Genomic DNA, 57,671 nt, shown 5'->3' with positions numbered 1-57,671 from the left:
GCACTCAGTTATTACGTCACGATCCTCGAACCACCAAATAATCGATCACTCATCTCAAAACGTTCGTTCTTGACCGTTCTCCATGAACGAACAGAGCGCACTTCCCTTACGGAGTACGGTACGTTTTGTCTACTTGAAATCAATGTCCGTGAGGAAGGACTTGGTGAACGAGGATTACTACTCGAAGCCTTGATCCACGACATCGAAAAGAAGTATACCCATTACGCGATTCGTGGTGATTATTCGACGATCACCTTACAAGGACGCGTCTCGGATCAATGTTTTACGAAATATGGATTCCGATTGACCGATTCGTATCTTACCTTATCGAATGGTGTTCCTTATTGAAAAGACCTGACAAGTTCAGGTCTTTTTTTGTATCGATTCTTCACAATGATGGGAAGTGATGGGTTTCCGCTCAAACTAGTAGCACTACATATTTTTAATATGGTATGGTAAAAGTAATTCATCAGCAGTACATTCTACATTTAAGAGGTTCCTCATGACTACAACGACAGAGACATATCCCATGGCATGCTGGCAGACGATTTCGACGTACCACAATCAACAAATCAAGCGCGTCAATGCATTCTTGAAACAATGGGATCTATCCCATACGAATCTTGAAGTATTACGTTGCCTACAAACGACCTCATGCACGAGCCAGAAGGAAATCGCTGAACGGATCCAAGTGACCGATGGAACGATTTCACACGGAATCAAACGACTGTTCGAGCGGCAATTGATCACCCGCAAGCGGAAATGGAAGACGAACTATCTTCTGTTGACGGACAAAGGAACAGCCATCTTGCAAGAAGTATTGCCCGCCTATGATCGTTTTCAACAAGAACAATTCAATGCCTTGACGGCTCGACAACAGGAAGAATTAATCCGTTTCTTTGATAAGCTCAATCCCGCATGACTGAAGAGGAGGAAAAAACATGACCTTCACATTCGAATCTTCGATGCAGCACTGGAACGCCATTCAGCGGATCCACGGCCGTTATTCGAAAGAAGTCAACGATGTATTGAAACCTAAAGGACTCTCGAAGTCCCAATTCGATTTACTGATGACGTTGTATCATCAGGAGAGTGCGACGCAGAAATCACTTGAACGAACGCTTGAGCTCTCAAGTGGTGCCATTTCGCAAACCGTAAAAAAACTCTTAGCAGAGCATCTCGTCATCCGAAAACGGATCAACCGAGAAAAGCGGATTCTGTTGACAGAGGATGGTGCAGCGCTCGTTCAACAATCAGCGCCTGAGATCGAAGAGATTGACGACCGTTATTTCCGTGCTTTTACATCTAAAGACCACGAAACGTTTGATCAATTGCTGCATAAGATGCAAAGCGATCATTTTTGATCGTATTTCCGGTAATCGCGGACGCTTTTTTCTCGAGGTGTCCGCGGTTATTACATAGAGACTCTTAAATGAAGGAGCAACAAAGATGACACATAGAGACGCATTATTAGAACGATTAGACACGATTGGGCAAACGATTGCACAAACAGATGATGCGCTTGTCCTGCTCGGACTCGGTTCTGTCGGTGAAGAACTCGAACGACTCGATGACTATTCGGACTTAGATTTTTTCGTCATCGCAAAACCCGGTAAAAAGGTTCGATTCATCGAACAACTCGACTGGTTAGAAAACGCACATCCTTTACAATTTCAATTTCAGAATACGAAGGATGGACATAAAGTCATGTTTGACGACGGCATCTATGGCGAATTTGCCATCTTTGAACTAGATGAACTACCTGAAATTGCGTTTTCCGCAGGGCGAATCGTTTGGAGCAATCCTACCTTCGTCGACTTTGAACGCTTAGTTCCGCAACCGCATAACAGTTCGAACGAACATCCATCGATTGATTACGCCATCCATGAAGCGCTGACGAACCTATATGTCGGGCTCTGTCGCGAAGCACGTGGCGAAACTTTATCAGCCTTTCGTTTGATTCAACAATTTGCTGTCGGTCAATTACTATACGTTTTATCAGCCTTTGAACAAGAGGAAGCGACATATGTTGATTCGTTTGCTCCGGAACGTCGGATTGAGCAGCGTTTTCCAGAAATGGTCAACCGATTCTCAGAGATGATGCCAGGCTATTCGCAAAATAAAACAGCCGCACTAGCAATTCTCGATTACATCGAACAGATTCATCCAGTCTCCCCTGCCATGTCAAACGCTATCCGTTCACTCGTCTGAATCGATGTCTCCTAAAAACACGTCCGGATATCCTGAGTTTTAGGACATTCGGACGTGTTTCGTTTATGATGAATCAACTTCAAAGAATCCATCATTACAGTTTTGAAAGGGGTAATTTTCCTGTTAGTGATAGGTTTACCCCCCCTATACATGATACCATTATTTTACACTATGATAATGAATCAAAGACGTATCTCTACAAAAAGTGTAGAAAGGAAGTCATGTAGATGTATGAATTAAAAGAACCTACTCAAACCATCTCGAAAGACGCAATCAAAGTATGGCGATTGACCGATGCGTTGGTTTCGACTGTCGTGTTAATCGCATTGATTGGTCTGCTGTTCGTCGATACGTACTATCAGTGGTCTAGTTGGATCGGGATCGTCCTTTACGTGTTGATTGCAGTGACGATCGTTTCCGCTTTGATTGAGTGCACCGTATTACCTGTTTACCGGCAAAAGACATGGCGTTATGAGATCGATGCTCAGTGCATTCAATTAAAGCACGGTGCTCTCATGCGTACACACCTGATCATTCCGATCGAAAAAATTTATTTCGTTAAGACATCACAAGGACCGCTCATTGACACTCCTACGGCTAAAGCCGCAAGCCCACACCGTTGGTGAGGGTGGGATTCTCAAGTGCTTGGCGGACTCAATCCATTTTTGCTTCGTCCGAGCCTTGAGGTAGGGGTGTGCCATCACCCCTCCTGAGACAGACCGTATAGGTTCTCAGGCTGATGGACTGTTACCATCCATCACAGGTGCGTATCGGATGTTCATCGCACCGACGGCGTCTCGATGTCCTTTAAACCCACAGGCACACGTGTAGACCCTATCCCTCACCTTGTTCCTGACGGAACAGGACGGGCAGGTCTGACTCGTATAAGCGGGGTCCACATACTCGACCTTGATGCCCGACAAAGCGGCCTTGTATTCGATGAAGGACGCGAGACGATAGAACGACCAAGAGTGGAGGTTCTGGTTGTTTTTACGGCTTGTTCTTGCCGTCTGCCGGATCTTCGCCAAGAGTTCGAGGCGAATGACAGAGATTTTCTTTTGGTTTGCGAAATCGACGATGGCTCGGCTGACCTTGTGGTCCTTGTCCCGCATCCACCGCTGTTCCTTCTGATTGCGTCGTTTGATAGCCTTCGGCTTCTTCTTTTTGCCGAGCGCCTTCCGTTCCGCACGGAACTTGCGTTTCATGTACTTGTTCTCACGACCGTTCCCAAAGAAACGGGTCGTGTCGTCGTCGGTGACGGCGACCGCCGGCACTTTCAGTCCGAGGTCAACCCCCATCACCCGCACCCCCGTCCGAGGGACAATCGGGACATGGACGGAAATCTGAGCAATCCACTTCCTTCCCTTCTTCGTGACCCTGAGCGTCCCGAGTTTGTTGGCAAGGAGTCGGGTATTCCGATTGTCCTTGTCAACCACGGCAGCACGGAATCGCATCTTCACGGACTTCCCGTCCATCCAAACGGGGAAGGAGATGCTCTCGAAGTCGAAGGAATAGTTCTGATTGTTCCAGACGCAGACCGGCTTTTTGAGGACTGGGATGCGTTTGAATGCTTCTTTCCTCGCTTTCTTGTAGATGCCGACGGCATCTCCTGCGAGTTGGTTCTTCACGGCGCTCGGAAGGGGGGCATCGATGTCCTTGCTCGACCACCTCTTCCCGTCCTCGGAGGCGACCATGTTCGCCACGACTCGGTTGGCGGTATGAATATAGGTCTTGCCCATCCTTTTTAGGATGGCATCCTGACGACGAGTGGCATAGACTCGAACTTCTACCGTGACGACTTGACTCATCTTTGACACCTCCTTCATCATAATAATTAACTCCATTATAGATTTACTATAAATGCATTTCATCAGGAAGAACAGTCGGGGACATGAGGTGTCTGAAGACACCCCGTCCCCGAACTCGCTATCATCCCACCCCTAAAGGAGTGGGCTTTCTCGCTTGTAAATTCTGTAAAAAGTACGGTCTTGCGACGGTCAAAATCGGTACGATCGGTTACGTCCATGACATTCCGTCTTTACCGCTTGCACAAGCAACGGAAATCACGCAACGAATCACTGCCTTATCGGATCGTACGTCACGAAAGGAGCCAGCTGATGCGACAGGAACCACCCATGACTTCCGTTAAGCTCCATCCTGCCTGGATTCCGTATCGCTTCGGCATTGCCACGAAAGAAGTTGTCTTCGTCGTTCTCATCATCTCTTTCTTGTTCCGCCGCTTATCCTTACCACTGTTCTCTTGGTATGGATACACGTTGCTCGGTAGTTTCATTCTCATGCGCCTAATCGGTCTCGTGTTGCAATGGAAACACTTTACATATCAACTTAAGAAGCAAGAGCTACTGATTGAAAAAGGAGCGTTCATGACGGAAAAAAAGCAGATTCCCTATGAACGGATCCAAGGGATCACGGAATACGAATCGTTGTTTCACCGCGTGACGGGTCTGACGTCACTCGTCATTGAGACCGGTTCAACGGATTCAGATGCCGACGTTCGTCTCGAGATGCTATCAAAACAAGAGGCAACGCAAATCAAGGAACAGATCGAGTCGATCGTTACACGACAGCATGATGCCGAGGCACTACCAGAAGTCGCAACGACCATGCTAGCGCAAAATCAAGAACAATACGCGATTCAATTCAAGGAGATTGCGCTGGCTTCATTGACGTCGCTTAGTCCGTTGTTCTTTTTCTTCCTTCTGTTTTCTGTTTATCGAGAATTAAGTCGTTTTCTTGAGCTCGATGATATCGTCAATTCAATCGTTACCTTCAGTACCCAATCTAACGTCATGAGCATTGCAATGATCGGACTCTTGATCATGCTTGCTCTCGGTTATGGTGTCTTTCGGAATTATCGCTTATACGCAGATTTTCGCATTGATGCAGATCAACGATTGATCCAAATTGAAAAAGGTTGGGAGAGCGTCACGCGCTTCTCGATTCCAAAAGACCGGATTCAAGCCTTGACGATGCGGAGTCGTTTCATCCATCAGTTACTCGGAATCAGTCAAGTCAAGATGATCAGTTCGATTGATCCTGAGCAACAAGACAAAAATACGTCCGCCGTCTTGTTTCCGTTCGTCCACCGTTCAAAAGCGCTCGACTTGATCCCGAAAATGTTACCTGATTTTAAAATGGCAACTCGGACGCTTACGATTCCTCGACAGGCAATCTTCGTCAAATTATGCCGAACTGCCTTGTTATGGGGTGTCATTCCGATTTGCCTGTGGATCATGTTCCCGAACTTACGTCTTCTTGCCGTGTTGATTTGCTTTACTGTCATCACGTCGCAATTCTTAAGTCGCCGCCTCAGTACATATACGACGAGTGCGACATTGCTGCACTTCCATCAAGGGGGACTCGCCCCTCTTACGTACTGGATGCGCCGTGATGGCATCGAACGACTCGAGCTGTCCGAGTCCTTTATGCAACAACGTCTCGGTCTTGCAACCGTCACCGTCACCTTACATGCGACGCCAGCAAAGGAAGTACGAATCATGGATGTTCCGATTGATTGGGCGAAGCAGTGTCAAAGATGGTATATCGAATTAAGCTAAGGAATGTTCTTTACGAAAAATGCCCAGTCCACGATGATTACCATGGACTGGGCATTCTTTTTGAAAAATATTAAGATCCCGTACTCGCAAATGCCTTTAGTCCGAACAACCAGAACCGATAAGCAATCAAACAGGCAATGATCGCGACGAGTGGAGTCGCAATAGCCATCACACTGTATCCTCTTTCGTCAAAGAAATACATCGCCGGATAAAAGGCGGTGAAGCCGAACGGGATGATGTAGGTCAAAACGAACATCAACACCTTCGAGTAGATCGTCATCGGATAACGGGCGAAGTCACTCAAGCTAAAGACCGCCGAGACGACCGGCAGACTATCGACCATCCAGAACGAAAACGTCGCAAAAAACAGGTTGATCGCGATGTAGAGTAGTCCGCTCGAAAGAACAAGCACAACTAACATCAAGAAATCACCGACGCTCCAGACCATGTCGAGATGATCGGAAGCAACATAGAGCACCCCACCACCAATCAACAGTTGACCGAACCCGTCTTGTTGAACCCGCTCAGCGATGATTTGAAACAGTGGATTGACCGGGCGCATCAGTAACCGATCCAGATTCCCAGTCCGGATGTACTGCCAGCCGATCGTCCAGAGGTTATCAAAGAAGATATGATGTAAGGCACGTCCTAGGAAAGCGATCCCGTAGATGAATAAGATTTCGTAAAAATCCCAACCGTTTAGCGTCTCGATATGTTGAAAAACGACCGACAGGAAAAAGAGTGACGCGAACTGTTGACCGAAGACCGATAACACACCGATCAGAAAATCAATCCGGTATTCCATCATGACTTTAAAGTGACTTTTTGCGTATAGCCAGTAAAGTTTTATGTATCGTTTCATCCGCCGAACACCGTCACTTTCCGGATCGCGAGCGCAAACGTGATCCGTAACAAGACGAAGAACCCGATCAACCAGCCGATTTGAATCAGTAACGCTTGAAGGATGCCGCTTGCATCAATCTCTCCCGTATAAATCGCGACTGGGACGTAAACGAGCGAAGCAAACGGTAAGTAAAGACTGATCGTCTGAAACCAGTCCGGAAACAACGTCAACGGAACGATTGCCCCCGACATGATCGTGATGACGGCGTCCTGTAAGACGGATAGTCCCCAAATGTTGACAGTATAAAAGGCGAAGATGCCAACGAGCAGGTCAATCAATGTCGCAAGTAAGACAGCAAACAGCACACTGCCGACGAAAGCGAGTCCAGCTAGCCACGACTGCGGTCGATCCACACCGATGAACAGGATCGAGACGAGGACAAGTGGCAAGATCGCGCGGAACAAAATCGAGACTTTTGACCCGATGTCTTGCGCGAGTAACTTATCAAGCAGATGATACGGACGAAGCAGCTCGATTGCGATCGCTCCCTGTTTGATCATTCGGGCGAGATCGCGTCCAGCACCGCCACGGAACTGATCGATCATCGTCGCGAGTATCGCGTAAGTCAGCATCGTCGACAGGGAGATGCCGGAGACATCGGTTTTATTCGCGTAAACGGCTTGCCAGAAGAAATAGAGAATGAACAGTCGCATCGTCACGCTGAACATGCTGGCCCAGTACCAAGCAGTGTAGGCAAGATCGACCTTGATTTGTGACCGCATCAACGCGGTATATTTTTGGATTCTCATGCGCTGATCCCCGCTTGGTACAGCTTGCGGATCAACGTCTCCATCTTCGGTACGGAAACGGAGACGTCCCGGACCGCGTACAGAGAGACGATCTCCTTGATGACTTGTCCACTCGACAATTCGCGGTCGTCGAACGCAAGCTCATACGTCAGTTCATCCGTCGTAAATAAGATTACGCGGTTGATCAACGCCGTAGGTAAAGTAAACGACACCGGTTCTTCGAGTGTAATCCGGAGCGTCCGCTCGTGGCTGAACGACTCCTTCAACTGATCAATCGTATCGTCATAGATGATGCTCCCGTCGTCAAGAACGATCACTCGGTCACAGACTTCCTCGATGTCCTGCATATCGTGCGTCGTCAAAATGACAGTCGTCCCCCAGCGATCACTCATCTCCCGAATGAAGTGACGGATCGTCTCCTTGATCTCGATATCAAGCCCGATCGTCGGTTCGTCGAGATAGACGACTTTTGGTCGATGCAGGAATGCTGCCGCTAGTTCGCAACGCATCTTTTGACCGAGCGACAGTTGCCGAACCGGCACGTCAAGGAGCGGAGCTAACTCTAGCTTCTCCTGGAACCACGCGAGCGTCTCGTCAAACTCTGACTTCGGCACCTGATAAATTTCCTTCAACAGCTCAAACGATTCTTGGACCGGAATGTCCCAGAACAGTTGTGTCCGCTGACCGAAGACGGCACCGATTTGTGATGCGTTCTTGACCCGGTCGGCATGTGGATCAAGTCCGAATACCCGAACGTTCCCCGCGTCCGGACGTAAGACACCCGCAAGCATCTTGATCGTCGTCGATTTTCCGGCACCATTGAAACCAATGTAGCCGACGCGCTCTCCTGCTTCAATCGTCAAATCAATCGCTTTGACTGCCTCTTTCGTCCGGTACGTCCTGTGAAACAGCGCCTTGATTGCCCCGCGTAGTCCTGGTTCCCGTTGTAGGATCTGATAGTGTTTCGTCAGTCCCGTTGCTTTGATGGCATATGGTTGCATCTGTTCTCCCCCTTTTTATGCAAACGTTTTCCGAAAAAGTAGTATACCAGAAAAATCCAAGATTCTTCCATCTCTTTTAAAAATTTTTCTCGATATTCTGACGAAGTCGCGTAATAATAGATGAAAAAGGAGTGGTCAGACCATGATCTTACGTCATATGACACATCGCCATCACATGAAATCCATCGTGACACGCAGCGGATTGTCGCCAGCATTCCAAGTCGACGCACCAGAAGGCTCGATTGCGTTTGAAGTCAATCCATCTAACGATGCCTATCGCCTTCATTTTTACCAATTGAAAACAGACTGGGCGGACGGTGACGTCGTGACGCTTGAATTCGTTGGGGAGCGGATGCAAGCTGCAGGATTCAACATTCTCCAACCGGAAGAAGATACACGCAGCCAACAGGCTGAACGATTAGGCTTGCCACTCGGGGAAATCGGTGCCTACGCATACATTCGCAATTTCGTCTCACTTGATTTTTTAACGGAATCGTCACGGGAACAGGTGTCAGAATATTATTAATTCCAAACATGTATTCTTTTGGATGCTTTTGAAAGATAGGGCAATTTTGATACATTCAGTCTACTTTTGGGTAAGATTAGTTTAGATAAATAAATTTTCATCAATTGAATCAATTTTTTGTAGTTATTTTTCGACACTCACGGAGAGGAACACGAACATGTGGCATACACTAAATCATCTCATCCTTAACATTTCCTTGCTCTTCTTTTTCGTGTTGATTTCGTTGTTTTTCTTTAAACGATTCCGATTTCATAACACGCTCGACAGTTGGCTGAAGAAAAATCTATTAGTACTGCTTCTTGCAACAGGTGCCGGCTACTGGGTCATCCTCAATGCCATCACCTATCAGGGATTTCGATTTGATTTATCAATCACATTGATCGTCATCGCCTTCATCTATGGCGGCATCAGTAGCGGCTTCATCACGACACTCGTCTTCGCTGCCCTCCAACTATTCGTTTTTCCGTCAACCGACATAATTTGGCTCGTTTTGACATACCTGATCGTCAGCATCATCGTGCTCTATTTACAAAACGAAGCACCTGACCGATTCATCTCGTTTCCAATCATTTTTGGTATCGCACTCATCCTCTGTTTACCATACGTCCATCACGTTCGACCGAATGACGTGACGGCGATGACGGTCTTTCTCATCGGCAATGGCTGTGCTGGTCTCCTGTTGCACAGCATTCTGCATCAAGTCCGGTGGCACTTCAATCAAGTCCGGATGCATCGTCGTCTCGCTTTGACGGATACGCTGACAGGTCTTGATAATCGGCGTCGTTTGGAAGAAACCGTCCAGCGTTATAAATCACAACAGATGAATTTTTCGATTATGATCATCGACGTCGATCATTTCAAACAGGTCAATGATACATACGGTCATGACCGGGGCGATCACATTCTCCGTCAAATCAGTTCCTTGCTCACGTCCTATTGTCCCCCTTCTTGTGTGCTCGGACGATTCGGTGGCGAGGAGTTCATGATGCTGTTACCGGAGCATTCTTTGACGGAGACGCGTCGACTCGCGGAACAAATCTGTCAAGCCAGCGCCAAACGGACGTACGAGTTATCCACGACGGAACCACTGAAAGTAACGTTATCGATCGGTGTGTCTCGACAAACCAGCCAACCGTCTGAGACGCATAATTTTCTGCAGACAATCCAGCAGGCCGATGCCGCCCTCTATCAAGCGAAAAAGAGCGGTCGAAATTGTGTCTTTCATCATGACCCGTTACGTTGAAGAAAAGTGAAATCCCCCCTCGTGTAACACTAAGGGGGGATTTCGATATGGAATGGAGGAACGACCATGGAAATCACGGACGTCTTACGGTTCACTAATCGCGAGGACTTTCGACAATGGTTATCGGAACACGCGGAATATAAGTCGTTTTGCTGGGTGATCCTCAGTCGAAAACAAGCCGCAGATGGTCTACTCTATCTTGATGCTGTCGAGGAGGCACTATGCTTCGGTTGGATCGACGGGATTGCGAAGAAAACCGAAGAAGGTGAGCTGGCGCAACGCTTTACACCGCGCCGCCCGAACAGTAACTGGACTGAATTGAACAAGGAACGTGTCCGTCGCTTGGAACGCCTCGGTTTGATGCAACCGTCTGGTCGACAGGTTTTACCGGATATGTCTCCTGATGCATTCGTCATTGATGAAGTAATTCAGGCACGTCTACAGGAAGATCCGATCGTTGATGAGAATTTTAACAATTTCCCGGAGCTCTATCGCCGCATCCGGATCGATACGATTCAAAGTGTGCGCAAAAATCCGGTTCTCTATGAAAAACGACTACAAACGCTAATCGAAAAAACGAAACAAAGCCAGATGTACGGTCAATGGAATGATGGTGGTCGTCTATTTGTTGAAAATCAATCGACAACGGAAGGGAGCCTCTTTCCTTCAGACGGCTAAGAAAATCTCTTCTAACGATTGGCGTTCGATGTGTACCTCAGACACTTTTATGTCTTGCTTCGCGAGCATGACGAGTAACTCCGGAATATCCTCTTCAGTCGGCAGATTGAGCCGTTTATATTCATCCGTTTGCGACAATTCATGAACGTCATTCGGAAGATGCGATGGCTCTAGCTGTGGAACGGTCCGAATGCGGATCTGAACTTCCTGCCCCATCGCTTCTTGCAACGATGCAACAGTTCCGCAGCGCACGATTCGTCCCTCCGCCATGATCGCGACACGATCACAAATCTTTTCAATCTCATTTAAGTTATGCGAGGTCAAAAAGATCGTCTTCCCGTCAGCTTTTAACGCGAACAACAGTCGCTGGATATCGATCGCGGACTCTGGATCAAGACCAGACGTCGGTTCGTCTAAAAAAAGCAATTCCGGATTTCCGACGAGTGCTTGTGCGATACTGATCTTCTTCTTCATCCCAAACGAGAAGCTCCCAATCTTCTGACGCTCCGTCCCGCTCAATCCGACCCGACCGAGTAAATCAAGGATCTCGTTTTTGCTGACGCGGACTCCGGATAATCCTGCCATATATTCAAGAAACGCACGTGCTGTCATGTCGTGATAGAGATTTGATGTATCCGGCATGACACCAATCCGGCGTTTGATCGCATCCAGTCGCTCAGCGGGTTCACCGAGGAGCGAGACGGTTCCAGCTGACGCTTGCGTGATCCCTGTCAGAATCTGAATCAATGTCGATTTCCCGGCACCGTTGCGGCCTAAAAAACCAAATATTTCTCCCTGCTCGACTGTCAGGTTAACCTCTCGTAAAACTTCTTTTGCACTGAACGATTTCTTCAATCCTCTTACTTCAATCGCATTCATGTTACAAATCCTTTCGTTTAAGCTTTAAGTAAGCAACCGTCAAGAACAGCCCGCTCCAGAACACAGGTAACAGCAGTTGAATGCCTGAGACGATGACGGCATGATACGGCAAGATGTATTGAAACGGTACCATGTACCATTTCTCCGAGAACGCTGACCATAAGCCGATGATCGGTACGATGATTCCGAAAAAGATGCCGAGAAACATCGTCAAACCAGGCTTCGTGATCATCGTCGATAAGAAGATATTAAAACTCGTGATGTAGATGATGACAATCAGGATCGTTACATAGTCCATCCAGAACAACTGCTTCGCGTAGAGTGAGACGATCAAGAAATTAATCGAAAGCGTTGCGCACCAGAAGAATAAGGATCCAAGAAACTTCTCCGTTATGATTCGGAAGCGTGATGTTTTCGTGACTAGTAAACGAATCGTCCGCGTCTCGATTTCACGGTTGATGATGTCATGCGATATCGCGGAGACGAACAGAAAACCGAAGAACAGAATGAAGAACTTAATGCTTGAAGTATAGACGGACGATTGATTGACGCCAGCGAGCAGTTCCGGATGTCTCGTCAAATAAGACGCTGTAAAGACTGAGCTGATTGTCAGAAAGAGGATCAACAGAATCGCTTTGATGCTTTTAAAGCTGCTCGTGAATTCTTGTTTGAGGACCGGAAACATAGTCGACTCCTTTGGACGTATTTTTGATTAACGCAATCGTTCTTTCAACTTCGTAACAAGGACTCCGAGTCCATATAAGGTCACGGCCGTTAAGAGCATCGTGATGATTGTCTCCATTTGAATTCTCCTTTATGTAGGTGGCGTATCATCTGTTCTACGCTTGTCACGTCAGAAAGTTTCCTTATTTTTCAAATCCCGATATTTTCCTTATGGTACAGTGAAAGAAATGCTTTCTAAAGGAGTAATAAAATGAAACGTTACACGATTACCTGTCAGCATCAAGCCGTTCACATCACGGAATGGGGAACAGAAGACCTTCCGACGATCGTTTGCCTGCATGGACTCGGGAGTACGAGTCTCAGCTTCATCGAAATCGCAGAAGCACTCGCAAGCGAATTTCGTATCATCGCGCTCGACTTACCCGGTCACGGGAAAACACCAGCTTTTGCAGATCCCCTAGACTATCGTATGAAGCCGCTCACAGACTGGATCGGTGAAGTCCTAGACGAACTCGGTGTCCAACAGTTTTATGCCTTGTCACACTCATGGGGAAGTGTCCTCTCGCTCTATTATTTGATTGAACATGCTGATCGAGTGCTCGGTACGATTCTGATCGACGGCGGCTATCATAGTAAGCGGCTGTACGGGATGTCAGTCGAAGAGGAAGTCGCTTTTTATGAACGTGACTTCGAAGACTCTGTCGCGACATGGGACGAATTTTTAGACGTTGCCGTTTATGCTCCGAATGCGCGTCGCTCCCCTGCTCTAAACAAGGCGGGTATCGACTTGCTTCGTCTAGAAAACGGTCGTTATCACTGGCATGCGCGTGGAGAGACGGCTGCTGCGATCGTACGCGCACTTCACTACGATGATGTCCTTGATTTTCTAGCAGATATTCCGGCGTCACCTATTCAGCTATATGTCGCCACGTTACCGAAGGAACAAGCTCAAATCCGTCAACAGGCAACGAACCTGTTACACTATGTGACGAATGCGACGATCCATCTCGTTCCGGAAACTGGACATCTACTACACTGGGATCGACCCGACGTCATCATCGATGCGATTCGTCATCATTGGACACCTGGAAAAAGATTGTCTTCCGTTTGATAATTGGTTTATTATGGAATTAAAGTAAAAAGGAGGGGTTCATATGCTAAAACGGTTAACGTTCGTTTGTGTAACCTTATGCGTCGCGATCGTCGCCGTGCTCGTCGCAGCACGCCATTCAACAGGCAATACCATCTCGTTTGAGGAGCCGTTATCGGTCTACATGGCGATTGGACTAATTGTCTTCTTATTCTTACCACCACTCATCCTATCGTTTTTCGAAAACCCTGTACTGAAGATCATCAATGTCATTTACCAATCACTGATCGTCTTTAGCTTCGTCGGCTTAGTTCCGGTTGGCTTCTTGATTCCGAATGGTTCTTCAACGATCATCGTCGCAGTCCTTGGAACGATCGCGAGTCTTGCGAGTGTCATTGTCGCTACGCGGAGTACGACCTTCCAACCTGTCTTAAAGTGAAGAATACATTGGTGTTCTCATGAAAAAACTTAGTAGCTTATTGAGTGAAAAGTTCAAAAATATGATTATAGGTTTCGTAAATGAGAATGTATTGCAAGCTATTGCTGAGCAAGAGATGTTCCTGTTTAGGGGAAAAACTTTGCCATCCTCACACCAATCGAATCTTCTGAGTTTATCGACGCATAATGATTATTATTTCAACATATTAAAGGGGAACTTGTGTGAATAAAATCTGGAATAAAAGTGTCCTTTATTTTGTTATCCCTATTTGTGTTGGGATAGTTACCTTTGCATTTTATTATGGGTATCCATTTAAAAACGTTTCGAGTCAAGATTTAAGAGTTTATCAACTTTTTCTTACTGCTTTGGCTGCAACGGTAGGTATAGGAACAGTTATTAACTCATCTAGATCTGCCGAACTTTCTAGAAAATCAATTGAGATTACTCAAAGTAAAGAGTCTAGAGAACAATCATCGCATCTTGTAACAAGCTCAAAATTAGATTCTTTTAAAATAAGTCCTCCTATGTATAAAGCTGATCATATTTATAGTCCAACTATGCATATAGGGAAAACATTATATGATCTCCTCTACGAACGCCATGATTCACTTGAGTCATTCGAAAAGGCAAAAATAGATTTCAAAAAATCTTTAATGAATATTCAGGATGAGCGCCTAGACGGAGATAGTAAATTAAACATGATTCATCTCTTAAATATTGGTAAGGGTGTTTGTCTAAATATTGAATATGAGTTTAAGTTTGAAAATAAAGAGGAGTTTATAGATTATTCAGTCGTATATGACACCGATAAACAAGGAAAGTATGATGTTGTCGCACCTGCTTTCTACCCTTCATACAATCTGATAGTTGATAATTATAAAAGTCATCTTAAAATTATTACTAAAGATCTCACTCTTTCGTATCTGACTAAGCAAGCCTCAATGGATGATGATGAACAGTATTATTACTCTGTATCGGAAATTATTTTCAGAGAATCTCAACAGAAAACCTATATCCCTTTTCTTCAACCAGGGAAAGATATTTTTCTCCCTGTGCCAAATGAGTTTATGATTCTCTGTAACCACTATTTGATTATGTCTTTATATAAAAAATATGAAGAAGAATCTTCACTTTCAAAATTTATAAAACCAGGAATTAAACATTTAATTGACGGAGTTGCTATATCTCCTGTTGGTCGCGTTCTCATATCTTATATGGATGAGGAAGATGTTCGAGCGATAAACAATGAAGCTAGACGCAAAGAGTCATTGTTTGATGTTCGTATTAAAGATGAGCCTATCTATAAACATGATGAAGATATTTATTTTTATCTTGAATTTACTCCAGCTATAAATAGTCGATAAATACATAAAAAACGCGCCTACTAGACTAGACTGACCTAGCAATATGAGACACATATAAAACACTTTAATTAGGCTGCCAGTACACCGTATTTTTTTCGGTGTCAGGTAGCCTACTTTTTCTTGGATTCGTTCTTCGTTATAGTAATTTAAGTAATTAGTAACGCGTTCAGAGACCTCATGGTCTCTTAGTGAATTAAGCTTGACGTATTGAAACTCCTCAGACTTTAAATTAGAGTGGAACGATTCGGACTCTTTACGATGCTTGTCCTCGGAGAAGGTATCCTTGGCGTGATTGACTTGCTGGCAACAGGAGATGGACTACTGCTACCATTTTTACTATTCCTCTATCTCGTCTGTTGTTTTTGGATCTACTACGACCAAGTCATTTACCGTCTGTATCTTCCGACAGCTTGGCACGTCTATTGGTGGGGGATGTGGAACCTCGGTATCGTATCGTCATTATTGCTCATCCGCAGTGCTTTTCTTGGTTTTGCACAAAATAATCCTGACGCCATCCTGCTCTTTTTCAGCGCGACCCCTGATGTTCATCTGGACGACTGGCGGTATTGGATTGACCGGGCAAAAGGACAGTACTTTCGTACGCATGACGAGACGATTCCTGCAACTCCGTCTCCTGCTGACAATCTTGCTCATCGGTGTTTTTTTCGTCTTCTCCCCTTTCGTATTGCTTCTCATGATGCTTCTATCCTTACTACTAATCCTCCTTCAAGGGATGTATTACTGGACGACACATTTACGTCCGTCGTCCGAAATGTGATCAGCCAGATGATTCATATCATCTGGTTGTTTGTATGTATAAATTTATTTATCGATACACTCGTATTTATTAATTTGTTTTTCGTTACAAGCGGGCGTATTCTAATCACGTAGCCAATCGGCAAACGAAAAAGGAGGAACACATCATGAGTAAACATATCTTAATGGTCGTCACGAACGCAAAGGAAATGAAGGAAGGTCACGCGACTGGACTTTGGTTATCGGAGTTCGCAGAAGCATACATTGAATTCAAGAACGCAGGATACACAGTAACGGTCGCAAGTCCGAACGGTGGCGAATCACCAATCGACGCACGGAGCCTTGAAGACGAAGTGCCAACTGAGATCCAAGCAACCGCTCCACTCTTGAAAGAGACACTTGATTTAAAATTCATCGAGGACTTCTCAACGTTCGATGCAATCTTCATGCCAGGCGGACACGGAACGATGTTCGACTTACCACAAAGTGATGCCTTGAACAACGCCCTTCGCACATTGTTTGAAGCGAACAAAACAGTCGCTGCTGTCTGCCACGGACCAGCTGGACTCGTCAGTGCAACACTTTCAGACGGAACGCCACTCGTCGCTGGAAAAACGATCGCAACGTTCACGGACGAAGAAGAACGCGCGACAGGACTTGATGTCTACATGCCATTCTTGCTCGAGACACGTCTTCGTGAACTCGGTGCAAACATCATCACGGCTGACAACTTCACGGAAAACGTCCAAGTCGATGGAAATCTCGTCACAGGTCAAAATCCACAATCAACGATCGCGGTCGCTAAAGCCGTCATTCATACACTCAACTAATCGAAACGAGAGACCCTTTTTCGCAGGGTCTCTTTTCATGGGAGGTTCTATCGATGATTCAATTGATTGCCCGGATCGAAGCATATCCGAATCAAGGCGAACAGCTCGCATCTATCATTGAAGACGTCATCTTACCATCACGCGCAGAGACTGGTTGCCTGACCTATCAGGCACATCGCGCTATTGATGCTCCGAATGTCTTCTACTTTTACGAACAATGGCGAGATCAAGACGCTTTCGATCAACATGTCGCCTCACCGCATTATCAAGCGTATCGGACGGATAGTTCCAGTCTCGTCGCTGATCGTGCGTTGACATTCTTACATGACGTATGAAAAAAAGAAGCCGATGATTTCCCTCTCACTTGAGGACAATCATCGGCTTCTTTCGTTTATCCTGCTTATTTCAATTTCATTTCGAAGGCATAGGTTTGCGCTGTCCATTCGCCATTTAAAAACAAGACGGCTTTTTTTGCTGTTTCTGGTACATGATAGATCAAGTCGACGCGGGATTCGTATGGTGGCAAATACTTCGACTGCTCGATCCAGGCTTTTGGATTTCGATTAATGACGTCGACCGGGTCATGGGTTCCCGTCTGATCGTTTGTCAACGTGAAATACTGTGGTTCATACGTATAGAAACTGCCTACCACCATCTCGTCTGAATCTTGCATTTCAATCCGTATCATGATTGCTTTTTGCCCAGCAGGAGCTTTCCGGTTCGTCAACGTCCGCGCTTCCTTCACCTCAAGATCGTTGTACCGTTTGACGTTCGCATCTCCCGGATACGTCTGGAAGCTTGCCTTTTTTAAGACGGCTGCGAGTATTTTATTGCTTTCTTTGACCGATGCCTTTCCAGGAAAGTCTCGCTCTTTTTGTGTCTGTTGATCGTCAATCTTCGTTCCCGTCGTCTGGATCACTTTTGTCGGTTTTGCTACTGGGTTAGTCGGAGCAGGTTGTGTCTTCGCAACAGCAAAGAATCCGAGGATCAAGATGCTTGCGACCAAACCACCTCCAATTGCCCCAAGCGCAATCTTGAAACGTTTTTCCGTTGCTTTACTATTGACGACAGTTTGGTTGATGGCAGCACTCGGTGTAATTCGGACGGCACGGGCTGCCGGTAAGAGCGCACCGACGATACCTGTTGCGAGTGGAATCAGTAAAGTCAGACAAAGAAAACCAATGTCTGCTGTCGGGAACGTATGATACGTCTGCCAAATCAAGACGAGTGCAACGGCGAGACCAATCAATCCAGCTAGTAATCCTGTCAATCCTCCCTCAATCAAGACGAGTAAGCGAATCCAGTGATCGTGCCACCCCGTGACTTTCAAGACGGCAAGTTGACTTTTCCGTTCATTGACGTTTTGCCAGAGGATTTCCGTCGTCGTCAAAATCGCAATCAACAAGGCGACGCTCATTGCGATGTAATGCATCGTTCCGACTTCAAGGGCAACGAATTCACCGAGCCATGTCGCATACAAGACACCTTTCAGGCGGAACGTGACGAATAGGAAGAACATGAACAGACTTGTCGGTAATGCAATCGCGATGATCGATAAGACCGTCCGTTGCCAATACGTCAGCAATTGATTCAGACTCATGCCAAGCACACCTGTCGAACGGACGAACCGTCGCCCAGTTGTCACTTCCCCGGCTCGCATCGTCTCGTACGGTCGGATGCGCCGAATCAAAGCCATCGGGACGAGCGTACCACCCCAGTAGATCAAAAGACCGGCAAGACCGATTAAAAGAATCCGTTCGAAACTCGTTCCACCATTACCGATTAATGAAAATCCGCCGAGAATCAACCAGGCGATCAACGTGACGAGTGTTCCGAGTAATGTCGCCTCGAGCAAGAGTAATCTCGAAAGTTGACGAGGTCGCCAACCAAGCGACAGTAAGATCGCGAACTCTTTTTTCCGTGCATAGAGTAAGATGATGTTTGAACTGAAGACATAGACGATAGCGACTGCGATGACACTAGCGATAACACCGCCCATTCCAACTTTCGTCTCTTCAAAAATCGAGATGGAAGAGCCAAGCTTGATCCATGGTTGTTGAACCCAACCGAGTGCTTTTTTTCCGTCCAGTCCTGGTAAGTAGGTTAAGGCCAGTTGTGGAGACGATCCGAGTGTGACGTCAGTGATCAGACCCGTCTTGTCCTCGATTTCTCGCGCGACTGCTTGTAGTTTCGCTTCGCTTTGCTCGTTCAACATCTCGACACCCTTGACGTGAATCCGGATCGCGGAAATCGCTTTATCCCCCCGAATCGCAAACGCAGCATCAAGCGTCGTCAAGACCGATGGTGGTTTCGTCAGGAAATCAAAGGCATCGTCCATCGCTTCGACGTCGCGGGGCGGATTAATGGGTTGTTCTTTTGCATCCATCACCCACTGCGCCTTTGCCGGGAAGTACGTCTCCATCGGCAATTCAGTTAACGGATCTTTAGATAGGTTCAGTTTTTTAGCGTTGAAGACGCCGATATAGTTCATGTCTAGCTTGATCCAATCATCACTCGTCTGTCCGACCGGATTCGGTTTCCGGTACATCGCTCGTTTTGCCAGCAACGAATCCGCTTCGACCCGTTGTGGTTCGACTTGATATGTATACGGCCAGCGGTTCCCAAACGGACTTTTAAGTGGTTGATAACTGACAGGTGACGGCTTTTGACTGATCCAGTTGAACTCGCTTGCATTGTTCGACTTATGTGTCCCGTTTAAGATATCCGTGACGAGTTTCTTTCGAATTTGTTGACTTGTAATCGTGTATGTTTTGGGGTTCTCCGTCTTTAATGTCTTGAGGAATTGTTTTCCGCCTTTTTGTTCAATCATATTGACTGTTGCATTCATTGAATCATCTTGTAGCGGTAGGACAACATCTTCATAGGTATACGATATTTTGACGGTTGAATATTCCTGCTCGTTCAAGAGGACCGGAATTTGTATGGCACCGTCTCCCCGTTTCGTAATGGTTGTGTTCGGATCAAAATAACGACTGTGCGCAGTCGCATGGACCGCGTCCTTCAGTCCGACGAGTTTAGCTTCTGCCTCCGGATCCACTCCGGCAATCATCTCGTATGTACCTTGCTCATATAACGGCACTTTTCCAACGCTTAACGGGGAAAGACCCGTTTTTGTAGCATCTTCCAACGGCTCCCAACCAGCGCCTAAATAATGATCCGTGGTATATTGCTCGATTTTCAGACCAGTATCTTGTTGACTGTTGATGCGCAACCGATAGATCCCTTGTTCTTTGAATGTATGTGTACCAATCGGAGTACCGACATTTATGCCACCAATCATTGCAATGGGTGCCGCGACTTCAACATCGGTCATCTGTTTGATCGTCTCATATTGTTTGAGAGTGATGCCGCCATCAAGCCCACTCATGTAGTTCGGCTCGAGTAACTTCAAATCTTCCGTCACACTCCGGCTGTTCGGCGGACGAACGACGATATCGTAAGAAGAGTGCCAGCGCTGTTGTAGTGCGTCGACGACTGTTCCTTTGTTCGCTTGAGAGGTACCAATGAGGTAACTCAGTCCCGTACTGACAATCAATACACCGACGAGTAACAGAATAAAGCGTTCTTTGTTTCGCCACCATGCGTTCCAAATGAACTTCAGCATATACTGCCTCCTTGTAGGACTCAAAAAGAACCATCCTTGATTTGGATAAAATATGTTATATTTACAATTTATCACATACAAAATTATCGGAATAGTCTTTCTTTTGGAACAGAAAAATATCCTATTCATATGAAATGAACAGGATAACGGTTAAGATTGCAAGGCAACAATCGTCTGTTGTAAAACCGGATCATGGCGTGAATCCGTTCGATAGGCGACATATAATTGGTTCGTCGCAAATCGTTCCGGCGCAATCCGCTGTACTCGACCAGCGCTGACCGCTGCCTCGACGAGATAGTCTGGTAGAACACTAATGCCATGCCCCACCTCGATTGCTTTTAGAATCGCATCGACGTTCGGTAAAATCATCTCCGGTCGGATCCCTGGTCGTTCTCCGAATTGCGTCTGATAGTAACGACGAATGATTGGTAATTCGAGCCCATAGCTAATCCAGCGCTGTCGGTCCATCCATTCCTTAAGATCCACTTCCGGAGTGTCGTAGCCAATCGGCGCAATCAAATGAAAGCGTTCGTCGGCGATCGGGACGTACTGGACACCCGGTTCATCGATTCGTTTCGTCGCGATGATGAAATCGAGTTCATTCGCAAGCAGGCGTTGCAACAGTGGAACCGTCAAGTCGAAGATGGCCGTAAACTGCGCGACGTCAAGCGGCAATTTCGGCACGATCCCATGCGTGACGAATTCTGTCGGTCCCCCGAACTTTAAGAGCGGACGAGATTGTTCCCCTGCTTCGTATTTCATCTCTAGCGATAATGCCTCGAGTCGATCAATCAATCCGACGACCTGTGTATAGAGTTCTTTTCCAGCATCCGTCGGAATCATTTGCCGGGGCGCACGGATGAATAAGGACGTCTCAAGCTCTGCCTCGAGCGCCGCGATATGCTGACTGACCGCCGGTTGTGTTAAAAAACGAATTCGTGCAGCTGCCGAGACAGAACGTTGTTGGTACACGTGAATGAAACTCCGATACCATTCAAAATCAATCATGTCTTCTTCTCCTTTACTGTCATCTCCTGATAAGTATAAAAAGACAGTAGACATAAGACAAATAATGATTTAGTTAGTTTGCCATAACAATATTTATCAAACGATTGAAAAGGGAAGATATTTTCCGTAGCGACTCATCAACTGATGAATACCTAGAGATAATAGGACGATAAGTGGAAAGAACTGAAGTGGAAATAAAAATAATAATAAAGTAGCCGTCACTAAAGGTTGGCGCAAGACGACGGTACAACTTGCGGTGACGACAATCGTGATGATGAGACCCGGCATGAACGGACTGAGTGAACTGAGACAAAACGCGATGACGGTACTCGAAAAAATCAACGGAAAGATCTTTCCGCCTCTCCAGCCACAGGAAAAACATAAATGGGTCAATAAGCCTTTTCCGATGGCAAGGAGAAACAATGCCCCGATCGACCAGGAAGAGGCTTCTTTTGAAAACTCCAGAATCTCGTGTTCACCTGAAAATAACAGGTACGGTGATATCAGCGAAGCGAGACCAATCGCAAGACCTGCAATTAATGCTAATCTGACAGGATGCGTAACAGTGGAAGCGACCTTATCCGTCCATCGTTCCAGCAGTATAAATAAGAGTCCAAAGACGATTCCGACCCCTACTGCAGGCACTATGAACCAAATGACGCCCATGTTCCAGGCGATAGACGGTATTTTAATCGAAAACACCTGTGTATGCGGAAACAGATGCATGATGCCGCGAAAGCACACGAGGGCAATCAGCGTACAGATGCCATAATAGACGATTTTTTGGACTTTCTCCCATTTGGAAGGGTTCTTCTGAATCGGTTCCTCTTCGATTGCTTCCGACACACTGACAAACGGTGCATGAAAAATCGTCGATATCATTGCGGCATACCCTGTCTGCAAAAACGTTAGCCGTTGCGGCTCCGTCATACGCAAGCGGTCACCGATCCAAGTCACCATTCCGCCAAGGATGCTGATCAACGCCGCTTCCGGTCCGAGACTCGCCCCGCAGGTCAGCACGATCCATGCCGCTCCCGCATTTTTCCACAGTGCTCCCCTGTAGGGAACACGTCCCTCATTTTTAAATGTTGCCACTGTCTCGTGCATCGTCTTCGGATAATCGCCGATATACTTTTGCACCAAACCGATCCCAAGTCCCCCTAGTAATCCAATCCATACTCCATGATACGGTAGATCAACCACATCAGGTAACACGTGCCAGACGACATGAATCGATCCATTAATGCCATTTAAGAAGAGTGCCGCAGTTATCCCGACGATTGCTCCAAGTAGCAGACAATGGATGAGATGTGTCAGGTGGGACTTCATTTCCGCTCCTCCTTGTTCTTCTTATCCCGGTGATATTGTTTTAACGCCATATTGAAGTTAACGATGACCGCACTGAGGACACCGACACCCAGCATGACATAAACGATCGAAAATAATTTTCCGAACGCCGTTTGCGGAACAAGGTCTCCATACCCGACCGTCGCAAGCGTCATGACGGAAAAATAGAATGCATCGAGAATACTAAATTTTTCGACATTATGATAAAAGACTGTTCCAATTAAGAAAAGGGCACCAACCATGATCATCAATGCTTTTTGTTCTTCTTGCTTGAACAAGATACGGATGACATGAAAAAAATTACGGATCAGGATAAAAAACGCGAGCATCGTGTTTCCCCCTTTGTGCCGTCATCGTTGGGTTTGATCGGTAAACAGTTTTTCCAATTGCTCCCGATCCAGTTGATTCAAGTCTGGGATTTGGATGACTGTCAACTTGACGTTCGCCAGACCGTAATCGTCTAATGACTCGCTTAACTGTTCTCGCTCACGTGCATCATATCGCATACCTAATGTCGTGACTGTTAAGCTCCGCCGCTCTTCATCATAACGATGCTCAATCACGAACGTGTCTCGGAATTCCTCATCGACATACCGCTCGAGATTCGTTTGGAACAGACTTTCCTGACTTAAGACGTACGCTGTATAAAGGCTCGGAATACTGATCAGACAGGCGAAGGCAATCAACGAACGATTAATCCGGCGAGAGGACTGGATTTGCAGACTGTTGTCAGACCGTAGAAGCCATTTCACACCTAAAAACGTCGCAATCAAAATAAAGCTACAGTTAATCAAAAATAAATAACTGGCCCCTAGTGCATAGGCTAGATTCTGATTCGCGATCGCGTATCCGATCGTGCAGACAGGAGGCATCAAGGCAGTGGCGATCGCAACGCCGGGAACGATGTTGTTCGCACCTTTCTTCCGTAGACCAATCCATCCGGCAAGCCCTCCGGCAAATGCAATCAGAACATCCCAAATCGTCGGGAACGTACGCGCGATCAGTTCGTCACTTGCTGCCGTCAGCGGAGAAAACGAGAAATAGATCGTCGATGTCACGAGGCTGATCGTCAACTGAACGATCAAGAGACGCAATGCTTTTTTAAACAAGGGGATATCTGATAGCCCAAGTGCGATGCCGAGTCCAAGAATCGGATTCATGAGCGGGGAAATCAGCATCGCGCCGATGATGACAGGAATCGAGTTCAGATTTAATCCGATGGAAGCAATGAAAATCGCACACATGAGGATGACAGCGTTACTTGAGCGAATCGTCAGTTCCTGATCGATTTTATTCCTCGTTTCCTGCAAATCATAGACCGATGCCACCATCATGGTTCCACCTTCCCCCTCATCATTGAAAAACTAGTTCAAGACAAAGTCATATATTTCTTTTACCCATTTTCTAGTATGTTTGACTTCAACTACGATGATATAATGGAGCAATCTTATACGGATGAAAGGTATAACAGTCATGCAAAAATTTCGCGGTAAACGCCGTTATTTTAAAAATCTCGAACATGAATTCAAAAATTATTCTTCCCCAGCCTATATATCTACCGATGAGTGGTTCAATGACTGGCATGCACACCCTGACTTTTGTGGACATGGCAACATGAGCCTTCGCCTTCGTAAAGCACACCTTCGAATTGCGCAGACTGCCTTGCAGGATATGCGACAAAAACTACAGGAAAACCAGATGGAGCACCAGATTTACATGACGATTGCACTCGAGGATGCTTCGCAAGACGCATTACATGTCCACACGCAAAATCTAGTCGGAACACCGTTTCCACTTGAACGGATTCAGTCGCTTCCACTTTCAACAGATGTTCCAGAATGGATTACGGAACTCTTTCCGATACAGGAGTATACGATCCATCAGACGGGAGAGACATTCACTGACTATACGGAAGACGAACCTGTCACATCGATCGTCACGCTCTATCATATTTTCCCTAACACGTAATCGATGAATTGAAACGCCAACGAGCTATCCTTTCCTTAAGAGGAAGAGGATAGCTCGTTTTGTTCTTTTTTCTCTTATGGAATCAAGACGACCTTGCCGAACTTCCCGGCTTGTTTGAAATAGGCTTGCGCTTCACGTGCTTCAGCAAGCGGGAACGTCCGGTCGATGACAGGCTGAATCGTTTTTGTTCGAACTGCCTCGAGTAACTTCTCATAATCATGGCGATTGCCAAGGACTGATCCTTGCAAACGAATATGCTTCAGATAAAGCGTCCGGAAATCAAGCGACGTCACCTGTCCACCGGATGAACCAGAAATGCAATATGTTCCGCCGCGTTTCAACAGATCAAGTCCTTGTTTGAACACGGCATCCCCGACGACATCGAGAATCGCATCGACCGGACCGATTGTTTCCGTCACTTGCTGATCCCAGTTCGGATCACGGTAGGAGACGACCACTTCTGCTCCGAGTGCTTGCAGTTGCTCCTTCAGCTTAAGATCACCAACGAGCGCAATAACTCGAGCACCGAAGACACGCTTCGCAATCTGGACGTTGAGTGAGCCGACACCCCCACTCGCTCCTGTTACGAGTACCGTTTGTCCTTTTTGTAAATCCAATTGTTCGACCATGTGCCACGCCGTCAATCCACTGACCGAAAAGACGGCACTATCCGTATAGGATTCAAGCGGCATGTCGTAACAAAGTTCGAGTGGCCAACAGACATACTCCGCATACCCTCCGTCATATTCGGAACCGATGAACGACAAGTCCTCGGCGCTCTGTTCGTCTTCGATTTCTCCACTCGCTGTAAACGGGAACAAGACTACGTCACGTCCGATTTCCGATTCTGCGACACCGTCTCCGACCGCAACGATTCGTCCACTGATATCTGAACCAGGAATCCGTGGGAATTGCACCCCTTCTGCTTTCCAGCCCGACTCGTTCTCCGCACCATATGCCCCTTCGCGCATCCAGATTTCCGTATTGTTTAAGGCACATGCTTTGATTTCAATTAGTACTTCACCTTGTTTCGGTTGTGGTGTCTCTTGATCGATATAGGCGAGCTGATCGAGCCCACCATGCCCTGTGACCGTGACTGCTTTCATGCTTTTGCCTCACTTTCTTTTCTTATAAATATATGATGTCTCTCTTCTTTACCCATTCAATCTTATTTTAATATCCTGCTTCCGTTACTTCGTGACTCCTGCGCTAGCCTGATACGTGTTCATTTAATATCTAGATATAATACGTATACGAAATTATGTATGGAGGAATGATTCATGAAAAAACGATTTATTCTAATAGGGACGTTAGCGACCATCACCGTACTCGGTCTTGTCTGGTTTAGAGGCGGTTCGGATCCGGTCATGAAAGAGAACTATCAACCAATCCCGAAAGATACGACATACAGTGGACAGATCACATGGCCGCTGGAAACAAGCGATCGTTCGATTGCCGGTGAAGCAAGTGGCGTCGCCGTCGCTCCAAACGGTGACGTCTACTATTTACATCGAGGAAGTAACGCTTACGGGGATGACACACTGATCAAAGAACCAACATTGATCGTACTTGACGGGAAAACGAAACAAGTGAAGAAACGACTCGGTGCCAGTCTATTCAAGTCACCGCATGGTCTTGAAGTTGATAATCAAAACAACATCTGGATCACCGACATCAGCTTGAATCAAGTGTTCAAGCTTGATCCGTCCGGGAAAGTCTTGCAGACGTTCGGTAACACGTATGGTCCGTTCACGGAAGTCGGTCTACGCATTCGAAACGTCTTACCGAGCATCCCACTGCAACTAGATGAAAAAACGTTTGCCCGTCCGACAGACATCACCGTCTTCAAGGACGGCTCGTTCGCCGTGTCTGACGGGTACCGGAACAGTCGCATCGTCATATTCGATCAAAAAGGAAACGTCAAATGGGAAGTCAATGAACTCGGTACAAAAGACGGACAGTTCAATCTGCCACATGGGATCAGTAGTGACGATGAGATGAATCTCTACGTGGCGGACAGGAACAACGCCCGGGTTCAAGTCTTTGATCGAACTGGCAAACACATTGACACATGGTCATCTAAGGAACTCGGTCGCCCGTACGGGATCGAAGTCGGTGCGAACGGAAAAGTCTACGTCGCTGATGGCGGAAACTATTTAAACGGACAAAAAAAGAACGCGCAAAGCCAAATCGTCATCTTGAACAAACAAGGGAAAATCGAGAGACGATTCGGTGCGTGGGGGAAGGAAGCGGGACAACTCCGGATCGCACATGATATCGCGGTCAGTGCGGACGGAACGATCTATATCGCGGAATTGTTGAATGAACGATTGCAACGGTTTTCTGAAAAATGATAACAAACGAAATCTCGAAATTTAAGAAATGAATATCCTTTCTTTCGAAAGACTACTCCGTGTGCTTTATTTTATTTTGGTAAAATAAAGCAAATACCGAGGAGGTGTCCCATGAAACGTGTTTTAATGTTAGCAATCCTACTTATATTGGTCGTGTGCATCATCGTCTTCGAACCGTTCCGTGGCGCGCCACCAAATCCTGAAGTCGAGGCACAAGGAAAGGATGTCCCGACCGTTCAAGGTTCTTTTTGTTGGGATAGCTTACTCCGCAGCCAATGTGTCGATAAAACATATCGCAATGGGCTTGACATGGTCAAAAAACAAACGCCGGTCAATGTCTCTGCCGGAGAGTCCGTCCGTGTCGAATTATCTGGAAATCCAGAACAAGTTGAGCTAATACAGTGGAACGATCAAAAAAAGGAGTCTCGCATCTCCTTAAATAATGACCAGTTCAAAGCACCGATGGAACCGGGCGTCTATGCCTATGAATTGCAATCTCGTTGGAAAAAAGGAGACGGTCAGTTTGGCTTTGCGCTGAAAGTCGAGTAAATACAAGAGCCTCCTTGACGCATCAGTCATGGAGGCTTTATTTCATCCTGTTTGATTGTAGAGTTGCAAGATACCGTAGACGGTCAAGATCAGATAGCCTGTCCCGATGAACAGAAGGACTGGACGTATCAACCGATCTTTCGTTTGACGTGTGATGCCTTCGAAAAAACAACTGACGATAAAGCCGAGAACGAGGATTCCGCCATACATGGAAAGGAAGATTACGAGAAGACCAACGAGACTTGGATGCGTTAGCGAAGGTGCTAACCATATGAGACCACCGACTAATACGACAAGCACAACTGTCCCCATCACGATTCCGATCAGTGGATGAATCGTATTCAGTCGACGGATCACATCATAACGTTTGACGAGGCGTTCCACTAAGGTCATCACTGACAAACACGTTAGTAAAAATAAGATTAAGAAATAGATCGATTGTTCGACTGGACGGAACGTCGTGAAAAAGACAGCCCCGACGAGAACGAACAGCGGTGATAAGAGTAGGCTAAAACGTTTCACTTCTTTCCCTCCTTTTACGTAACGTTTTTAAAAGTAAACGCATTCTCACGAATAACGTATCATATGCCGTGTTACATTATTTACCACAACCTATTCTTTTCTGTATCTGATAGGTATTCATGTATTTCAATAATTGTAAAAAAATGAAAATAATTCTTTACGATTTCATTTTGTATATGCTAGGATAAGACAAATTACATGAATCAAACGCGTCGAAGAGAACAGTACGTCATCTCGGCTTTTTCTAGAGAGCTCCGATTGGTGGGAAGGAGCATCAGCCATTGACCGAACCAAGCCTCTGAGCAGCACGGTGGAACCTTTGGGGGATATCGTGACGGGTGCTCCCGTTATCGAGCTCAGGTATTCGCCGTTTGCAAGCGGTCGTACCGATGAAGGCGGTACCGGTGACGGTTTCGCGAACAGGGGTGGCACCACGACACGCACAGTCTCGTCCCCAAGACCAACGTCTTGGAGGTGGGATTTTTTTATTGGCTGAATCACAATAAAAAGGAGTGTGTCGTATGTCGCATTGGAAATATCCTGGATTACTGTTACTTGGTGTCGGTGTCTCAAACATCGGTGCTTGGGTCTACTTCATCGCCTTGAATTTAATCGTCCTCGAACGAACCGGATCAGCGTTTGCTGTCTCCGTTCTCTATATCCTCTTACCGATTTCTGCTCTCTTGACGAGTCTCTGGTCCGGCAGTGTCATTGATCGCATCAATCAGCGCCGTTTGCTCGTGTTGCTTGACGTCGCGCGAGCTATCCTCGTCTTTTCGCTGACATTGATCGATTCCTTGTTTGTCCTCTACGTGCTCGTCTTCATTCTAAATATCGGTAACACGCTCTTTGAGACATCGTCCTTGATTTACATGACGAAGCTCGTCCCGGAGAACAGTCGCCAACGGTTTAATGCGTTGAAGAACTTCATTCAATCAGCCGGCTTCATTCTCGGACCGTCGATTGCCGGCTTCTTATTTTTGATCGGTTCACCGGAAACAGCGATCGTGTTGAACGCGGGAGCACTGCTACTTTCTGCTATCCTCCTGTCTTTCTTACCGAACGTTCATCTTACGTCTAAGGAGAAGACACCCTTCACACTCCGACTCATTCTCTCAGACTGGAAGGAGACGCTTGTCTTTGCAAGGACGCGGCGTTACATTGCTGTCGTCTACGCCTTGTATGCGCTCATGATCGTCTTGATGAGCGGACTCGATTCACTCGAAGCCTCGTTTGCGACGATTGTCCTAGAGGTGGACGAGAGCACATACGGTTTTCTCGTCAGTATTGCCGGAGTTGGTATCATCTGTGGCTCAGCCGTCAATGCAATTTTTACGCGTCGATTGACGCCCCGCTTTTTGATTCAATTCGGAGCACTGATGACGCCGGTCGGTTACTTGATTTTTGCCTCGGCGACGTCGTTCCTAATTGCAGCCATCGGCTTTTTCTTGCTAACCTTTGCCTTGGCGTTCGCGAACACTGGCTTCATGACGTTTGCTCAAACACACATCCCCGTTGAATTGATGGGACGATTCCTCAGTAGCATCCACGTCGTACAATCGACTGGTGTCATTCTACTGACTGCCTTGATTGGTTTTTATGCCGAGACATCGATCCGCTTGACGTATACTGTCGCTTCAGTTGGCTTCCTACTGATTGGTGGATTGATTGTCTTCATCGTGCAAGACCGAACGAAACGTCAATATTTTACGACCGAAACCGACGAAACGATTACACTTTCGTCATGAGAAAGGAAACTATTTATGTACCTTATCGGAGAACGGATTTTTCTACGCCCGATTGACGTGACCGATGCGCACGTTTTATTGGAACAAACCCAGGATGAGACATTACGTTACCTGACGGGTACGACGGCGACATTTTCGCTTGAACAGATTGAACAGCATATTCAAACGATTCAAGCTGATGCGACGCGTCATGATTTTGCAATTTGCCTGACGTCCGGTGAGACGGTCGGCGAGTGCTCGATTCTTGATATCGATTCGGATTCAGGAACGGCTGGCTTTCGAATCTCACTCCGTGCCCTCTCCTTAACAGGTCAAGGATACGGGACAGAAACAATCGCGTGTATCTTCCGATTTTGTTTCGAAGAACTTCAGCTAGGTCAACTTGAACTCGAAGTGTTTTCGCACAATGAACGGGCAATCGCTGCGTATAAGAAAGTCGGTTTTCACATCATGGAAACGATTCCTGGCGCTTTACTGTACGATGGCGGTTCGTTTGACGAGATTATCATGCGAAAACGGAATCCACTCGTTGTTTAAAGAGTCAATCCTGATGTAGCACCTCCTCCGTGAGGTGCTTTTTCTATTTCCTTAAAACTAATACCCTTAATTAACAGATTTTTTAGTCAATTCACTATTATTTGTATATAATGGAAAAATAAAAAGAAATATATGGATAAAAGAATATCTTATCGAAAGGCAGCTTATGCAATGCTCAATTAACCAAATCGAAATGAGGTGGAGAACATGCTGAGATTCATCTGGAATTCCTGGTGGCGCAACAAGGAGCGGTTCATCCTGCTACTCGTCGGCGTTCTGATCGTCAGTACCGGACTCAGTTATTTAATCGGTACAACACAAGCGAACAACGGAACGGTCGTTGATGAACTGCAAAAGCGCTGGGGATCATCGTACGATATCGTCGTCCGTCCGGAAGGCAGTCGGAGCGTGACCGAAGATTTGAACCTGCTCGAACCGAACTACATGAGTGGACTCGACGGTGGCATCACCCGCAAACAATACGAAACGATCAAGCAGATTGCTGACGTCGAAGTCGCTGCACCGATTGCGATGATTGGCTATACATCGACGTCGAGTAGCGTCGGAACACATACGATCCAAGAAGAAGGGATTTATCGTTTGAAAATCAAGGACTCTCAAAACACAGGGCTCCAAAAAGAATCCTATACCATGTCAACGTTTCTCGCTGCCGGCTGGGAACCAATGGGTGATGCAACACGCACAGGCGTCTCCCCTTTAAAGCTCGGCGAACAGCCCCTTTATGACTACGGCTCACAAGTCATGATTGCTGGAATCGACCCTACAGCCGAAGATCAGCTCGTAGGTTTGAAAAAAGCGACTACAACCGGAACATATAGCCGTTTCTTCACCGAAACCGATTTTCCTACTTCGTACGGAGACCAAGCGACGCAGATTCCGATTTTATTGAATTCTCGTGAATACGTCGATGCGTCCCGCACCTATACATATGAAAAAGTAGAGCTTCCATTCGCTGCAACCGGCGTTGCAGACATGGTACAAAAGATTGAACAAAAAGGTGGGAAAGCATACCTCAGTAAGCTACCAGTAGAGGAACCTACTTCCTACACGATCACGACTCAAGACGTCCAAAAAAAGCTTGTGGACGGTATCCTAAAAAACACCTTACCAACAGGCGATACGAACAATAGTAATTCACTGTCCTCCATTTCTTTAAAGCCTTCACCGGTTGAATACAAAACGATTAAAAGTCCGTTCGGTTCCCGTTGGCCATTTACCTATCAGGTTCAACCAAAAGAGGTCGCCAAGGAATCATTACTCTTCAAGCGAAGTATGTACCGCGAAGCACGTGAATTCGAAGGTGGCTTTAAAGGCTGGAAACAAGTCCATCTCAACTTTATCGGCGTCTTTAACCCACAGAAGCTTGATGTTTCAAAGGATCCTTTGACTGAACTTCCAATGGAGACCTACTTCCCGGCAAAAGCGCAATGGGTCATGGATCAAAACGATCGTCCGGTCAATCCAGTCCGTGACGTCAAACCCGCCAACGATTCGTATGACTTCCTGACGAAACCACCATCGATGCTGACGACACTCGATGCTGCCTTTAAGCTCCGCGGGGATAAAGCGATTTCTGCGATTCGTGTCAACGTCAAAGGGGTCGAGACGATGAACGCGACAAGTGAGAAAAAATTGCAAGCTGTCGCTCAGGAAATCGAAGATAAGACTGGTTTGATCACGGACGTCACACTGGGTTCTTCCCCTCAACTCGCCTTGACTTATTTACCAGGTCTAAAAGGAGAATCAGCGCTCGGCTGGGTTCAACAACCGTGGATCAAGCTCGGCTCGTCGATTGCGATTTTCCAAGAGGCAAAAGTCGGGATGAGTGGCATCATCGCGAGCGTCATTACTGTCGCGCTCGTCTATGTCTTCAGCTCAAACATTATCTTACTCTATGCCCGCAAAAAAGAATTCGCGATCCTGCTATCGCTCGGCTGGCGATCACGTCAGCTGTCTAAACTCCTCTTCCTTGAGGCAACACTTCTCGGAACGCTGGTCGCACTCATCGCTTGGGCGATTCTCGGATCATTTTGGATAACAGCGGATCACCCGATTGCTCTCGGACGCATCATCTTAATTGGACTATCCGGACTGTTGATTTACTGGGGCGGTACGATTGTTCCGATGTTACTCATCCGTCGGATTCAACCGTTTGAAAGCATGCGCTCCGGCGAAGTTTCAAAGGGACGGCGTTTCGTCCGGGCGCAAAGTGTCGTCGGAATGAGCATCAATCAACTTGCGACCTACTGGCAACGGACGCTACTGTCCATCATCGCCATCGCCTTACCGACGAGCTTATTCATCTTCTTCTTATTCATCACGTTCCGACTAAAAGGCGTCTTATATGCGACTTGGCTCGGTGAATATGTTGCGCTCGAAGTCGGTACGATGCACTACGTCGCAATGGGCGTCGCCCTACTAATCGCAATCCTGACGACAACCGAAATCATGTGGCAAAACGTCAATGAACGAAAGAATCAGCTCGCTGTGCTCAAAGCAACCGGTTGGCGAAACGGTCAAATCCGTCTACTTGTTCTCAGTGAAGGACTCATGACTGGACTCTTCGCTGGAATCCTTGGTCTACTTGTCGCTTTGATGATGATTGGTTTCGTCTATAATCAGTTCCCGACTAGTGAACTCGGTTTCTTAAGCCTCATGCTCCTGATTCCGGTGGCGACAGGCGTCTTTGGTGCCTTGCTCCCTGCCCAGCTCGCTGTACGCATCACACCAAACGCAGCCATTGGTGGTGTGAACGATAATCAACAATTGACCGAACGTCGCTTCAAATGGGCTCTCGGTAGCATCGCTGCTACCCTTGTCATCGGGACGACGAGTTTATTCCTCCTCGCTGAACCTGAAACGAGAACGGCTCAAAAAGAGATAACGACACCAAAAGTACAAACGAGCGGACAAAAACTAAAAGATCTCACTCAAGATCCTACTGATAAGAAACATACCGCCGAAGACAATACGGCACTAGAACAACTGATGAACGCAGGCGCTATTCAGACGTACCCGGGTGACCCTGCGGCGAAGAATTATGACTTCTCTGTTAAAAAACTCGTCTCAACACCGAAAGAATTAAAGCTTAAAGAGAAGTCAGGGTATCGTTTCGTGACGATTCCCGTTTTCCTTCATAACCAAGATGAATTAGCTGCAGGTTCATTCTCGTCGTATCGACCGCAAACCTTTCCGTTAATCGCTCTTGACGGAAAAGAGTATACTCCTGTCGATTATGTCAATCACGATAAAACGGCATGGAAAAATGCGTTTCAATACATCAATTCGAAAAAATCATGGGTCGATCTAGTATACCAAGTACCGATTGACCAAAAAGTGTTCGTCTTGCTTGCAAATGATGATGCCGTCGAACGAACGACGACCGTCAAGATCACGCTAGAAGATATCGAAGAAGCAAGTACGTCAGCTGCTACCCTTTCTAAAGACGACGCAGAAAAACTCAAAACATTGATGATGCGTGGTGTCACTCAGACATCTCCCGGGAATCCGAAGCATCAGTTTGATTCTTTCCATGTCGAGGCGTTGATTAACACACCAAAAGAACTGAATCTGAAGCATCGTGCCGGCTATCGTTTCTTGACGATTCCCGTCGTCATGCAAGATACGGGGGATGATATGGGCGGATTCACGACGTATCGTCCCAATCGGTATGCTTTGACGGATTTAAATGGCACGGATTATGAACCAGTTGATTATGTGAATCGGAATGAGAAGGCCTGGAAGAATGGCTTTCAATATTTCGCACCCTATAAATCACGCGTGGAGTTAGTCTATCAAGTGCCACTCGAAGAAAAACGGTTCGTCCTGTTCGCTTCTGATCCAGCTTTTCCAAAACCAACGACCGTTAAAATCGACCTGATGAAACAATAATCTAACCACTAGGAGGAGCTTTATATGGACCATCCAATCATTGAAAGGAATCGAGGTTTTGCCGATGCTTAAATTCATTTGGAACTCTTGGTGGCGCAACAAGGAGCGGTTCATCCTGCTACTCGTCGGCGTCCTAATCGTCAGTACCGGACTCAGTTATTTAATCGGTACGACGCAAGCAAACAACGGAACGGTCGTCGATGAACTACAAAAGCGCTGGGGATCATCATACGATATCGTCGTTCGTCCAGAAGGCAGTCGAAGTGTAACGGAAGACTTGAATCTGCTCGAACCGAACTACATGAGTGGACTCGACGGTGGGATCACTCGTAAGCAATACGAGACAATCAAACAAATTGCGGACGTCGAAGTCGCGGCACCGATTGCGATGATTGGAAACTACAATACGAATGCCGAAACAGATACCTATAATTTCAAAGAACCGGGTATATACAAAATTTCGTTTACGGATATGCAAGATACTGGGCTAAAAAAAGAAACAGAGTCATATTCGTTCTTTTCCGGAGCCGGTTGGTTCCCTCCTGAGAGTGACGGATTGAATCGAGATGTTTCACCGCAAGAATTAGGTGAGTTTCCCATCTACGGTTACGGAAGTGCAGTGATGCTTGCCGGAATCGATCCGGAAGCAGAAGCAAAACTCGTTGGACTCGATCAGGCAACTAAAAAGGCACCCCATAGTCGTTATTTCACAAAAGAAGATACCGTCAACGATTATGGTGACGGTGTTTGGGACATCCCATTGATTATGAACAGTCAGGAGTACGTCAATGCTTCGCGGACCTACCGCTACGAGAAAGTCGATATCCCGCTTGTTAAAGATTCAATGGTTGAAACAGTGCGCAGTATCATGAAAAAAGGTGGCGAATCCTATCTCAAGACGCTTCCTGTCAAAGATACGAAGGAATACTATATTTCGACAGAGCAAGCATCAAAGCAACTGATTAAGAACATCCTCGAAGATAAGGTCCCGGAAAAAGCAAGTGGTAGCTTTGACTGGATGTTTTTAAAGCCATCGTCTGTCGAGTATCAAACGATTGCTAGTCCCTTTGCCAAACGTTGGCCGTTCACCTATCAAGTAACACCTCAAGAGGTCGATAAGGACTCCCTCATTTCGAAACGATCGATGTATCGAAAAGCTCGTGTCTTCGGTGACAACACGGGTAACCTAGATAAAGTACCGAAAATGCATTTGAACTACATTGGTGTCTTTGATCCGAAAAAATTGAACATCTCGAAAGATCCATTAACGGAACTGCCGATGGAGACCTACTTCCCGGCGAAAGCACAATGGGTCATGGATAAAAACGAGAAGCCGGTTAATCCAGTTCGCGATGTCAAACCAACGAACGATCCGTATGACTTCTTGACGAAACCGCCATCGATGCTGACGACGCTTGACGCGGCCTTTAAATTACGCGGTGAGAAGGCAATCTCCGCTATTCGTGTCAACATCAAAGGTGTTGAGACGATGAACGCGACAAGTGAGAAAAAGTTGAAAGCTGTCGCTCAAGAGATCGAGGACAAGACCGGTCTGATCACGGATGTCACGCTTGGCTCTTCGCCGCAGTTGGCGTTGACGTACCTCCCTGGATTAAAAGGTGAATCAGCACTCGGCTGGATACAGCAACCGTGGATCAAACTCGGTTCATCGATGGCAATTTTCCAAGAAGCAAAGGTCGGCATGAGCGGTATCATCGCAAGCGTCATCGCTGTCGCGCTCGTTTATGTCTTTAGTTCAAACATCATCCTACTCTATGCCCGCAAGAAGGAATTCGCGATCTTACTGTCGCTCGGTTGGCGCCCCCGTCAGCTGTCCAAGTTATTGTTCCTTGAAGCGACTCTGCTTGGAACGCTCGTCGCCTTGATTTCCTGGACGATTCTCGGTTCGTTCTGGTTGACGACGGATCATCCGATTGCCCTTACACGCATCCTTTTGATTGGACTCGCCGGTCTGTTGATTTATTGGGGCGGCACGCTCGTTCCGATGACGCTCATCCGCCGGATTCAACCGTTTGAAAGTATGCGCTCCGGTGAAGTCTCAAAAGGTCGTCGGTTCGTTCGGGCGCAAGGTGTTCTTGGTATGAGTATCAATCAACTCGCAACCTACTGGCAACGGACAATCCTCTCGACGATTGCAATTGCCCTGCCGACAAGTCTGTTCATCTTCTTCCTGTTCATCACGTTCCGACTGAAAGGTGTCTTGTATGCGACATGGCTCGGCGAATACGTTGCGCTCGAAGTCGGCACGATGCACTATGTTGCAATGGGCGTCGCTTTACTCATTGCCATCCTGACGACAACCGAAATCATGTGGCAGAACGTCAATGAACGAAAAAGTCAGCTCGCCGTCTTGAAGGCAACCGGCTGGCGAAACAATCAAATCCGGACACTCGTCTTAAGTGAAGGATTGATGACAGGACTGTTCGCCGGAATCATCGGCTTACTGATCGCTCTAGCGATGATCGGTTTCGTCTACAACCAGTTCCCAACAGGTGAGCTTGGTTTCTTAAGTGTCATGTTATTGATTCCGATGGTGACGGGTGTTCTTGGCGCCCTCTTACCCGCTCAACGCGCCGTCAGCATTACACCGAATGCAGCGATCGGGAGCGTCGCAACGAATACGAAGGCGACCGAACGACGTTTCCGACTCGCCTTGTCCGCAGTCGGTGGTGCACTTGTCGTCGGAGTCGCTTCTCTGTTCTTCTTTGCTACGACAGAGGAAGGACCGACAACAACGAAACCGACACAGACAGCTACACCAACGGTCAAGACGACAGGAACGAAACTGGCAGATGTAAAAGACACGAAGAAGAAAAAGTCCTCTTCGAAGAAAGTCAATGCGAGCAAGCTCGATCAATTAATGGAGCGTGGTGTCGTTCAAACCTATCCAGGAGATCCAACTGTTAAGAAACAAGTGTTCCAAGTTGGAAAATTACTTTCGACTCCTCCAAAAGAGTTGAAACTGCCAACTCTCGATGATGAACAATATGTCACGGTGCCGGTCCTCTTGGAAAACTACAAAGACCAATCCGGAGAAGGCTACGCTACGTATAAACCGAATCTTTTCACCCTAGAAGATACGAACGGGAAAGTATACGAGGCGGTTGATTACGAGAATCGTAATCCAGACGCTTGGAAGGATGGCTATCGCTACTTTGCACCTTTAGCTTCTCGGGTTGACCTCGTGTTCCGTGTTCCACGTGACAAAAACACGTATGTCCTCTTCGCGACAGGCGAGGCGATTGCCAAACCGACGACCGTCAAAATCGAAGTCGATGCTGTGAATGCTACATCAACCACCGCAACGATCGGACAAAAGAAGGAGTCGAAAAAAACGGATACAGACGTCATCACAGAATTAATGAATAAAGGCGGTCTTCAAACTTATCCTGGCGATAAAAATTTACTGAAGGAACAGGGATTCATGGTCAGTTCGGCGAAACGTGTTCAACTTAAAAATCTTCCGAAAAATAAACAAGCCGTATCCGTCAGACTTGAGATGCAGGTAAAAGGTGAAGATTCAGCTGACTCTTATATCGACTATAAACCATCTACTTTTCCATTAATTGATGGTCAAAAGAAAAGCTACACACCAGAAGAAACGATCAATCTCAACAAAAAAGCTTATTCAGAAAGCTTAGGTTACTACGCTCCCTTACACTCAAAAATTGACGTCATCTATATTGTTCCGAAAACTGAAAATATCTTCGTATTGAATGTGAATTCTGGATATACTGGTTATCTCTACACCGTTAAAATCAAATTATGATTACTACTTAATCACTGGCTGTCATATGACGGTCAGTGATTTTTCTATTTATACCGAAAATGATTTCTTAACGATTTACTTTTGGTAAGATGAAATACAGGAAAAGAATTGGAAATGAAAATACGTAAACGAGGATCAGCTATGACATATTTCATGTATCTATTTTGTTTAATCGTCTGGGGACTGAATTTCATTGCCGTCAAAATTCAAGGTACACCCGTCGCTTTGGAAGTATCCTTGACCTATCGATTAGCGATGACAGCGATTCTCTTCATCATCTTCGCATTGTTCATCAAACGAACGAACAAACCTACCGCGACGGATCTCCCGTTCATCGTCGTGTTCGGTGTCTGTAATTTCGCTCTGAGTTACTTATGTCTCTATTACGCGACAATATTAAGCTCTGCTGCCATCGTGACCTTGATTTTCTCACTTAAAGTCATTCTGACACCGATCGCTCTGCGTCTGTTTTTAAAAGAGACGCTCCACGCGCGCGTCTGGATTGGTGGATGTTTTGGCATCATCGGCGTTGGTGTTCTAATCGTACCGAGTCTAAACAGCATCCATGGACTGACCGATTTGAAAGGTGTTTTGATCGCCCTAGTCGGCACGATATTGACGGCGATTGGTGATGCTAGTTCAGCGCGTAACGCCAAGCGACAGATCAATCCTGTCCATGCGAATGCGATTGGTTTTACCGTAGCGAGTCTACTGATGGGTGCGATTGTCTGGTTCCAAGGGACACCACTTACGCTTCCGACAACCGTTACCTATCTTTCTGCCTTATTGTATTTAACCGTGATTGCGTCATTTCTCGCGTGGCTATTTTATCTGAAACTCGTCGAACGAATTGGTGGTGCGAAGAGCGGTTATATGGTGGCACTATTTCCGCTAATTGGCGGTGTTGCTTCAGTATTGATTGGTGAATCGACGCTATCTCTTCCTTTAATCATCGGTTGTCTGTTCAGTTGTGTTGGAGCTTCGATTGCTTTAGGGATTCGTCCGTCTCGGCAACGGAATAACGTATTCAGCTAATTTCAATTCATAAACCGGAGTGATGAAGATGTCTTCTCAAATCATATGTACGTATGATTTTTTAAATTCACCGTGTGCCATTTCAAATTCTTCAGCAAAGGATATCCCAACCATTCTGTCGATAGAAGCGAGTTTTAAAATCATCATTGATCATACACTATATCTCGAAACATCAATATCCATCTTCGAGTTTTATAAATCGTTGTATCGGTGGAAAAGACAGGTCACGTCGACCTTCATTCCTGCCTTTTATTATTATTCGGTGGAATTTGATCACGATGAAGAAGGGGCGATCGTATCGATGGTCCCCTCCGCTAATCAAGGAAACATTCAATCGATTTGGGGCGATGATTGGCTGAATACTCTTTTTCCTCTCAATCTCTTAGTGACATGCTTGTCTGATTTAGAAAGACGCCTTCGTATTGACCTTGAAGCATACTTCGACATTCAGCTAGATGCCTTCATCCGTCACATTCCCTACTCGTCACCAAAACTCTAATAGAATCAGGAGACTTCTATATGCTTGATTTATCCCAGTTCCAGATTGAGTTTGATATCAGGAAGCAAACACCCTATTTTCAGTCAACACCAGAACGCCGCATCCGTTTTTTAATGGAAGACCTAAACGCCTCGCAGTTAAAAGAAATTCTTCAGACGATTTTTCAAGAAGACAGCTCCATCCATCTTTTATTCGTCGCTGCGTACATTCATCATCATCGTCGTTATTCAGCAAAGGCACTAGTAGGATCGTCAATCACGATTCGAAATTGGAAAGAGTATATCATGGAAGAAGAAGCCGATCATGCGGGTGTCGTCTATGCGCATGTGAAACATGTAAAGCTAGAGGAAGTCGCCTCCTATTGCGTAAAAATCTATCGAGGGCACACACCAGCTTATATCGCCTTCCATGACTCGGATTTCCTCTTGTATGTGTCGACTGATGTAGTGGATATCATCGGAACAGACGTGAATGCGATTAGGTCACTCAAGGAAACATACGCTGAACTTTACGACATGCTTCATGATTCACCTCTTTAAAACAAACTACAGATAACCCTCATGTCTAACAACCATTCATATTAGTACCATTGAAAAAAGGATAGAAGTTCAGGTGTCCATCACCTCGAACTTCTATCCTTTTTATTGTTTTTAAATGATCAGTCAATATAATCACCCGTTAACGAATTCTAATCATCCATTTGAAGGAATTCAATAGTTTTTCGTGGAAAAAGATTCTAACTATAAACAACATAAAGATTTCACAACATTAATTATTTAGAGGAGGTGCTCCTATTCTGAAATACGTTTTGATTGGTTGTGTAACTATATTGATTGCATTTTTCATTTATTTTGAACCATTCCGAATTGAACCCTACGATCCAAACGTCGAAGTAAATGGTAAACAGATTCCGACTGTTCAAGGCTCCTATTGTTGGTTTAGTTTGTTCAGCGGACAATGTGCCGATATGATCTATGTCGATGCGCTGCATATGACCGAAAAAAGTAAGCCTGTCATCGTATCACCAAACGACAAGATTCATCTCTCATTTGATCGTGTTCCAGATACACTTCAAGTCGTACGCTGGGATACGAAGAAAAAAAGCAAACAGGTTTCATTAAAAAACGATATTATTATCGTACCATCCGATCAAGGGACGTACACGTATGAAATTATTGCACGGTGGAACGAACACGGTGATGGTCTATCTGCTTTTTTGATCCAAGTTAAATGAATCTTACTTAACTCAAATAGGAGATGAACTCCAATGCGTAAAGGGTTTCGCCTTTCTCCCCCCTTACATTCTCGTGCCGTTTGTTTGTTTAATGCACTCGGATACGATGAGAAAAAATATCTTTAAGGAGGTTCCTTAAGAAAAGCATCGATTCGAACTGGTCTAGCGACGCTAGTCCTATATGCGTTGTTCGTCTGGAACGCGATGTACCGCGTTGAGGTGACGGAATTCGAATATCTTTACGCAGGACTGATCACGCTACGCCCTTGGGCATGGATGTGTGTCTACTTATTCGCCTACTTGTTAAAATGGTCGTATCTCGTTTTTCTATACACACAACATGCTAAAACATCATTTCACGGACAGTGAACATGTTTATTACAACGTCATAGAAGGAGCTAGGGAGTCAATGGCTCATTTGGCTCCTCATGAAGGCATTAAATGAAGGCAACTTGATGATTGAATCACGCTGTTTCGCTTCGGTCATCGCTTAGATGACTAAACTATGTTTTTAACAGAAATGCTCGTTTGTCCGATATTCGAAAGGAAGTTAGGGTATTATCTAATTAATACAAGTATTATATTTACCAGTTTTCTTGAACTACTTTCCCCTAATCAGCAATGTTTTGTTCATCTAAGAGAGGAAAGGAATTTTCCTATGATTTTCATTACGGACTTTTCTTCACCAATCGGTCAACTCGTCAGCCAACGTATGCGCACGGAAGAACAGCCTTTTTGCATTGGGGTATCCGATCCACAAGCCGCTTCCGAATTATATGGAGAGCATTTTGACTTTCGTCGATTCGATCTCCAAGATGCCTCGACGTTCGTAGAAGCACTCGCCGGGTGCAATCAAATCTTTCTCGAATTTCCTGCAAACGCGGACTTGGAGACATTCGAATATTTTATTCATTATCTCAGACAGACTGCCCTGCAACACATCGTCTACCTCTCAGCCAAAGACGCTCTATCTCTCCCATTCACGCCACATCATCGTATTGAAGTCGTCATTCGCCAAACCGACATTCCCTACACGATCATTCGTCCTAGCTACTACATGCAGCATTTAAACATATTCATGCGAGATATGTTACGAGATCATGCACACCTCTTCGCACCGGCAGGAATTGGTAAGACGTGCATGATTGATGCCCGTGACGTAGCGACCGTCGTGATGACGTGTCTTGAAAACCCAGCCACTCACTTCAATAAAATCTATACGATCAGCGGTGAAGCGGCTTACAATTTTTACGAAGTCGCCCGGCTTCTCGGAGAAGAACTTGAAACAGAGATCATGTATACGAACCCGTCGATTGATTTTTTCCGGTCCTTTATGATCCAACATGGATTGTCTTACGAAGAAACCAATGAAATCATCAAACTTCACGTGCCGATCTTATTAGGTCTAGCGGATGAGACGGATAACCACTTTCTAGAACTGATTGGTGAACGCCCGATCACCCTTCGGCAATATATAAAAGACCACCTATCCGATTGGGTAAATGAAGAGGAGGGCAAAGCATATGATTACTCATGAACGAGCGCTATTCGTTCGTCAATGCATCGTCGATTATTATCATCGGCTCGGCATTCATTGTCAGGTGACGATATTCACAGAGTATCCCTTGCAATTGTTGCTTGACTTCGACTCTCGAAGAGATGAACTGATTACGCCTCAACGGCGAAGTCTCTCCTGTCGGTACATTCGTGCACACCTGATCTCTGCTTTGATCACATTCGATGATTCTTACACGCATGTATATATGACGAAAGCGCCCTTTTCCTCCATGACGCGGTACTGTCTTTTGATTGTCTAATATCTTCTTCAGCCGAAAGTGAAAGGAGATACGATCGTGAGGTTGAAACGTGCTACGGAACATGGCTTACTGACATTACTTTTTTTGGTACACACCTCGAAATCGATGGCACGAAGAGGAGAATATGTAAAGACGAGAGACATTTCGCTTCAATGTGACATCTCTTACGAACATCTTACGAAGACCGTATCGATTTTAAGAAAGGCAGGTCTTTTACAGACCCATGCTGGACGAGAAGGCGGTGTTCAACTCCTCCCATTGAGTCATACTGTCCGGGTCGGAGATGTAGTAGCGTTATTCGAACGTCCATTTTTCCCGGGAACGCGTTATCAGGTGCGTGCGTTAGATCACCTATTAGATGCGGCACTGATTTCTTTCTTTAATACGCTCAATCAAGTTACGATAAAGCAATTAGCGGACGATTTACCACCTCACTTTTTCTTAGACATATCATGACTTACTTCCCAGCAAGTAGCATTCAGTCAAGTGTACAGGAAGGACGTTACACATGACGATTTTAGTAACAGGATTCACAGGAAACGTTGGACTAGCCGTCGGTCATGCAATGATGAAGCAACATATCCCCTTTCATGCGGCTGTCATCGACTCAGTTGCTGCTTCTGAGAAATTCGGCAATGCTTTTCACTATCGTCACTTGGACTACGCCGATATCTCAACGTTTTCACAAGCGCTAAAAGGTGTCGATCAACTCTTTTTGATGTATCCATCTCAAGTATCAACACGACAGTTTCATCTCTTTTTGCGCTATTTGCGCTTCACCTCAGTCCGCCACATTGTCTACCTCTCGTTCAAGGATGTTCCTATCTTTCCGCTGACACCTCACCATACGATCGAAAAGATCATTCAAGAGACCGGCATCCCGTTTACGATCATCCGTCCCGGGTACTACATGCAAAATTTAAATCTCTTCATGCGTGATGATATTCGCTTTCACGAGCAAATCGTTACACCCGCTGGTCTTGGGAAGACAAGCATGATCGACATTCGGGATATCGCAACGTTCGTCATCCATTGCCTCGAACATCCTGCCCCTCATTTCAATCGTGTTTATACGTTGCATGGCGAAGAAGTTTTCGGTTTCCATGAGATTGCAAGTCTGATGACGCTACTCTTAGGGAAGACAATTCGGTACACGAACCCTTCGATTCCATTCTTCCAAATGAAGATGGTTCAAAAAGGGTATCCGAAAAGTTACGTCAATGAAGTCATCATGTTACACCTCCCGATTAGTCTCGGACTCACGAAACGAACGAACCGTCAATTCCGTGAGGTGACAGGCACCGAGCCGATTCCCCTAAGTCAATATATTCTCGATTATCAAGCCCACTGGGAGAAGCATTGATTCCTCTATTCTTCGTAAAAGGAAAATGACTTCTTCAAGAGAAGCTGGATGATTCATCTTGAATTCCACTTAAATAACGAAATCTTTCCTATAGTAAAAAGAGTGATATCTCGCAAAAAAGATATCACTCTTTTTACTGCACATGACTGATCTACCCGATAAATTTAGAATATTCCAAAAAATAGATAGTGCTATATAATCATATGACGTATACTTAATGCTTAAAGATATAAGAATGATACATCGATTAGACACCTCTTATCATTTTCACCATTCCACTTCTATCGTTTGAATGAGTGGCTCCGATACTTACTGATGACTCTCTATTAACGGTTCCTCACGAAAGGAATTTTTCGATGCTTCATGCTATGGATCAATTCATTGTCAGTGTGTCGTCACTATTGTTAATCCTGATCTCCGGTGCTTTTTTCTTTCAATGGTTCTATCCCATCAAGCCGAACTCTCAAAGTTTCAATCATTTGTTTTCACTCATTTTGTTTTCGATTGCTGCAAGTATTTGGGTCCTTCTAAAAGCAATTGATCTTCATGGATTTTCCATCGATTTATCCATCCTATTTTTAATGGTCAGCCTCTACTATGGAGGACATCAAGTCGGACTTATCACGCTAGTGTCCTTGCAACTTTGTCAAGGTCTCTTTGTCTATCAGACGACTGACATTTGGCATGCCATGAGTTACGTTGTCACGTATGGAGTAGTCTTCTATGTCATCATACTTCTGAAAAAAAGAATGATCACCCAGTCAATCAGTTTTTTTGTTCTGCTTGCGGCGAGTCTCCTGATTTCCCTTCCTCTCATTTATTTCATAGAATCGACTTCACACATGAAGGAAACGAATACACTACAATTCATATTGATTCACTTCGGATCGGGTATTTTAATCCATGCCTCTCTCGAAACGATACGTGCTCAATATGCCCGCTATCATCAAGCATGCCAGGAGGCAGGAATTGACGGGTTGACCGGTCTGTATAATCGCCGAAAACTTGAAGAATCTGTTCGACAACTGCTAAAAACAGAAACTCCTTTTTCAATCTTAATGCTTGACGTCGATCATTTTAAGCGTATCAATGATGTATATGGACACGATCAAGGCGATGCGATTCTTCGTCAAATCAGTAGATTATTACAAAACCATTGTCCGGACTCCGTCATTGTCGGTCGTTATGGAGGTGAAGAATTCATCATGGTCTGTCCAAACTTACAGTTGCCCCAATCATATGACCTGGCTGAAGTCATTCGAGCAACTAGCTCGATTTATGACTATCAGATTAAGAACGAGCACCCTATTCAGATTACCGTATCGATTGGCGTAGCTTTTCATGAACAGTCTCATAACAAGAAAGAGAACCTGCAGGATATCGTTCAAGATGCTGATCGAGCACTCTATGAGGCGAAACGAAGAGGACGCAATCGTGTACGGTATAAACCTATGACACAGGTTGAGAAAAATGAGGGATAAATCTACATGTGGCGAAAACGTCAATTTCGAAAGAACCTACTCATCATCATTTTTGTTTAGTGATTCCATTCAATAAGAGAAGTGCCCTCTATGTTGTTACCAAACCGATTGTTTGTGTCGTTAAAAGGTTTCAATGAATTGCGAGCATTTAACCGTCACAAATAGAAACGTATGACTCATTCAAAATCTCTCCATCCATTTGAAGGGATTCAACAGTCTTTTGTGAAAAAAACCATATAATGACTATTTATAGGTTTTATGATATTGATTTCTTAGAGAAAATACTTCTATTCTGAAATATATTTTGATTGATTGTTTAGCTATACTGATTGCTACTTTATTTACTTTGAACCATTTTGTACCGAATCTTACGACCCATAAGTCGAAATAAACATTAAGCCCATTTCGACTGTTCAAGATTCTTCTTGCTGGTTTAGTTTATTCAGTGCTCAATGTGCTGACATGATTTATGTCGATGCGCTACATGACTGAAAAAGTAAACCCGTCATCGTGTCACCAAACGACAAAATCCATCTCTCTTTTGATAGTAAACCATATATACTCCAAGTCGTACGATGGGATTTAAAAACAAAAAGTGAGCAGGTCTCATTAAAAAATGGCGTTTTCACCGCACCGTCTGCTCAAGGAACATACATCTATGGAATTCGTGCACGGTAGAACGAACGCGGTGACGGTCTATCCGCTTTTTTGATTCAAGTCCAATGAAACGCATCCCACTCAAACAGGAGATGAATAATCATGCGAAAAGATTTTCGTTTCTGGCTTCCCTTGCTTTCACTTGCCGTCTGTTTATTTAATGCTTTCGGTTACGATGACAAAAACATCTTGTTGTTTCTCACAAGCCCTGTTTTCTGGCTACTTGAGTCACGTTCCTTCCTCGGAACTTGGCTGGATTCCTTCCATATCCCGCTGTTCCTGATCTACATCCTGACTTTGATCAGTTGGTTCTTGATCGGGTTACTGATCGATGTCATTCTTTCTGTTTTGTTTAGACGATCTTCTAGACGCATCCATGATTAACTGAGAAGGAAAATACATATGGGACCAACCAACGATATGTGGGTGTGGGTATTGTCCTATGCTTTCTTTTTCATCACGCTTATCAGTGCAATCTTCGTCGCGATCAAGCATCCAGCCTTGAAAAAAGCATCGATTCGAGCGATGTTAGCAATGCTTTTCATGTATGCATTATTCATTTGGAACTCCATGTACCGACTTGACATTACAGAATTCAGACATTTTTACGAAGGATTGACGACACTTCGACCGTGGGCATGGATGTGTGTCTTCTTGTTCGCCTACACATTAAAGTGGTGGTATCTCGTGTTTCTTCACACCCGTCGTCCGACTCCCTCTCCACATGATGTACAGCAATGACTTACGTTTCCGAAAACCTTTGAAGGAGCTATCCGATATGAAATTACATCGATTCGCAACCGTTTTTTGTCTCTCGACCGTCGTTTGGACGATAGCGGGTTGTTCCATAATAGAAGAACAAGCAACATCGCGTGTAGCACAAAAAAATGTCGCGTCATCTGAACAAGTGAACGTTTCATCCAAGAAAGCAACGACCGAAGCTACGAATCAGCATCCGGTCGAACTAGGAAAGCAGACAGAGCGCGTCACGTTAGGTCAAACGAATACATACGACCTCTCTCCTTTACTAAGTAAACTCCACGTTTCATTCAATCCACAGTATTCTTATCACGACCAAATTTTCTACTTCAATCCACAAAAAAATAAGAGCACCATTTATACATACGATACAAAACGAAAGTATAACAAAATCGTCCGTGCGACGAAGAGTGCAATCCCGATGATGACGGGTACAGGTGAGTTTTTACTATGGGTCGAAACGGAACAGCCGACAAAGACCGGTGTGAAGTGGTCGATTCGCCAACTGAAGATTACGACGAATCAGGTGACGACACTTGATGCTGGCGAAAGTCGTTTCGATACGTCCCCGCCGCATATCGATGTCACGTCAACACGTGCGTCCTGGATCACGCAGGAAGCGACTGAACAAAAAACGATTTCCACGTTAAAGTCTTATTCGTTAAAAACCGGAAAGATCACGCCACTCCAGTCCTTCATTTTAAAAACAGGAAAACACGAGATGGTCTGTTCACGTACGAGCACCGCGATAGCGATGACGGCGTGACCTTATACACGTCTCACTACAAAAACGGAAAGAACGTCCTAGTGCTTGAAACTCTGGATGGTGCGTATAAAAAAGAGTTGTCCGGATTGATTGATTTCAGTCGCAGCGGCACCTATTTCGCTCTTGGCACAGAGGGCGACGCCATTTTCCAGCCCATCGGATTGGACCAAAAGACGCTGAACTATTCCGCTTCAAGTGCCCAGACGACGATTAGTGGCATTCGTTTTCTCTCGAACACACAAGTCATCTTCCGCGAAGGTATCAATCAGTTGATGTACGCGGACCTAAAAGCGAAGACGGTTGCTCCCCTGACGGACTTTGAAGAGTTGGTATCCCTTCCTCTTTACCAGGACGGTGTACTGGCGTATAGCATCACGAATGGAACGAAAACGACGTACCAAGTTGTAAACTTGAAAGTTTCAAATTAATAGACATAACGATAAAAAGTTTTTTGGTCGTTTACACTAAGAGATTTAAAAAAACAATAAAGAACTAAAAATAAACCTAGATCTACTCAATTGAGAGATCTAGGTTTATTTTTAGTTCTTTACCGTACTAGGAACCATTTTTTAATTCTAAATGACATTAGAACATTATGTTAAATATAAATCTAATATATCCGATACTTATTTGAAAGCTATTTAAACATAAGGGAGGAACAATCTTTGCGTACAACTATAAGTTACCCCTTCCTTCTGTCCATCGGAATTGGTTTATTATTTTGGTATGGGAACCATTTTTTTGAAGGATCTGAATGGATGCGGTTGGTTCTATTAAACACGGTCCAGTTGTTCGTAGGTATTTTAAGTACGAGTTGGATTATAAAAAGTTATTTTAAAAATGACTCTTCTAAACGTTTTTGGATGTTTTTAGGTCTTGGAACGAGTTTTTCCGCCCTTGGCACACTTGTTTGGATCATCTTACTTGTTAAGAATCATGTCATGGTTACACCGGACTTATCATCCTTAACTTGGGTCTGCTCCTACTTTTTCTACTTTGCTGCACTGTTAAATCAACTTTTGAATCAAACGAGAAAATTTTCAAATTCGGCATTCTTCTTTAATACAATGATTTATATGATAGCCGCGACTTCAATTAGTTATCATTACCTGCTTTATCCGCTCTATCAGATTAATCAGCAGTCTCTGTGGTACAGCGTCCATATATTTCTTTTCCAAATTGCAGATTTAGGAATTCTTTTTTTTATAATTACGCTATATTATTTAATTCTATTCAACAAACAAAATGTATATTTGACTTATTTGATCATCGGTTTATTTTTACAAGTCATCGGAGATATCACTTTTGCACAATTTACAATTAAGAACAGCTATATATCAGGTGGCAGTGTCGATTTGATTTGGACTATCGCATTACTATTTATCGGTTACACTGCTCGATATCATGAAAAAGAGCCAAGACAAGAAAGTATGATTGATCCATTTGCTCTTGATGTTTCAACAAAGAAAGAATTTATCTTTCCTTATTCGAGCATCTTGATCCTCTCCATCCTAATGATGCAAAGCTATGCTTGGAATTTAAATGCCTTAAGTACAGGATGGATCATGATTTTTCTTCTTATCATTATTAGACAAGCTTTTACTGTCATGAAAAATAGTGAATTATTAGCAGAATTAAACCAAATCGCATATATCGATCCATTAACGAGCCTAGGCAATCGTGCATCTTTTTTACTAGACACTAAAAATAGCCTCAAAGATGAACATGCACCGCTTGCCTTCATATTGCTTCAAGTAGAACGGATTCGAATGTACACAGATATTTTCGGGCATCATGTCGGGGAACAGATCATGAAAGAAGTATCTTTCCGCTTAAAACATGTATTGAAAGAGAATTTTAAAATGTATCGGTACAGTGAAGATGAGTTTATGATTGTGCTTCTAAAAACAGAGAAATCTAGTATCACTGTTGTGAATGAAAAGATATTCATTCATCTTGCAGCACCTATCCGTTTAAAGGAGTTAGAATTGAATATTGTAGCGCATAGTGGTGTCAGTATATTTCCTGACCAAAGTTTGACGATCGAAGAAATACAGGCTCATACAGCTGAAGCTCTTTATCAAGCTAAACAGAATGGAAATTACACATTCGTTTACTATGGAACTGAACTTCAATCCAACTTAGTACGAAAGCTTGAAATTGAATCATACTTACGAAATGCAATACGTGAGCAACAATTAAGTGTCTACTATCAACCTAAAGTCAATCTTCGTTCTGGGAGAATCATTGGTATGGAAGCATTGCTCCGTTGGCATCATCCAAAGTTCGGATGGATTTCACCAGCTGAGTTCATTCCAATCGCTGAAGAAGCTGGTCTGATCAATGAAATCGGGGAGTGGGTCCTATTCACTGCGACCTACCAAAGTAAACAACTTCAGCTTTTAGGATTCGAACCTTTGCTTCTATCGGTCAATGTTTCTGTTCTTCAATTCCAAAATCCAAACTTCTGTCAGCGTGTCATCGAGATTCTTGAAGAGACATCTCTTGACCCGCAGTGGCTCGAGCTTGAGATTACAGAGAGCATTGTTCAAAACATCAAAGAGAGCGTTTCGATTTTGCAATGTTTGAAGACCTCGCAGATTAAAACATCCATCGATGACTTCGGAACAGGGTATTCTTCCTTAAATGTACTCGAGCAACTTCCGATTGATACATTGAAAATCGATAAGTCGTTCATCGATCGTCTGACTCCTAATCAAAAATCGCCTATGGTCAAGACGATCATCGAGCTCGGCTTGAATCTTAATTTAACCGTCGTAGCGGAAGGGATAGAAACGATTGAACAAAAAGAGGTTCTCACTTCCTATGGATGTACGATCGGTCAAGGCTACCTATTCTCTCGTCCTATCGATTTTGACGCATTTGTTACATTACTTCAAACACAAGATGTTTTGAAGACTACCTCTCTCTAAATTTTTTAAAGTGCATGATGTAGATGACGTTTGATCGTTTATGTCATGCACTTTATGATTGCGACTTATTTTTCTACCTTGTTCTTAAGGAGTTATTTGAAGATGATTTGTCTGATAAATCAGAATAGACCTGTTTTATAAACAAGTTCTTTTCAATAAATAAGCTCATTGTATACTAAGTGAATATGATAAGAAGGAGTATAAGAATAGCATGTTTAAACAACCTAAAAATTTTATCCTAATCATTCTACTTTATGCTTTAGGCTATTATGGATGGATTTTCACTTTTTCTGATTCTCAATTCCTTGAAGCACTAGGGGGAAATATCTTTTCGATTGCAGGGTTGTTGATCGCCCTTCTCTACTTAAAGATTGCTATCAAATGGGCTGATTCAAATGATCGTAAATTCTGGTTACTTATCGCTTTCGGCACCTTTTGTTATTTAGTCGCCGAATTGATTTGGTTTTTCACAGAAAGTATTTTCCACAAAAACGTGGCGTTTCCAGGATGGCCAGACGTGTTTTACATTCTTCAAGTCCTTTTCCTGCTTTACGCTTTGATATACAAAATTTTGAAGGATGCAGCAATACAGCAACGCATTTCATTCTTATTTGATGTCATGATCATTTTAGTCGTTGCGAGTACCTTTTCTTGGCACTTTTTAATCGAACCTATTCTGGATACGAGTGTGGCAACCATTAATGCTCTCATTGTTTCCTTAATCTATCCTTTAGGAGATTTGGGTATGTTAGTCGCCGCCTCCTTTTTATTTTTTAATCTTACGAGTAAAGATAAGAGTTTATCCATGTATCTCATTATCGCAGCCGTCACGATACAAGCAATCGCTGACTCTGTTTACTTGTATTTGATTGCTCAAGACACATACATCTCAGGTAGTTTAATTGACCCTCTGTTCATCATAGCAATGATCGTTTTAGCTTTTTCAGGTCTTCAACATCAGCCAAATACTATAAGTACAACGTTAACGACTCATCCCGAAAAGTTAAATATTTTTCAAATGCTCACGCCTTATGGGGGAGTCTTGATTCTGTTCGTCTTCATGGGATTTCACTCGCGTAGTTTCGATATCGTGACAGTAGGTTCAGGACTTTCCATTTTACTCGTCATTACCCGGCAAGTCTTAATTATTATCGAGAATCATAAATTAGTCCGTCGCTACTACGATCAAGCACAAACGCTTGAATTAAGCGAAGAAAGGTATAAATCCTTGTTCGAATACCATCCAGATCCAGTGTATTCAACGGACCTTAAAGGTCAATTCGATAGTGCGAATACTGCCTGTAGCGATCTTCTCGGTGTCTCTAAAACTGACTTGATGGGTCAAGATAGCCTTCGCTATGTCAAAGATACACACCGGATGACGGTCGCGAAAGAATTAAAGGAAGTATTTAAAGGTATGCCACGAAGTTATGAGACCGTTGTTGAAAATGCATTGGGTTCCAGTATGTATATGAACATCACCAATGTTCCAATCATCGTCCAAAACGAAATTGTTGGAATCTTCGGTATCGGTAAAGATGTGACTGAAATAAAACGAAATGAACAACGTATTCAATACCTTGCCTATCATGATGCGCTGACAGGACTATTCAATCGGCTTGCGTTCGAAGAACGACTGTTAAAGCTCATTAAAAGTAACTCTCTTCATCCTTCATCAAATGTGTCTTTATTTTTCATGGACTTAAATCAATTTAAAGCAGTCAACGATACACTTGGACACGATATCGGTGATCAGTTATTGAAAGCTGTTGCTATAAGACTACAATCATTCGAAACGGATTTTGACATGATGGCACGACAAGGCGGTGATGAATTTACATTACTTTTAAAGAATGTTAAATCATACGAACAACTTCATCGTATGGCAACTCAGTTGTTGAGCACGTTACAAGCACCTTATGAGATTGCCAATCATATGATTTCTTGTCCGCCAAGCATCGGTATCTCCTGCTATCCGACGGATGCCTCGAGTATGCTCGAGATGCTACAGCACGCGGATCTCGCCATGTATCGCGCAAAAGACATTCCCTCAGGAAGCTACGTTCTTTATAATGAACTTCAACACATGCCGAGTTAAAAAAACTTATTGGTCATGGGTATTGACTCTTTACAATATGAAACCAGCACCTGATTATTTATCAGATGCTGGTTTTTATTAAATGATAGTACGCTTAAAGGAAATAAAAATAGTGGTTCGCTAATTAATCTTAAAATGTAAGGAGTATACAGTTATGAATGTAGATATTCATCAATTGTCCATCCATGAGACTCCTCCGATGGAGCTCTTGCTAGCGGCAGACCCGTCTCTGAAGTTAGTCGAAAACTATGTAAAAAGAGGTCATTGTTTCGTTGCTGAAAACAATGACCAATGGATCGGTGTATATGTAATTCTCCCGACAAGACCGCAAACAATCGAAATCGTAAATATCGCAGTGGACGAGTTGTACCAAGGAAAAGGTGTCGGGAAGGATCTTTTGCGACATGCGATTAACACAGCTAAAACAATGGGATATACCACCATCGAGATTGGAACAGGCAATTCAAGCGTAGGTCAGTTAGCACTTTATCAAAAATGTGGATTTCGGATCGTCGGGATCGATATGAACTTCTTCTTGAGACATTATGAAGAGGAAATCATCGAAAATGGAATCCGATGTACCGATATGATTCGATTATCTCAAGATCTATGAGAATGTCAGCATCCTTTTTGCGAAAAGCGTGGTTCTATCTCTAACAATAGAACTTGAACGATGGTGGACAACATATTCATAAGTCAGTGACGTTAAATAAGATTGCAAAAAATGGATCCACACCGCATAATATGAACATACGTTCTTATTATGAGGAGGTCCACCATGCAGCACCTTCAAAAAGAAATAACTCATTCTGTACCGTTACACACCATGAACCCGCCGATTTGCCTTTCCGTCGATTCATCCATCCAACTTCACCATGATGCTTCCGTTCCTATGACTTATAAATTGGAAGTCATGTTGTTCATCGCTTTACGGGAAAAAACTCCCTTATCCATTCGTCAAACCAGTGATTCTGGGAGTAGCAAAGAACTTGTCTACATAGAAGAAGTGGACTTCGAGAGTCGACAGCTGACGCTTTTCCATTTGAACGATTCGTCATTGTCCTATCATCGTTATATTCAAGACGATTTGTTACATGACCATAACCCTCAGCTTTTACTCAGCATGGTGTAAGTTGGAACAAACTAATGACGTCAAAAAAGGTTGAATCCATTTCGATGTGTGAATGGATTCAACCTTTTTTTGCGCTTCTCGGCAATAACGATATTCGATTTAACGGTATGAACGTTCAATCACGAAATTCGTCTTATCCCCACGGAAGTAGGAACGCGAATACTCGATGATCTGTCCCGCTTGATCCTCTGTCACCGTCTCGATATAAAAACATGGTGCATTGACTGGACAGTTCAGATAACTACTGATCGCTTCATCGGCTAGGACGATTTCGAGTGACTCCGTCGTTTTCGCCACCTGGATATCGAAGACTTTTGCTAACGTATCGAACAACGAATGCTCCGCTTGTTCCTTCGTGATTCCTGGAGCAATCGACCACGGGATGAATGAGATTTCATATTGTGTCGGTTCGCCGTCAGCATGACGAATCCGTTCAATCTTCTGGATTGGTGCTTGTTCCTCCACTGCAAAAACTTCCGTCAAGACATCTGTCGCTGAGACGACGGATAATTGGATTAGCGACACCTCGCCCCGCTTTCCTTGCACCGCTAACTGTGCAGCGTAGTTATTTGGCGTATGTGACAAGGTCTGTCGCACTTTCTTGCCCGCGACGAACGTCCCACGCCCTTGCTGTCGGATCAAGTATCCTTCAAGAGTCAGCTGGTTCAATGCTCCCCGGACCGTTGTCCGACTGACATCGAACTCTTCACAGAGCACATACTCCGTCGGGAATTTCTTCCCTTCTTCGTAATATCCTCTCTTGATCCGCGATAGCAATTCTTCTTTGATTGCCGTCTGTAACGTTGATTGCGACATCATGCCACCTCCTCCTCTTATCCTTTGTGCCTTTATTGTGATACAGACATCATACAAATGCAAATACAAATCTTTATTTGTCTTATTTGTATTTTATCATTGTCTTAAGTTGTATTATTTGTTACATTTGTTACAACAAAAAGAGATCGCTTTCATGAGGAGGAATTTACAACATGCCACTCAAGGTCGTCATCATCGGTGGAGGCTCCAGCTATACACCGGAAATCATTGAAGGTTTCATTTTGCGTCATCACTCTTTTCCGGTCGACGAGGTCGTACTCGTCGATATCGAAGACGGAAAAGAAAAGCTCGAAATTGTTGGTAAACTCGCACAACGGATGATTGACAAGTCTAACGTGAAGATCACACTTCGTTGGACATTCGATCGAAGAGAAGCCCTCCGTGGAGCCGACTTCGTCTCGACGCAAATTCGTGTCGGGGGTCTTGCGGCACGGGCGCTTGACGAGCGCATTCCACTCAAGCATGGCTTCATCGGTCAAGAGACGAATGGTGCTGGCGGCATGTTCAAGGCCTTCCGGACGATTCCCGTCTTACTCGAACTCGCAGACGAGATGGCGGAACTTTGTCCCGACGCCTGGTTGATCAACTTCACGAATCCAGCTGGCATCGTGACCGAGGCACTTTTGAAACACTCCAAGCATCAGAGAGTGATTGGTGTCTGCAACATCCCGTTCAACATGCGGAACTCCGTTGCTGAAATCCTACACGCCCCCGTCGAGCACGTCTCGATCGAATTTATCGGGTTGAATCACTTCATCTTTGGTCGACATGTCACGGTGAATGGTGTCGATCGGACAGAAGACGTTCTTACTGCCTTAAGTCATGGAAACGACTACTCGCCAGCGAATATCGTCGGACTCGGCTGGTCCGACTCATTCCTGAATTCAATCAATCTGTTACCGAACCCGTACCATCAATATTATTTCCAAACGCGCGATGTCCTAGCAAAAGATCTGCAAGCTTACGAAGAGAACGGGACACGAGCTGAAGTCGTTCAAGAAGTCGAGCGCCGACTATTTGAACAATACCAAGATGTATCGCTCGACGTAAAACCGAAGGAACTTGAGCAACGCGGTGGAGCGTACTACTCGGATGCGGCGTGTAATTTGATGGACTCGCTTTATAACGACCGTGGTGATGTCCAGACCGTCAATACGCTGAATCAAGGGACAATCCGTGACTTACCGGAAGATGCGGTCATCGAGGTCAACGCTGTCATCACAAAAACCGGACCGCGTCCGCTGTCGATCGGTAGCTTACCACTCACAGTCCGTGGACTGATCACGAACTTGAAGACGTTCGAGGAACTGACGATTCAAGCAGCCGTCTCTGGGAAATACGAGGACGCTTATCTCGCTGCCCTTATGAATCCCTTGATCCAAGACGAAAAACGGATCGATGCCTTACTTGAAGAACTGTTCCGCGCGCATCAGGCTTACTTACCCCAATTCCAGCTTAAGGAGGTTCTCTCATGAATAAGTTCATTGAAATTGCCGGGCGTATCGGTTCCCAGCGCCATCTCGTCGCCATCCGTGACGGCTTTGTCTCCGTCATGCCGCTCATCATCGTCGGCTCACTCGCGATTCTGATCAATAACTTCCCTGCCATCCAGCTCGGTAGCTGGTCGCTCGATTTCGTCGGCTCGATGAATGCCGCTTTTGGTGAAGGCAGTTGGCAACGGCTTGGCGGCAACATTTGGAATGCCTCCTTCGCGATTCTCGGCTTACTGGTCGCCTTCTCGATTGCCTATAACTTGGCACGGTCCTACGATATCGACGGTCTCGCTGCTGGTATTCTGTCGATCGCTTCTTACGTCATGCTCGTTCCGGTCACGAAGGACTGGGGACTCAGCTTCGCTTGGCTCGGCGCCCAAGGGCTATTCGTCGCCATCATCGTCTCGCTTCTCGTAACGGAAGCATTCCGTCTTCTCATCCATACGAAGCTGACGATCCGGATGCCGGAGGGTGTGCCTGGTGGTGTCACCCGATCGTTCCAAGCATTGATTCCTTCGATGATCATCTTGACGGTCGTTGCTGCGATCCAGTTGTTCATCCAAGTGAAACTCGAGCTCAGCATCTTCGAGGTCATCTTCAAGGCAATCCAGCAACCGCTTCAAGGCTTCGGTGATTCGCTCGCTGCTGGTCTGATCATCGCCCTGTTGAACCATGTCTTGTGGTTCTTCGGTCTACACGGTACGAACATCATCGGGTCGGTCATCGAGCCGATTTACCTACCGCTGATCGAACAGAACTTAGCTGCCTTCCAAGCTGGTGCCTCCGCCTATGACGTGCCGTATACAGTAACGAAACCGTTCCTCGATGCGTTCGTCTTCATGGGGGGCTCCGGTACGACATTGTCACTCCTACTTGCGATCTTCATCGTCGTAAGAAAACAACGCAATCATCCTTATCATCAAGTCGCTAAGCTATCAGCTCCAGCAGGGCTGTTCAACATCAACGAACCGGTCATTTTCGGCATGCCGATCGTCCTCAATCCAGTCATGCTGATCCCGTTCATTCTTGCACCAGTCGTCTTGACGGTCGTCTCGTATGTCGCACTATCGACCGGGATGGTTCCGAAGACCGTCGCCATCGTTCCATGGACGACACCACCGATCATCAGCGGGTATCTCGTCACCGGTGGTAGCATCCGCGGTGTCCTGCTTCAGGTGTTCAATCTGACGCTCGCGACGTTGATCTATATCCCGTTCGTCGTAGCAGGAGCACGCGCCATGACTGCCGAAATCAATCGAAATAAAGACAGCATCC

The 57,671-nt window shown here is 45.1% G+C and carries 58 protein-coding genes (2 of these 58 running past the window's edge); 43 read left to right on the top strand and 15 right to left on the bottom strand.

What is annotated here, in order from left to right; genetic code table 11:
- The 5 genes from K6T22_RS07585 to K6T22_RS07565 form a co-directional block, all read left to right on the top strand.
- A protein-coding gene (locus K6T22_RS07585) for a hypothetical protein (protein ID WP_238239778.1) crosses the window boundary here: on the top strand, window positions 1–348 show its 3' portion. It extends 183 nt beyond the left edge of the window; the window shows 348 of its 531 coding nt (coding positions 184–531); the start codon falls outside the window, past its left edge; the stop codon is at window positions 346–348.
- A gap of 154 nt (window positions 349–502) precedes the next feature.
- On the top strand, window positions 503–922 hold the full coding sequence (locus tag K6T22_RS07580; RefSeq protein WP_238239776.1) for a MarR family winged helix-turn-helix transcriptional regulator: 420 nt from the start codon (window positions 503–505) through the stop codon (window positions 920–922).
- A gap of 19 nt (window positions 923–941) precedes the next feature.
- Window positions 942–1,364 carry a MarR family winged helix-turn-helix transcriptional regulator gene (locus K6T22_RS07575; RefSeq protein WP_238239775.1) on the top strand — a complete coding sequence of 141 codons (423 nt, stop codon included), beginning with the start codon at window positions 942–944 and terminating at the stop codon, window positions 1,362–1,364.
- Between the two features lie 85 nt (window positions 1,365–1,449).
- Window positions 1,450–2,211 carry a hypothetical protein gene (locus K6T22_RS07570; RefSeq protein WP_238239774.1) on the top strand — a complete coding sequence of 254 codons (762 nt, stop codon included), beginning with the start codon at window positions 1,450–1,452 and terminating at the stop codon, window positions 2,209–2,211.
- Between the two features lie 227 nt (window positions 2,212–2,438).
- A complete protein-coding gene (locus tag K6T22_RS07565) occupies window positions 2,439–2,837 on the top strand; it encodes a PH domain-containing protein (RefSeq protein WP_238239772.1) in 399 nt (132 codons plus the stop codon).
- Window positions 2,838–2,942: 105 nt separating this feature from the next.
- On the opposite strand, the gene K6T22_RS07560 is transcribed toward K6T22_RS07565, so the two are convergent.
- Window positions 2,943–4,019 carry an RNA-guided endonuclease InsQ/TnpB family protein gene (locus K6T22_RS07560; protein ID WP_238239771.1) on the bottom strand — a complete coding sequence of 359 codons (1,077 nt, stop codon included), beginning with the start codon at window positions 4,017–4,019 and terminating at the stop codon, window positions 2,943–2,945.
- A gap of 140 nt (window positions 4,020–4,159) precedes the next feature.
- On the opposite strand from K6T22_RS07560, the gene K6T22_RS07555 reads away from it, so the two are divergent.
- Entirely contained in the window at window positions 4,160–4,360 is a 201-nt protein-coding gene (locus K6T22_RS07555) for a hypothetical protein (protein ID WP_238239770.1), read from the top strand.
- The gene (locus tag K6T22_RS07550) at window positions 4,329–5,789 is read left to right on the top strand and encodes a PH domain-containing protein (RefSeq protein WP_238239769.1); all 1,461 of its coding nucleotides are present in this window, start codon (window positions 4,329–4,331) and stop codon (window positions 5,787–5,789) included. The genes K6T22_RS07555 and K6T22_RS07550 overlap by 32 nt, the downstream gene beginning before the upstream one ends.
- 70 nt (window positions 5,790–5,859) lie before the next feature.
- Here the strand turns inward: K6T22_RS07550 and K6T22_RS07545 are convergent, their stop codons facing one another.
- From K6T22_RS07545 to K6T22_RS07535, 3 genes are read right to left on the bottom strand one after another with little or no spacing between them, the layout of a single operon-like run.
- The gene (locus K6T22_RS07545; protein ID WP_238239768.1) at window positions 5,860–6,651 is read right to left on the bottom strand and encodes an ABC transporter permease; all 792 of its coding nucleotides are present in this window, start codon (window positions 6,649–6,651) and stop codon (window positions 5,860–5,862) included.
- Window positions 6,648–7,442, bottom strand: a complete 795-nt coding sequence (locus K6T22_RS07540; RefSeq protein ID WP_238239767.1) for an ABC transporter permease — start codon at window positions 7,440–7,442, stop codon at window positions 6,648–6,650. Before K6T22_RS07540 ends, K6T22_RS07545 begins: the two co-directional genes overlap by 4 nt.
- A complete protein-coding gene (locus tag K6T22_RS07535) occupies window positions 7,439–8,443 on the bottom strand; it encodes an ABC transporter ATP-binding protein (RefSeq protein WP_238239766.1) in 1,005 nt (334 codons plus the stop codon). The genes K6T22_RS07540 and K6T22_RS07535 overlap by 4 nt, the downstream gene beginning before the upstream one ends.
- A 142-nt stretch (window positions 8,444–8,585) precedes the next feature.
- On the opposite strand from K6T22_RS07535, the gene K6T22_RS07530 reads away from it, so the two are divergent.
- The 3 genes from K6T22_RS07530 (at window position 8,586) to K6T22_RS07520 (ending at window position 10,890) form a co-directional block, all read left to right on the top strand.
- Complete coding sequence (locus K6T22_RS07530; RefSeq protein WP_238239765.1) at window positions 8,586–8,969, top strand: hypothetical protein; 384 nt, start codon at window positions 8,586–8,588, stop codon at window positions 8,967–8,969.
- Window positions 8,970–9,126: 157 nt separating this feature from the next.
- The gene (locus tag K6T22_RS07525; protein ID WP_238239763.1) at window positions 9,127–10,212 is read left to right on the top strand and encodes a GGDEF domain-containing protein; all 1,086 of its coding nucleotides are present in this window, start codon (window positions 9,127–9,129) and stop codon (window positions 10,210–10,212) included.
- 66 nt (window positions 10,213–10,278) lie between these two features.
- Window positions 10,279–10,890 carry a YdeI/OmpD-associated family protein gene (locus K6T22_RS07520; protein ID WP_238239761.1) on the top strand — a complete coding sequence of 204 codons (612 nt, stop codon included), beginning with the start codon at window positions 10,279–10,281 and terminating at the stop codon, window positions 10,888–10,890.
- Here K6T22_RS07520 and K6T22_RS07515 read toward each other — a convergent pair.
- Together K6T22_RS07515 and K6T22_RS07510 are read right to left on the bottom strand one after the other, a co-directional pair.
- Window positions 10,879–11,769 (bottom strand): ABC transporter ATP-binding protein, encoded by an 891-nt coding sequence (locus K6T22_RS07515; protein ID WP_238239759.1) that lies wholly within the window; start codon window positions 11,767–11,769, stop codon window positions 10,879–10,881. The genes K6T22_RS07520 and K6T22_RS07515 overlap by 12 nt on opposite strands.
- A 1-nt stretch (window position 11,770) precedes the next feature.
- Window positions 11,771–12,454, bottom strand: a complete 684-nt coding sequence (locus K6T22_RS07510) for an ABC transporter permease subunit (protein ID WP_238239758.1) — start codon at window positions 12,452–12,454, stop codon at window positions 11,771–11,773.
- Window positions 12,455–12,703: 249 nt separating this feature from the next.
- On the opposite strand from K6T22_RS07510, the gene K6T22_RS07505 reads away from it, so the two are divergent.
- From K6T22_RS07505 to K6T22_RS07495, 3 genes are all read left to right on the top strand, one after another.
- The gene (locus K6T22_RS07505) at window positions 12,704–13,564 is read left to right on the top strand and encodes an alpha/beta fold hydrolase (protein WP_238239757.1); all 861 of its coding nucleotides are present in this window, start codon (window positions 12,704–12,706) and stop codon (window positions 13,562–13,564) included.
- Window positions 13,565–13,607: 43 nt separating this feature from the next.
- Window positions 13,608–13,982: a hypothetical protein gene (locus tag K6T22_RS07500; protein WP_238239756.1), complete on the top strand. Its 375-nt coding sequence runs from the start codon at window positions 13,608–13,610 to the stop codon at window positions 13,980–13,982.
- A 221-nt stretch (window positions 13,983–14,203) separates the two neighbouring features.
- Window positions 14,204–15,346, top strand: coding sequence for a hypothetical protein (locus tag K6T22_RS07495; protein WP_238239755.1), 1,143 nt, complete (start codon window positions 14,204–14,206; stop codon window positions 15,344–15,346).
- On the opposite strand, the gene K6T22_RS17335 is transcribed toward K6T22_RS07495, so the two are convergent.
- Window positions 15,248–15,661 (bottom strand): IS3 family transposase, encoded by a 414-nt coding sequence (locus tag K6T22_RS17335; RefSeq protein WP_425293156.1) that lies wholly within the window; start codon window positions 15,659–15,661, stop codon window positions 15,248–15,250. The genes K6T22_RS07495 and K6T22_RS17335 overlap by 99 nt on opposite strands.
- Between K6T22_RS17335 and K6T22_RS07490 the strand changes: the two genes are divergently transcribed.
- The 3 genes from K6T22_RS07490 to K6T22_RS07480 are packed head-to-tail and all read left to right on the top strand — an operon-like array spanning window position 15,581 to window position 17,267.
- Window positions 15,581–16,237, top strand: a complete 657-nt coding sequence (locus tag K6T22_RS07490) for a low temperature requirement protein A (RefSeq protein WP_238239754.1) — start codon at window positions 15,581–15,583, stop codon at window positions 16,235–16,237. The genes K6T22_RS17335 and K6T22_RS07490 overlap by 81 nt on opposite strands.
- A gap of 32 nt (window positions 16,238–16,269) precedes the next feature.
- The gene (locus K6T22_RS07485; protein WP_238239753.1) at window positions 16,270–16,932 is read left to right on the top strand and encodes a type 1 glutamine amidotransferase domain-containing protein; all 663 of its coding nucleotides are present in this window, start codon (window positions 16,270–16,272) and stop codon (window positions 16,930–16,932) included.
- Window positions 16,933–16,985: 53 nt separating this feature from the next.
- The gene (locus K6T22_RS07480) at window positions 16,986–17,267 is read left to right on the top strand and encodes a putative quinol monooxygenase (RefSeq protein ID WP_238239752.1); all 282 of its coding nucleotides are present in this window, start codon (window positions 16,986–16,988) and stop codon (window positions 17,265–17,267) included.
- A gap of 65 nt (window positions 17,268–17,332) precedes the next feature.
- Here the strand turns inward: K6T22_RS07480 and K6T22_RS07475 are convergent, their stop codons facing one another.
- The 5 genes from K6T22_RS07475 to K6T22_RS07455 all read right to left on the bottom strand — a co-directional run bounded on the left by K6T22_RS07475 (window position 17,333) and on the right by K6T22_RS07455 (window position 24,246).
- Complete coding sequence (locus K6T22_RS07475; protein ID WP_238239751.1) at window positions 17,333–20,557, bottom strand: FtsX-like permease family protein; 3,225 nt, start codon at window positions 20,555–20,557, stop codon at window positions 17,333–17,335.
- Window positions 20,558–20,707: 150 nt separating this feature from the next.
- Complete coding sequence (locus tag K6T22_RS07470) at window positions 20,708–21,565, bottom strand: LysR family transcriptional regulator (protein ID WP_238239750.1); 858 nt, start codon at window positions 21,563–21,565, stop codon at window positions 20,708–20,710.
- A gap of 96 nt (window positions 21,566–21,661) precedes the next feature.
- Complete coding sequence (locus K6T22_RS07465; protein ID WP_238239749.1) at window positions 21,662–22,894, bottom strand: chloride channel protein; 1,233 nt, start codon at window positions 22,892–22,894, stop codon at window positions 21,662–21,664.
- A complete protein-coding gene (locus K6T22_RS07460; protein ID WP_238239747.1) occupies window positions 22,891–23,241 on the bottom strand; it encodes a potassium channel family protein in 351 nt (116 codons plus the stop codon). Before K6T22_RS07460 ends, K6T22_RS07465 begins: the two co-directional genes overlap by 4 nt.
- 21 nt (window positions 23,242–23,262) lie before the next feature.
- Window positions 23,263–24,246: a DUF389 domain-containing protein gene (locus tag K6T22_RS07455; RefSeq protein ID WP_238239746.1), complete on the bottom strand. Its 984-nt coding sequence runs from the start codon at window positions 24,244–24,246 to the stop codon at window positions 23,263–23,265.
- A gap of 139 nt (window positions 24,247–24,385) precedes the next feature.
- On the opposite strand from K6T22_RS07455, the gene K6T22_RS07450 reads away from it, so the two are divergent.
- Window positions 24,386–24,880 carry a hypothetical protein gene (locus tag K6T22_RS07450; protein WP_238239745.1) on the top strand — a complete coding sequence of 165 codons (495 nt, stop codon included), beginning with the start codon at window positions 24,386–24,388 and terminating at the stop codon, window positions 24,878–24,880.
- 74 nt (window positions 24,881–24,954) lie between these two features.
- Here K6T22_RS07450 and K6T22_RS07445 read toward each other — a convergent pair whose 3' ends face one another.
- Window positions 24,955–25,986 (bottom strand): zinc-binding dehydrogenase, encoded by a 1,032-nt coding sequence (locus K6T22_RS07445; RefSeq protein ID WP_238239743.1) that lies wholly within the window; start codon window positions 25,984–25,986, stop codon window positions 24,955–24,957.
- A 174-nt stretch (window positions 25,987–26,160) separates the two neighbouring features.
- On the opposite strand from K6T22_RS07445, the gene K6T22_RS07440 reads away from it, so the two are divergent.
- Both K6T22_RS07440 and K6T22_RS07435 read left to right on the top strand, forming a co-directional pair.
- Window positions 26,161–27,234: a peptidyl-alpha-hydroxyglycine alpha-amidating lyase family protein gene (locus K6T22_RS07440; RefSeq protein WP_238239741.1), complete on the top strand. Its 1,074-nt coding sequence runs from the start codon at window positions 26,161–26,163 to the stop codon at window positions 27,232–27,234.
- A gap of 111 nt (window positions 27,235–27,345) precedes the next feature.
- Complete coding sequence (locus K6T22_RS07435; RefSeq protein ID WP_238239739.1) at window positions 27,346–27,783, top strand: hypothetical protein; 438 nt, start codon at window positions 27,346–27,348, stop codon at window positions 27,781–27,783.
- 42 nt (window positions 27,784–27,825) lie between these two features.
- Here the strand turns inward: K6T22_RS07435 and K6T22_RS07430 are convergent, their stop codons facing one another.
- A complete protein-coding gene (locus K6T22_RS07430; RefSeq protein ID WP_238239738.1) occupies window positions 27,826–28,305 on the bottom strand; it encodes a hypothetical protein in 480 nt (159 codons plus the stop codon).
- Window positions 28,306–28,643: 338 nt separating this feature from the next.
- Between K6T22_RS07430 and K6T22_RS17330 the strand changes: the two genes are divergently transcribed.
- From K6T22_RS17330 to K6T22_RS07325, 22 genes are all read left to right on the top strand, one after another.
- Entirely contained in the window at window positions 28,644–28,811 is a 168-nt protein-coding gene (locus K6T22_RS17330) for a hypothetical protein (protein WP_425293148.1), read from the top strand.
- A 15-nt stretch (window positions 28,812–28,826) separates the two neighbouring features.
- Window positions 28,827–30,053 (top strand): MFS transporter, encoded by a 1,227-nt coding sequence (locus K6T22_RS07425; RefSeq protein WP_238239736.1) that lies wholly within the window; start codon window positions 28,827–28,829, stop codon window positions 30,051–30,053.
- Between the two features lie 15 nt (window positions 30,054–30,068).
- Window positions 30,069–30,590: a GNAT family N-acetyltransferase gene (locus tag K6T22_RS07420; RefSeq protein ID WP_238239735.1), complete on the top strand. Its 522-nt coding sequence runs from the start codon at window positions 30,069–30,071 to the stop codon at window positions 30,588–30,590.
- A 207-nt stretch (window positions 30,591–30,797) separates the two neighbouring features.
- Window positions 30,798–34,502 carry an ABC transporter permease gene (locus tag K6T22_RS07415; RefSeq protein ID WP_238239734.1) on the top strand — a complete coding sequence of 1,235 codons (3,705 nt, stop codon included), beginning with the start codon at window positions 30,798–30,800 and terminating at the stop codon, window positions 34,500–34,502.
- 64 nt (window positions 34,503–34,566) lie between these two features.
- Window positions 34,567–38,292 carry an ABC transporter permease gene (locus tag K6T22_RS07410; RefSeq protein WP_238239733.1) on the top strand — a complete coding sequence of 1,242 codons (3,726 nt, stop codon included), beginning with the start codon at window positions 34,567–34,569 and terminating at the stop codon, window positions 38,290–38,292.
- A gap of 141 nt (window positions 38,293–38,433) precedes the next feature.
- Window positions 38,434–39,327, top strand: coding sequence for a DMT family transporter (locus K6T22_RS07405; RefSeq protein ID WP_238239732.1), 894 nt, complete (start codon window positions 38,434–38,436; stop codon window positions 39,325–39,327).
- A 28-nt stretch (window positions 39,328–39,355) separates the two neighbouring features.
- Window positions 39,356–39,826, top strand: coding sequence for a DUF7878 domain-containing protein (locus K6T22_RS07400; RefSeq protein WP_238239731.1), 471 nt, complete (start codon window positions 39,356–39,358; stop codon window positions 39,824–39,826).
- Window positions 39,827–39,846: 20 nt separating this feature from the next.
- Window positions 39,847–40,365 carry a hypothetical protein gene (locus tag K6T22_RS07395; RefSeq protein WP_238239730.1) on the top strand — a complete coding sequence of 173 codons (519 nt, stop codon included), beginning with the start codon at window positions 39,847–39,849 and terminating at the stop codon, window positions 40,363–40,365.
- 290 nt (window positions 40,366–40,655) lie between these two features.
- Entirely contained in the window at window positions 40,656–41,060 is a 405-nt protein-coding gene (locus K6T22_RS07390) for a hypothetical protein (RefSeq protein ID WP_238239729.1), read from the top strand.
- Between the two features lie 658 nt (window positions 41,061–41,718).
- On the top strand, window positions 41,719–42,597 hold the full coding sequence (locus tag K6T22_RS07385; protein WP_238239728.1) for an NmrA family NAD(P)-binding protein: 879 nt from the start codon (window positions 41,719–41,721) through the stop codon (window positions 42,595–42,597).
- Complete coding sequence (locus K6T22_RS07380; RefSeq protein WP_023468121.1) at window positions 42,584–42,877, top strand: hypothetical protein; 294 nt, start codon at window positions 42,584–42,586, stop codon at window positions 42,875–42,877. Before K6T22_RS07385 ends, K6T22_RS07380 begins: the two co-directional genes overlap by 14 nt.
- Before the next feature lie 36 nt (window positions 42,878–42,913).
- Window positions 42,914–43,333 carry an RrF2 family transcriptional regulator gene (locus K6T22_RS07375; RefSeq protein ID WP_238239727.1) on the top strand — a complete coding sequence of 140 codons (420 nt, stop codon included), beginning with the start codon at window positions 42,914–42,916 and terminating at the stop codon, window positions 43,331–43,333.
- 52 nt (window positions 43,334–43,385) lie between these two features.
- Window positions 43,386–44,240: an NmrA family NAD(P)-binding protein gene (locus K6T22_RS07370; protein ID WP_238239726.1), complete on the top strand. Its 855-nt coding sequence runs from the start codon at window positions 43,386–43,388 to the stop codon at window positions 44,238–44,240.
- A gap of 356 nt (window positions 44,241–44,596) precedes the next feature.
- The gene (locus tag K6T22_RS07365; RefSeq protein WP_238239725.1) at window positions 44,597–45,721 is read left to right on the top strand and encodes a GGDEF domain-containing protein; all 1,125 of its coding nucleotides are present in this window, start codon (window positions 44,597–44,599) and stop codon (window positions 45,719–45,721) included.
- 759 nt (window positions 45,722–46,480) lie between these two features.
- Window positions 46,481–46,762 carry a hypothetical protein gene (locus tag K6T22_RS07360; RefSeq protein ID WP_029341549.1) on the top strand — a complete coding sequence of 94 codons (282 nt, stop codon included), beginning with the start codon at window positions 46,481–46,483 and terminating at the stop codon, window positions 46,760–46,762.
- 18 nt (window positions 46,763–46,780) lie between these two features.
- Entirely contained in the window at window positions 46,781–47,119 is a 339-nt protein-coding gene (locus K6T22_RS07355; protein WP_238239724.1) for a hypothetical protein, read from the top strand.
- Window positions 47,120–47,156: 37 nt separating this feature from the next.
- Window positions 47,157–47,903 carry a hypothetical protein gene (locus tag K6T22_RS07350; protein ID WP_238239723.1) on the top strand — a complete coding sequence of 249 codons (747 nt, stop codon included), beginning with the start codon at window positions 47,157–47,159 and terminating at the stop codon, window positions 47,901–47,903.
- Between the two features lie 41 nt (window positions 47,904–47,944).
- Window positions 47,945–48,331, top strand: coding sequence for a hypothetical protein (locus tag K6T22_RS07345; protein WP_238239722.1), 387 nt, complete (start codon window positions 47,945–47,947; stop codon window positions 48,329–48,331).
- A 237-nt stretch (window positions 48,332–48,568) separates the two neighbouring features.
- On the top strand, window positions 48,569–50,836 hold the full coding sequence (locus K6T22_RS07340) for a bifunctional diguanylate cyclase/phosphodiesterase (protein WP_238239721.1): 2,268 nt from the start codon (window positions 48,569–48,571) through the stop codon (window positions 50,834–50,836).
- Between the two features lie 211 nt (window positions 50,837–51,047).
- Window positions 51,048–52,934 carry a DUF4084 domain-containing protein gene (locus K6T22_RS07335; RefSeq protein ID WP_238239720.1) on the top strand — a complete coding sequence of 629 codons (1,887 nt, stop codon included), beginning with the start codon at window positions 51,048–51,050 and terminating at the stop codon, window positions 52,932–52,934.
- A 154-nt stretch (window positions 52,935–53,088) separates the two neighbouring features.
- Window positions 53,089–53,547: a GNAT family N-acetyltransferase gene (locus K6T22_RS07330; protein WP_238239719.1), complete on the top strand. Its 459-nt coding sequence runs from the start codon at window positions 53,089–53,091 to the stop codon at window positions 53,545–53,547.
- A gap of 165 nt (window positions 53,548–53,712) precedes the next feature.
- Window positions 53,713–54,066, top strand: coding sequence for a hypothetical protein (locus K6T22_RS07325; RefSeq protein ID WP_238239718.1), 354 nt, complete (start codon window positions 53,713–53,715; stop codon window positions 54,064–54,066).
- A 99-nt stretch (window positions 54,067–54,165) separates the two neighbouring features.
- On the opposite strand, the gene K6T22_RS07320 is transcribed toward K6T22_RS07325, so the two are convergent.
- Entirely contained in the window at window positions 54,166–54,882 is a 717-nt protein-coding gene (locus K6T22_RS07320; RefSeq protein WP_238240061.1) for a GntR family transcriptional regulator, read from the bottom strand.
- A 173-nt stretch (window positions 54,883–55,055) separates the two neighbouring features.
- Between K6T22_RS07320 and K6T22_RS07315 the strand changes: the two genes are divergently transcribed.
- Both K6T22_RS07315 and celB read left to right on the top strand, forming a co-directional pair.
- Window positions 55,056–56,378: a 6-phospho-beta-glucosidase gene (locus K6T22_RS07315; RefSeq protein ID WP_238239717.1), complete on the top strand. Its 1,323-nt coding sequence runs from the start codon at window positions 55,056–55,058 to the stop codon at window positions 56,376–56,378.
- Window positions 56,375–57,671, top strand: the 5' portion of a protein-coding gene (gene celB, locus K6T22_RS07310) for a PTS cellobiose transporter subunit IIC (RefSeq protein WP_238239716.1). 23 nt of this gene lie beyond the right edge of the window; the window shows 1,297 of its 1,320 coding nt (coding positions 1–1,297); it begins with the start codon at window positions 56,375–56,377; its stop codon lies beyond the right edge, outside the window. The genes K6T22_RS07315 and celB overlap by 4 nt, the downstream gene beginning before the upstream one ends.

Source organism: Exiguobacterium acetylicum (genome assembly GCF_022170825.1).
Lineage (GTDB): Bacteria > Bacillota > Bacilli > Exiguobacteriales > Exiguobacteriaceae > Exiguobacterium_A > Exiguobacterium_A acetylicum_B.
The sequence above is the reverse complement of the archived record's forward strand: the minus strand, read 5'-3'. Positions and strand labels throughout refer to the sequence as shown.

Coding starts and splice junctions, on each gene's coding strand:
- K6T22_RS07415 (WP_238239734.1), top strand. CDS start 30,798: ATGCTGAGATTCATCTGGAATTCCTGGTGGCGCAACAAGGAGCGGTTC.
- K6T22_RS07325 (WP_238239718.1), top strand. CDS start 53,713: ATGCAGCACCTTCAAAAAGAAATAACTCATTCTGTACCGTTACACACC.
- K6T22_RS07460 (WP_238239747.1), bottom strand. CDS start 23,241: ATGCTCGCGTTTTTTATCCTGATCCGTAATTTTTTTCATGTCATCCGT.
- K6T22_RS07510 (WP_238239758.1), bottom strand. CDS start 12,454: ATGTTTCCGGTCCTCAAACAAGAATTCACGAGCAGCTTTAAAAGCATC.
- K6T22_RS07570 (WP_238239774.1), top strand. CDS start 1,450: ATGACACATAGAGACGCATTATTAGAACGATTAGACACGATTGGGCAA.
- K6T22_RS07530 (WP_238239765.1), top strand. CDS start 8,586: ATGATCTTACGTCATATGACACATCGCCATCACATGAAATCCATCGTG.
- K6T22_RS07425 (WP_238239736.1), top strand. CDS start 28,827: ATGTCGCATTGGAAATATCCTGGATTACTGTTACTTGGTGTCGGTGTC.
- K6T22_RS07380 (WP_023468121.1), top strand. CDS start 42,584: ATGATTACTCATGAACGAGCGCTATTCGTTCGTCAATGCATCGTCGAT.
- K6T22_RS07565 (WP_238239772.1), top strand. CDS start 2,439: ATGTATGAATTAAAAGAACCTACTCAAACCATCTCGAAAGACGCAATC.
- K6T22_RS07505 (WP_238239757.1), top strand. CDS start 12,704: ATGAAACGTTACACGATTACCTGTCAGCATCAAGCCGTTCACATCACG.
- K6T22_RS07330 (WP_238239719.1), top strand. CDS start 53,089: ATGAATGTAGATATTCATCAATTGTCCATCCATGAGACTCCTCCGATG.
- K6T22_RS07520 (WP_238239761.1), top strand. CDS start 10,279: ATGGAAATCACGGACGTCTTACGGTTCACTAATCGCGAGGACTTTCGA.
- K6T22_RS07360 (WP_029341549.1), top strand. CDS start 46,481: ATGCGAAAAGATTTTCGTTTCTGGCTTCCCTTGCTTTCACTTGCCGTC.
- K6T22_RS07410 (WP_238239733.1), top strand. CDS start 34,567: ATGCTTAAATTCATTTGGAACTCTTGGTGGCGCAACAAGGAGCGGTTC.
- K6T22_RS07350 (WP_238239723.1), top strand. CDS start 47,157: ATGAAATTACATCGATTCGCAACCGTTTTTTGTCTCTCGACCGTCGTT.
- K6T22_RS07315 (WP_238239717.1), top strand. CDS start 55,056: ATGCCACTCAAGGTCGTCATCATCGGTGGAGGCTCCAGCTATACACCG.
- K6T22_RS07480 (WP_238239752.1), top strand. CDS start 16,986: ATGATTCAATTGATTGCCCGGATCGAAGCATATCCGAATCAAGGCGAA.
- K6T22_RS07320 (WP_238240061.1), bottom strand. CDS start 54,882: ATGTCGCAATCAACGTTACAGACGGCAATCAAAGAAGAATTGCTATCG.
- K6T22_RS07525 (WP_238239763.1), top strand. CDS start 9,127: ATGTGGCATACACTAAATCATCTCATCCTTAACATTTCCTTGCTCTTC.
- K6T22_RS07405 (WP_238239732.1), top strand. CDS start 38,434: ATGACATATTTCATGTATCTATTTTGTTTAATCGTCTGGGGACTGAAT.
- K6T22_RS07365 (WP_238239725.1), top strand. CDS start 44,597: ATGCTTCATGCTATGGATCAATTCATTGTCAGTGTGTCGTCACTATTG.
- K6T22_RS07560 (WP_238239771.1), bottom strand. CDS start 4,019: ATGAGTCAAGTCGTCACGGTAGAAGTTCGAGTCTATGCCACTCGTCGT.
- K6T22_RS07395 (WP_238239730.1), top strand. CDS start 39,847: ATGCTTGATTTATCCCAGTTCCAGATTGAGTTTGATATCAGGAAGCAA.
- K6T22_RS07455 (WP_238239746.1), bottom strand. CDS start 24,246: ATGATGGTGGCATCGGTCTATGATTTGCAGGAAACGAGGAATAAAATC.
- K6T22_RS07470 (WP_238239750.1), bottom strand. CDS start 21,565: ATGATTGATTTTGAATGGTATCGGAGTTTCATTCACGTGTACCAACAA.
- K6T22_RS07465 (WP_238239749.1), bottom strand. CDS start 22,894: ATGAAGTCCCACCTGACACATCTCATCCATTGTCTGCTACTTGGAGCA.
- K6T22_RS07335 (WP_238239720.1), top strand. CDS start 51,048: ATGTTTAAACAACCTAAAAATTTTATCCTAATCATTCTACTTTATGCT.
- K6T22_RS07485 (WP_238239753.1), top strand. CDS start 16,270: ATGAGTAAACATATCTTAATGGTCGTCACGAACGCAAAGGAAATGAAG.
- K6T22_RS07500 (WP_238239756.1), top strand. CDS start 13,608: ATGCTAAAACGGTTAACGTTCGTTTGTGTAACCTTATGCGTCGCGATC.
- K6T22_RS07545 (WP_238239768.1), bottom strand. CDS start 6,651: ATGAAACGATACATAAAACTTTACTGGCTATACGCAAAAAGTCACTTT.
- K6T22_RS07355 (WP_238239724.1), top strand. CDS start 46,781: ATGGGACCAACCAACGATATGTGGGTGTGGGTATTGTCCTATGCTTTC.
- K6T22_RS07450 (WP_238239745.1), top strand. CDS start 24,386: ATGCAAAAATTTCGCGGTAAACGCCGTTATTTTAAAAATCTCGAACAT.
- K6T22_RS07370 (WP_238239726.1), top strand. CDS start 43,386: ATGACGATTTTAGTAACAGGATTCACAGGAAACGTTGGACTAGCCGTC.
- K6T22_RS07435 (WP_238239739.1), top strand. CDS start 27,346: ATGAAACGTGTTTTAATGTTAGCAATCCTACTTATATTGGTCGTGTGC.
- K6T22_RS07535 (WP_238239766.1), bottom strand. CDS start 8,443: ATGCAACCATATGCCATCAAAGCAACGGGACTGACGAAACACTATCAG.
- K6T22_RS07475 (WP_238239751.1), bottom strand. CDS start 20,557: ATGCTGAAGTTCATTTGGAACGCATGGTGGCGAAACAAAGAACGCTTT.
- K6T22_RS07515 (WP_238239759.1), bottom strand. CDS start 11,769: ATGAATGCGATTGAAGTAAGAGGATTGAAGAAATCGTTCAGTGCAAAA.
- K6T22_RS07580 (WP_238239776.1), top strand. CDS start 503: ATGACTACAACGACAGAGACATATCCCATGGCATGCTGGCAGACGATT.
- K6T22_RS07445 (WP_238239743.1), bottom strand. CDS start 25,986: ATGAAAGCAGTCACGGTCACAGGGCATGGTGGGCTCGATCAGCTCGCC.
- K6T22_RS07550 (WP_238239769.1), top strand. CDS start 4,329: ATGCGACAGGAACCACCCATGACTTCCGTTAAGCTCCATCCTGCCTGG.
- K6T22_RS07420 (WP_238239735.1), top strand. CDS start 30,069: ATGTACCTTATCGGAGAACGGATTTTTCTACGCCCGATTGACGTGACC.
- K6T22_RS07400 (WP_238239731.1), top strand. CDS start 39,356: ATGTCTTCTCAAATCATATGTACGTATGATTTTTTAAATTCACCGTGT.
- K6T22_RS07575 (WP_238239775.1), top strand. CDS start 942: ATGACCTTCACATTCGAATCTTCGATGCAGCACTGGAACGCCATTCAG.
- K6T22_RS07385 (WP_238239728.1), top strand. CDS start 41,719: ATGATTTTCATTACGGACTTTTCTTCACCAATCGGTCAACTCGTCAGC.
- K6T22_RS07540 (WP_238239767.1), bottom strand. CDS start 7,442: ATGAGAATCCAAAAATATACCGCGTTGATGCGGTCACAAATCAAGGTC.
- K6T22_RS07440 (WP_238239741.1), top strand. CDS start 26,161: ATGAAAAAACGATTTATTCTAATAGGGACGTTAGCGACCATCACCGTA.